At 57.8% G+C, this 56,394-nt stretch carries 48 protein-coding genes and 3 pseudogenes (1 of these 51 only partly in view); 23 read left to right on the top strand and 28 right to left on the bottom strand.

Going from position 1 to position 56,394, the window contains the following annotated elements; genetic code table 11:
* Both AC19YQ_RS18415 and gloB read right to left on the bottom strand, forming a co-directional pair.
* Window positions 1-782, bottom strand: partial view of a lytic transglycosylase domain-containing protein gene (locus AC19YQ_RS18415; RefSeq protein WP_338648590.1) — the 5' portion only. It extends 619 nt beyond the left edge of the window; 782 of the gene's 1,401 nt are visible here — the first part of the coding sequence; it begins with the start codon at window positions 780-782; the stop codon falls past the left edge of the window.
* Between the two features lie 99 nt (window positions 783-881).
* A complete protein-coding gene (gene gloB / locus AC19YQ_RS18410) occupies window positions 882-1,661 on the bottom strand; it encodes a hydroxyacylglutathione hydrolase (protein ID WP_338648588.1) in 780 nt (259 codons plus the stop codon).
* 73 nt (window positions 1,662-1,734) lie between these two features.
* On the opposite strand from gloB, the gene AC19YQ_RS18405 reads away from it, so the two are divergent.
* The 4 genes from AC19YQ_RS18405 to AC19YQ_RS18390 all read left to right on the top strand — a co-directional run bounded on the left by AC19YQ_RS18405 (window position 1,735) and on the right by AC19YQ_RS18390 (window position 4,456).
* A complete protein-coding gene (locus AC19YQ_RS18405) occupies window positions 1,735-2,493 on the top strand; it encodes a class I SAM-dependent methyltransferase (RefSeq protein WP_133077945.1) in 759 nt (252 codons plus the stop codon).
* Between the two features lie 85 nt (window positions 2,494-2,578).
* A complete protein-coding gene (gene rnhA / locus AC19YQ_RS18400; protein WP_133077944.1) occupies window positions 2,579-3,031 on the top strand; it encodes a ribonuclease HI in 453 nt (150 codons plus the stop codon).
* Complete coding sequence (gene dnaQ, locus AC19YQ_RS18395; RefSeq protein ID WP_133077943.1) at window positions 3,024-3,782, top strand: DNA polymerase III subunit epsilon; 759 nt, start codon at window positions 3,024-3,026, stop codon at window positions 3,780-3,782. The genes rnhA and dnaQ overlap by 8 nt, the downstream gene beginning before the upstream one ends.
* 92 nt (window positions 3,783-3,874) lie before the next feature.
* The gene (locus tag AC19YQ_RS18390; RefSeq protein ID WP_338648585.1) at window positions 3,875-4,456 is read left to right on the top strand and encodes a GNAT family N-acetyltransferase; all 582 of its coding nucleotides are present in this window, start codon (window positions 3,875-3,877) and stop codon (window positions 4,454-4,456) included.
* Window positions 4,457-4,474: 18 nt separating this feature from the next.
* Here AC19YQ_RS18390 and AC19YQ_RS18385 read toward each other — a convergent pair whose 3' ends face one another.
* Complete coding sequence (locus AC19YQ_RS18385) at window positions 4,475-5,386, bottom strand: LysR family transcriptional regulator (protein ID WP_219262085.1); 912 nt, start codon at window positions 5,384-5,386, stop codon at window positions 4,475-4,477.
* A gap of 95 nt (window positions 5,387-5,481) precedes the next feature.
* Window positions 5,482-5,703, bottom strand: coding sequence for a hypothetical protein (locus tag AC19YQ_RS18380; protein ID WP_133077940.1), 222 nt, complete (start codon window positions 5,701-5,703; stop codon window positions 5,482-5,484).
* A gap of 196 nt (window positions 5,704-5,899) precedes the next feature.
* On the opposite strand from AC19YQ_RS18380, the gene AC19YQ_RS18375 reads away from it, so the two are divergent.
* Window positions 5,900-6,460 (top strand): NADPH-dependent FMN reductase, encoded by a 561-nt coding sequence (locus tag AC19YQ_RS18375; protein ID WP_133077939.1) that lies wholly within the window; start codon window positions 5,900-5,902, stop codon window positions 6,458-6,460.
* A 60-nt stretch (window positions 6,461-6,520) separates the two neighbouring features.
* Here AC19YQ_RS18375 and phnX read toward each other — a convergent pair whose 3' ends face one another.
* Together phnX and AC19YQ_RS18365 are read right to left on the bottom strand one after the other, a co-directional pair.
* A complete protein-coding gene (gene phnX / locus AC19YQ_RS18370; RefSeq protein ID WP_338648580.1) occupies window positions 6,521-7,348 on the bottom strand; it encodes a phosphonoacetaldehyde hydrolase in 828 nt (275 codons plus the stop codon).
* Window positions 7,349-7,419: 71 nt separating this feature from the next.
* The gene (locus AC19YQ_RS18365; protein WP_500595643.1) at window positions 7,420-8,529 is read right to left on the bottom strand and encodes a 2-aminoethylphosphonate--pyruvate transaminase; all 1,110 of its coding nucleotides are present in this window, start codon (window positions 8,527-8,529) and stop codon (window positions 7,420-7,422) included.
* Window positions 8,530-8,642: 113 nt separating this feature from the next.
* Between AC19YQ_RS18365 and AC19YQ_RS18360 the strand changes: the two genes are divergently transcribed.
* Both AC19YQ_RS18360 and AC19YQ_RS18355 read left to right on the top strand, forming a co-directional pair.
* Window positions 8,643-9,503: a LysR substrate-binding domain-containing protein gene (locus AC19YQ_RS18360; protein WP_133077936.1), complete on the top strand. Its 861-nt coding sequence runs from the start codon at window positions 8,643-8,645 to the stop codon at window positions 9,501-9,503.
* Window positions 9,504-9,610: 107 nt separating this feature from the next.
* The gene (locus AC19YQ_RS18355; RefSeq protein ID WP_219262088.1) at window positions 9,611-10,315 is read left to right on the top strand and encodes a YebC/PmpR family DNA-binding transcriptional regulator; all 705 of its coding nucleotides are present in this window, start codon (window positions 9,611-9,613) and stop codon (window positions 10,313-10,315) included.
* A gap of 111 nt (window positions 10,316-10,426) precedes the next feature.
* On the opposite strand, the gene AC19YQ_RS18350 is transcribed toward AC19YQ_RS18355, so the two are convergent.
* A complete protein-coding gene (locus AC19YQ_RS18350) occupies window positions 10,427-11,737 on the bottom strand; it encodes a protein kinase (RefSeq protein WP_500595642.1) in 1,311 nt (436 codons plus the stop codon).
* 159 nt (window positions 11,738-11,896) lie between these two features.
* On the opposite strand from AC19YQ_RS18350, the pseudogene AC19YQ_RS18345 reads away from it, so the two are divergent.
* From AC19YQ_RS18345 to AC19YQ_RS18335, 3 pseudogenes are all read left to right on the top strand, one after another.
* Window positions 11,897-12,073, top strand: a pseudogene (locus tag AC19YQ_RS18345) (spore coat protein U domain-containing protein); the annotation flags it as partial.
* A pseudogene (locus tag AC19YQ_RS18340) lies at window positions 12,058-12,216 on the top strand (Csu type fimbrial protein); the annotation flags it as partial. The pseudogenes AC19YQ_RS18345 and AC19YQ_RS18340, both read left to right, overlap by 16 nt.
* Window positions 12,212-12,529: pseudogene (locus tag AC19YQ_RS18335) on the top strand (spore coat protein U domain-containing protein); the annotation flags it as partial. The pseudogenes AC19YQ_RS18340 and AC19YQ_RS18335, both read left to right, overlap by 5 nt.
* Here AC19YQ_RS18335 and AC19YQ_RS18330 read toward each other — a convergent pair.
* Complete coding sequence (locus AC19YQ_RS18330) at window positions 12,526-13,677, bottom strand: M14 family metallopeptidase (RefSeq protein ID WP_326397571.1); 1,152 nt, start codon at window positions 13,675-13,677, stop codon at window positions 12,526-12,528. The pseudogene AC19YQ_RS18335 and the gene AC19YQ_RS18330 sit on opposite strands and share 4 nt — an antisense overlap.
* Before the next feature lie 533 nt (window positions 13,678-14,210).
* Complete coding sequence (locus AC19YQ_RS18325) at window positions 14,211-14,684, bottom strand: Lrp/AsnC family transcriptional regulator (RefSeq protein WP_133077932.1); 474 nt, start codon at window positions 14,682-14,684, stop codon at window positions 14,211-14,213.
* Window positions 14,685-14,867: 183 nt separating this feature from the next.
* On the opposite strand from AC19YQ_RS18325, the gene AC19YQ_RS18320 reads away from it, so the two are divergent.
* Window positions 14,868-15,920, top strand: coding sequence for a Glu/Leu/Phe/Val dehydrogenase dimerization domain-containing protein (locus AC19YQ_RS18320; protein WP_500595641.1), 1,053 nt, complete (start codon window positions 14,868-14,870; stop codon window positions 15,918-15,920).
* Between the two features lie 48 nt (window positions 15,921-15,968).
* Here AC19YQ_RS18320 and AC19YQ_RS18315 read toward each other — a convergent pair whose 3' ends face one another.
* The gene (locus AC19YQ_RS18315; protein ID WP_133077930.1) at window positions 15,969-16,316 is read right to left on the bottom strand and encodes a DUF6124 family protein; all 348 of its coding nucleotides are present in this window, start codon (window positions 16,314-16,316) and stop codon (window positions 15,969-15,971) included.
* A gap of 129 nt (window positions 16,317-16,445) precedes the next feature.
* On the opposite strand from AC19YQ_RS18315, the gene AC19YQ_RS18310 reads away from it, so the two are divergent.
* Window positions 16,446-17,108, top strand: a complete 663-nt coding sequence (locus AC19YQ_RS18310) for a LexA family protein (RefSeq protein ID WP_133077929.1) — start codon at window positions 16,446-16,448, stop codon at window positions 17,106-17,108.
* A gap of 57 nt (window positions 17,109-17,165) precedes the next feature.
* Here AC19YQ_RS18310 and AC19YQ_RS18305 read toward each other — a convergent pair whose 3' ends face one another.
* Genes AC19YQ_RS18305 through AC19YQ_RS18290 form a run of 4 tightly spaced genes read right to left on the bottom strand, consistent with a single transcriptional unit; the run spans window position 17,166 to window position 22,729 of the window.
* The gene (locus tag AC19YQ_RS18305; protein ID WP_500595640.1) at window positions 17,166-19,103 is read right to left on the bottom strand and encodes an acetyl/propionyl/methylcrotonyl-CoA carboxylase subunit alpha; all 1,938 of its coding nucleotides are present in this window, start codon (window positions 19,101-19,103) and stop codon (window positions 17,166-17,168) included.
* Window positions 19,100-19,918 (bottom strand): gamma-carboxygeranoyl-CoA hydratase, encoded by an 819-nt coding sequence (locus AC19YQ_RS18300; protein WP_133077927.1) that lies wholly within the window; start codon window positions 19,916-19,918, stop codon window positions 19,100-19,102. The genes AC19YQ_RS18305 and AC19YQ_RS18300 overlap by 4 nt, the downstream gene beginning before the upstream one ends.
* A 28-nt stretch (window positions 19,919-19,946) precedes the next feature.
* Window positions 19,947-21,554 carry a carboxyl transferase domain-containing protein gene (locus tag AC19YQ_RS18295; protein WP_339478110.1) on the bottom strand — a complete coding sequence of 536 codons (1,608 nt, stop codon included), beginning with the start codon at window positions 21,552-21,554 and terminating at the stop codon, window positions 19,947-19,949.
* A gap of 11 nt (window positions 21,555-21,565) precedes the next feature.
* Complete coding sequence (locus AC19YQ_RS18290) at window positions 21,566-22,729, bottom strand: isovaleryl-CoA dehydrogenase (RefSeq protein ID WP_133077925.1); 1,164 nt, start codon at window positions 22,727-22,729, stop codon at window positions 21,566-21,568.
* 204 nt (window positions 22,730-22,933) lie between these two features.
* Here AC19YQ_RS18290 and AC19YQ_RS18285 point away from each other — a divergent pair, with 204 nt between their 5' ends.
* On the top strand, window positions 22,934-24,622 hold the full coding sequence (locus tag AC19YQ_RS18285) for an AMP-binding protein (protein ID WP_500595639.1): 1,689 nt from the start codon (window positions 22,934-22,936) through the stop codon (window positions 24,620-24,622).
* Between the two features lie 613 nt (window positions 24,623-25,235).
* Here AC19YQ_RS18285 and AC19YQ_RS18280 read toward each other — a convergent pair.
* From AC19YQ_RS18280 to AC19YQ_RS18270, 3 genes are all read right to left on the bottom strand, one after another.
* Window positions 25,236-26,132, bottom strand: a complete 897-nt coding sequence (locus AC19YQ_RS18280; RefSeq protein WP_219262092.1) for a hydroxymethylglutaryl-CoA lyase — start codon at window positions 26,130-26,132, stop codon at window positions 25,236-25,238.
* 115 nt (window positions 26,133-26,247) lie between these two features.
* Window positions 26,248-26,646: a MerR family transcriptional regulator gene (locus AC19YQ_RS18275; RefSeq protein WP_133077922.1), complete on the bottom strand. Its 399-nt coding sequence runs from the start codon at window positions 26,644-26,646 to the stop codon at window positions 26,248-26,250.
* 26 nt (window positions 26,647-26,672) lie between these two features.
* Window positions 26,673-27,638, bottom strand: a complete 966-nt coding sequence (locus AC19YQ_RS18270; RefSeq protein ID WP_133077921.1) for a LysR family transcriptional regulator — start codon at window positions 27,636-27,638, stop codon at window positions 26,673-26,675.
* Window positions 27,639-27,793: 155 nt separating this feature from the next.
* On the opposite strand from AC19YQ_RS18270, the gene AC19YQ_RS18265 reads away from it, so the two are divergent.
* A complete protein-coding gene (locus AC19YQ_RS18265) occupies window positions 27,794-28,993 on the top strand; it encodes an acyl-CoA dehydrogenase (RefSeq protein WP_133077920.1) in 1,200 nt (399 codons plus the stop codon).
* A gap of 26 nt (window positions 28,994-29,019) precedes the next feature.
* Here AC19YQ_RS18265 and AC19YQ_RS18260 read toward each other — a convergent pair whose 3' ends face one another.
* Together AC19YQ_RS18260 and xthA are read right to left on the bottom strand one after the other, a co-directional pair.
* Window positions 29,020-30,327, bottom strand: a complete 1,308-nt coding sequence (locus AC19YQ_RS18260; protein ID WP_405046711.1) for a substrate-binding domain-containing protein — start codon at window positions 30,325-30,327, stop codon at window positions 29,020-29,022.
* 89 nt (window positions 30,328-30,416) lie between these two features.
* Window positions 30,417-31,229 (bottom strand): exodeoxyribonuclease III, encoded by an 813-nt coding sequence (gene xthA / locus AC19YQ_RS18255; protein WP_500595638.1) that lies wholly within the window; start codon window positions 31,227-31,229, stop codon window positions 30,417-30,419.
* A gap of 167 nt (window positions 31,230-31,396) precedes the next feature.
* Here xthA and AC19YQ_RS18250 point away from each other — a divergent pair, with 167 nt between their 5' ends.
* The 3 genes from AC19YQ_RS18250 (at window position 31,397) to AC19YQ_RS18240 (ending at window position 37,510) form a co-directional block, all read left to right on the top strand.
* Window positions 31,397-32,047, top strand: a complete 651-nt coding sequence (locus AC19YQ_RS18250; protein ID WP_133077917.1) for a GNAT family N-acetyltransferase — start codon at window positions 31,397-31,399, stop codon at window positions 32,045-32,047.
* A gap of 64 nt (window positions 32,048-32,111) precedes the next feature.
* Window positions 32,112-33,839, top strand: coding sequence for an autotransporter assembly complex protein TamA (locus AC19YQ_RS18245; protein ID WP_500595637.1), 1,728 nt, complete (start codon window positions 32,112-32,114; stop codon window positions 33,837-33,839).
* The gene (locus AC19YQ_RS18240; RefSeq protein ID WP_500595636.1) at window positions 33,836-37,510 is read left to right on the top strand and encodes a translocation/assembly module TamB domain-containing protein; all 3,675 of its coding nucleotides are present in this window, start codon (window positions 33,836-33,838) and stop codon (window positions 37,508-37,510) included. Before AC19YQ_RS18245 ends, AC19YQ_RS18240 begins: the two co-directional genes overlap by 4 nt.
* Window positions 37,511-37,582: 72 nt before the next feature.
* Here AC19YQ_RS18240 and AC19YQ_RS18235 read toward each other — a convergent pair whose 3' ends face one another.
* Window positions 37,583-37,720, bottom strand: a complete 138-nt coding sequence (locus AC19YQ_RS18235; RefSeq protein ID WP_219262096.1) for a hypothetical protein — start codon at window positions 37,718-37,720, stop codon at window positions 37,583-37,585.
* Between the two features lie 148 nt (window positions 37,721-37,868).
* Here AC19YQ_RS18235 and AC19YQ_RS18230 point away from each other — a divergent pair, with 148 nt between their 5' ends.
* Entirely contained in the window at window positions 37,869-38,057 is a 189-nt protein-coding gene (locus tag AC19YQ_RS18230; RefSeq protein WP_019828355.1) for a hypothetical protein, read from the top strand.
* Here AC19YQ_RS18230 and AC19YQ_RS18225 read toward each other — a convergent pair.
* Together AC19YQ_RS18225 and AC19YQ_RS18220 are read right to left on the bottom strand one after the other, a co-directional pair.
* Entirely contained in the window at window positions 38,054-38,440 is a 387-nt protein-coding gene (locus AC19YQ_RS18225; protein ID WP_133077914.1) for a fe2+ zn2+ uptake regulation protein, read from the bottom strand. The two genes, AC19YQ_RS18230 and AC19YQ_RS18225, sit on opposite strands and share 4 nt — an antisense overlap.
* A 212-nt stretch (window positions 38,441-38,652) precedes the next feature.
* Window positions 38,653-39,648: a FecR family protein gene (locus AC19YQ_RS18220; protein WP_133077913.1), complete on the bottom strand. Its 996-nt coding sequence runs from the start codon at window positions 39,646-39,648 to the stop codon at window positions 38,653-38,655.
* Window positions 39,649-39,812: 164 nt separating this feature from the next.
* On the opposite strand from AC19YQ_RS18220, the gene AC19YQ_RS18215 reads away from it, so the two are divergent.
* Window positions 39,813-40,088 (top strand): PepSY domain-containing protein, encoded by a 276-nt coding sequence (locus AC19YQ_RS18215; protein WP_016782369.1) that lies wholly within the window; start codon window positions 39,813-39,815, stop codon window positions 40,086-40,088.
* A 90-nt stretch (window positions 40,089-40,178) separates the two neighbouring features.
* Here the strand turns inward: AC19YQ_RS18215 and AC19YQ_RS18210 are convergent, their stop codons facing one another.
* The 3 genes from AC19YQ_RS18210 to AC19YQ_RS18200 all read right to left on the bottom strand — a co-directional run bounded on the left by AC19YQ_RS18210 (window position 40,179) and on the right by AC19YQ_RS18200 (window position 41,649).
* The gene (locus tag AC19YQ_RS18210; protein WP_219262097.1) at window positions 40,179-40,736 is read right to left on the bottom strand and encodes a GNAT family N-acetyltransferase; all 558 of its coding nucleotides are present in this window, start codon (window positions 40,734-40,736) and stop codon (window positions 40,179-40,181) included.
* A gap of 111 nt (window positions 40,737-40,847) precedes the next feature.
* On the bottom strand, window positions 40,848-41,105 hold the full coding sequence (locus tag AC19YQ_RS18205) for a DUF2790 domain-containing protein (protein WP_500595635.1): 258 nt from the start codon (window positions 41,103-41,105) through the stop codon (window positions 40,848-40,850).
* A gap of 289 nt (window positions 41,106-41,394) precedes the next feature.
* Window positions 41,395-41,649 (bottom strand): DUF2790 domain-containing protein, encoded by a 255-nt coding sequence (locus AC19YQ_RS18200; RefSeq protein ID WP_133077910.1) that lies wholly within the window; start codon window positions 41,647-41,649, stop codon window positions 41,395-41,397.
* Window positions 41,650-41,952: 303 nt separating this feature from the next.
* On the opposite strand from AC19YQ_RS18200, the gene zapE reads away from it, so the two are divergent.
* Window positions 41,953-43,068 carry a cell division protein ZapE gene (zapE, locus tag AC19YQ_RS18195; RefSeq protein WP_500595634.1) on the top strand — a complete coding sequence of 372 codons (1,116 nt, stop codon included), beginning with the start codon at window positions 41,953-41,955 and terminating at the stop codon, window positions 43,066-43,068.
* Window positions 43,069-43,094: 26 nt separating this feature from the next.
* On the opposite strand, the gene AC19YQ_RS18190 is transcribed toward zapE, so the two are convergent.
* From AC19YQ_RS18190 to AC19YQ_RS18180, 3 genes are read right to left on the bottom strand one after another with little or no spacing between them, the layout of a single operon-like run.
* Window positions 43,095-44,510, bottom strand: a complete 1,416-nt coding sequence (locus AC19YQ_RS18190; RefSeq protein ID WP_326397582.1) for an efflux transporter outer membrane subunit — start codon at window positions 44,508-44,510, stop codon at window positions 43,095-43,097.
* 7 nt (window positions 44,511-44,517) lie between these two features.
* Entirely contained in the window at window positions 44,518-46,488 is a 1,971-nt protein-coding gene (locus AC19YQ_RS18185) for a MacB family efflux pump subunit (protein ID WP_500595633.1), read from the bottom strand.
* Window positions 46,489-47,655, bottom strand: coding sequence for an efflux RND transporter periplasmic adaptor subunit (locus tag AC19YQ_RS18180; protein ID WP_219262101.1), 1,167 nt, complete (start codon window positions 47,653-47,655; stop codon window positions 46,489-46,491).
* A gap of 303 nt (window positions 47,656-47,958) precedes the next feature.
* On the opposite strand from AC19YQ_RS18180, the gene AC19YQ_RS18175 reads away from it, so the two are divergent.
* The 3 genes from AC19YQ_RS18175 (at window position 47,959) to mgtA (ending at window position 55,959) form a co-directional block, all read left to right on the top strand.
* Complete coding sequence (locus AC19YQ_RS18175) at window positions 47,959-48,438, top strand: sigma-70 family RNA polymerase sigma factor (protein ID WP_219262102.1); 480 nt, start codon at window positions 47,959-47,961, stop codon at window positions 48,436-48,438.
* A 204-nt stretch (window positions 48,439-48,642) separates the two neighbouring features.
* Entirely contained in the window at window positions 48,643-53,031 is a 4,389-nt protein-coding gene (locus AC19YQ_RS18170; protein WP_500595632.1) for a dermonecrotic toxin domain-containing protein, read from the top strand.
* A 165-nt stretch (window positions 53,032-53,196) separates the two neighbouring features.
* Window positions 53,197-55,959 (top strand): magnesium-translocating P-type ATPase, encoded by a 2,763-nt coding sequence (gene mgtA, locus AC19YQ_RS18165; protein ID WP_500595631.1) that lies wholly within the window; start codon window positions 53,197-53,199, stop codon window positions 55,957-55,959.
* Window positions 55,960-56,394: the final 435 nt, after the last annotated feature.

The following is a 56,394-nucleotide window of genomic DNA, read 5'->3' as shown; positions in this document are numbered from 1 at the left end:
GCTTCAGGGGCCAGCACCACCTGGGACAGGGCCAGCAGTTTAGGGACGTAGTCTTTGGTTTCCTGCGGCAGTGGCAGGTTCCAGTAGTCGGTCGGCAAACCGAGCTTTTCATTGCGTTCAATGGCCCGGCTTACGGTGCCTTCGCCGGCGTTATAAGCCGCCAGCGCCAGCAGCCAGTCACCGTTGAACATGTCGTGCAGGCGGTTCAGGTAGTTCAGGGCTGCCAGGGTCGAAGCGGTGATGTCACGGCGGCCATCGTAGGCACGGGTTTGACGCAAATTGAAATAGCGGCCTGTCGAAGGAATAAATTGCCAGAGGCCGACCGCATTGGCGTGTGAATACGCCATTGGGTTGTAGGCGCTTTCGATGGCTGGCAACAGAGCCAGTTCCAGCGGCATGTTGCGCTCTTCAAGGCGTTCCACGATGTAGTGGATATAAAGGCTGCCGCGCTCACCCGCGTTTTCTAGGAATGACGGGTTGCTGGCGAACCACAAGCGCTGTTGTTCAATGCGGGGGTTAACGTTCTGGCCGTCCTGCAACTTGAAGCCCTGGCGCATCCGCTCCCAGACATCTTGCGGGGCAACGGGGCTAGGCTTTTCGCTGAGCCAGAGCGGCTCTTGAGGGATGCGTTTGGCGATTTTAAGGCTGGCCCGTTCGGTGGTTTGCGCCGAATGATCCATGGATTGGCAGCCCGCGAGAGTGGCGGACACAGCCACCGCGATGGCTTTAACCAAGCGCGTCAATGCGTCTGAATTGATGGAGTAACCTTTAAATGACGACATTGGCTGAGGGATAGTTTCAGGAAAAAATGTCGGGGGATTCTAGAAAGCAGGGGGGGTGCGGTCAACTGTTCAGAATTTTTGTGCCAACCGCAGCCCGTTTTAGAACGTGTCTTTCCAGCTGCGCAGACTGGCAAAGACAGCACTGGGCGAGTCGTTGTCGAGGGAGTTCCACTCGTCAGCTTTTTCTTTAACAGATGTTTCATTAACCCTTAAAAAGGGATTTGTGAGTAATTCGAGGCCTATGGATGATGGCAAGCTGATGCGACCTTCGGCACGCCATTGCGTGACTTGTTCGACTCGCGCGGCAATATCCGCATTGGCGGGTTCGACCGCTTGGGCGAAGCGTAAATTGCTCAGGGTGTATTCGTGGGTGCAATACACGGCGGTGTGAGCAGGCAGCGCAGCCAGGCGGCTCAAGGAGTGGTGCATTTGTTCGGGAGTGCCTTCAAACAGTCGGCCACATCCGGCGGCGAACAGGGTGTCGCCGCAAAACAGCACGGGTCCGGCCGGGTCGCCGTGATAGTAGGCGATGTGCCCGAGCGTGTGGCCGGGTACCAGCGATACCAGGAACTCAAGGCCCAGCACGTCGATACGGTCGCCGTCGTTGAGTGCCACTTGTCGGGCCGGGATGGTCTCAAGTGCCGGGCCCCAGACCTTGGCGCCAGTATGATCATGCAATTGCGCAACACCCCCCACATGATCGAAGTGGTGATGGGTGACCAGAATGTCGCTCAGTACCCAGTCCGGGTGCCGGACCAGCCAGTCCATAACAGGCGCGGCATCACCCGGATCGACCACGGCGCAGCGCTTTTGTATGGTGTCCTGTAACAGCCAGATGTAGTTGTCGTTGAAGGCGGGCAGGGCGTCGATCTGTAACATGGTGCAATTCCCAAGTGCGAAACAATGGCGCATCTTAGGACTTGTGATAGGTAGATGGCGAGTTGGAGGAGCGATGATCGATAAAGCATTGGCTCAGGCAGACCCTGAGTGGCTGGCGCTGATCAGTTCTGCGCGCGAATGGCTGTCCGGGCCCCTTGGGCAGTTGTTGCTCGAAGATGAGCAACGTGTGCTTGAGGACGAGCTGGGGCGCTTTTTCGGCGGCTATCTGGTGCATTACGGCCCTGGCGCCGAATCCCCGCCCCAGGCTGCGCAAGTGCGCCGCAGTGTGCGTCTTGGAGCGCCTCTGCCGGGGGTTGAAATCATTTGTGAAGAGCAGGCCTGGCCGTTGTGTGAGCATGCAGCGGATGTGGTGGTGTTGCAGCACGGCCTGGATTTTTGCCTCTCGCCCCATGGTTTGTTACGCGAAGCAGCCAGCAGCGTGCGACCCGGCGGACATTTGTTGATTGTCGGAATCAACCCCTGGAGCAGTTGGGGGTTACGCCATGTGTTCGCCAAGGATGCCCTGCGCAAGGCGCGTTGCATTTCACCTTCACGCGTCGCCGACTGGCTGAATCTACTGGGCTTTGCGCTGGAGAAACGCCGCTTCGGATGCTATCGTCCGCCGCTTGCATCCAAAGCGTGGCAGAGCCGTTTTTCAGGCTGGGAGCGCAAGGCTGGCAGCTGGCAATTGGCCGGTGGCGGCTTCTATGTACTGGTCGCACGCAAAATGGTGGTGGGCTTGCGCCCGGTCAATCCTTTGCGTCGGGAACCGATGGGCAAGCTGATTCCCCTGCAGATGGCCAAGGTTAATCGGCCCCACACCGAATCTTAATTTATGTTGGGCCGGGTTAGCCCGGCTCAGGTACTGACCATTGCTGATGGTCAGGCCATAAGCAGCCTTTTCTGGATAGTTTGTAATGATCGATAGCGTTGAAATGTTCACCGATGGTGCCTGCAAGGGTAATCCTGGCCCGGGTGGCTGGGGTGCCTTGCTGGTCTGCCAGGGCGTTGAAAAAGAGCTCTGGGGCGGCGAAGCCAATACCACCAATAACCGCATGGAACTGATGGCCGCCATTCGTGGGCTTGAAGAGCTCAAGCGTCCGTGTGAAGTGTTGCTGGTGACCGACTCCCAGTACGTGATGAAAGGCATCACCGAATGGATGGTCAACTGGAAAAAACGCGGATGGAAAACGGCTTCCAAGGAACCGGTGAAGAACGCCGATCTGTGGAAGTTGCTCGATGAGCAGGTCAACCGTCATACCGTGAAGTGGCAATGGGTACGCGGACACATTGGTCATCCTGGCAACGAGCGCGCTGACCAGTTGGCCAACCGTGGGGTAGATCAGGTGCGGGGAATCAAGCATGCGTAGTGTTGTACTGGATACCGAAACCACCGGTATGCCGGTCACCGACGGCCACCGCGTGATCGAGATCGGTTGCGTCGAGTTGATGGGACGTCGCTTGACCGGCAGGCATTTTCACGTGTACCTGCAGCCCGACCGCGAAAGTGACGAGGGCGCCATTGGCGTCCACGGCATTACCAATGAGTTTCTGGTGGGCAAGCCCCGTTTTGCTGAAGTGGCCGATGAGTTTTTTGAATTCATCAAGGGCGCTCAGTTGATCATTCATAACGCCGCGTTTGACGTGGGCTTTTTGAATAACGAGTTTGCCCTGATCGGGCAGACGGATCGGGCCGATCTCACTCGCCACTGCACAATCCTCGATACCCTGGCGATGGCGCGGGCCCGTCACCCGGGGCAGCGCAACAGCCTTGATGCCTTGTGCAAACGCTATGGCGTCGATAACTCGGGTCGTGAATTACACGGCGCGTTGCTCGACTCCGAGATCCTGGCAGACGTTTATCTGACCATGACCGGTGGTCAAACCAGCCTGTCACTGGCGGGCAATGCTTCTGACGGCAATGGTTCGGGCGAAGGCTCGGGCAATCAGGCCAGTGAAATTCGCCGCTTGTCGGCAGACCGTCATCCGGGTCGGATTATTCGTGCAAGTGAAAGCGACTTGGCCGAGCATGCGGCTCGTCTTGAAGCCATTGCCAAATCGGCTGGCGCCCCTTCGTTGTGGACCCAACTCCTCGACGCCAAGGGACAGACGCTGCAATAGCCTTCGCCGACCTTGTAGTCGCTGGCGCAGGCGGGCGATGGGGTGCGCAGCAGCCCATTGTCAGCATCGACGACAAGAAAGAAGGATTTTTCATGCACCTGGTTATGAACCCCAAAGACCCTCAAGTCTCAGTACGTTTGGCTGATGAAGGCTTTGCGCCGTATGTGTGGTGCAACGATTTCAGCTTTGAGGTTCGCGCCTACGCCCGTGCCGACCGCAATAAAAAAGTCGAGCACTGGCCACTGGACCTGATCACGCCTTATCGCAAGTGCTACGGCATCGACCCTGATGAATTTGCCAGCTATCGCGGGGGCAAGGACAGCGACATTTTCATGGCCTATCTGGACAATCAGCCGGTCGGGCATGTGGTGGTGAGCACCAACTGGAATGGCTTCGCCCACGTGGATGAGCTGGCCGTGATTGCCGGCGCCCGCCGCCATGGCGTGGCCAAATCATTGCTGGATGTGGTCAAGTTCTGGAGCCGCAAAAAAAATCTGCCGGGGATCATGCTGGAGACCCAAAACAACAACCTCGGCGCTTGCCGGTTGTATGAGCGTTGCGGGTATCAGGTGGGAGGCATCGATTATCTGCGTTATCGCGGTATTGATCCGCACACCAGCGAAGTGGCGATTTTCTGGTATCTGATTTTTGAGAGCCGCGACTCACTACCCTGAACGCCAAGCGGGCGGGTGTTAAAGCACCACCAACCCCTGATCAGCCAGTAATGCCTCGGCTTTATGGCGCACGATATCGAGCAATGCCTTGAGCGCAGGTCCGGGTTGCGCGTCTTTGCGTGTCAGCCCATAGAGTGTCACCGGGATAGCCGGTGACACGGGGCACACATCCAGACCGCTGGTCTTGGCGCCTACGGCCGTGAACGGGTCGACCAAAGCCAATCCTTCCCCGGCTTCCACCAGGCTGCGCATCATCTGGTAACTCTGAACCTGAATCTGCACCACAGGCATCGGGCGCAAGGCTTGCAGTTTGCCGTCGAGCAGGCGGCTCAAAGGGTCGTGCTGCTGCAGGCCAATCATTGCCTGGCCGGCCAATTCTTGCAGCGCGATGTATTTGTGCTTGGGGGACAACCAGCCGTGAGGGGCCAAAAACTGTACTTTGCCTTGAACCAGAGGCTGGCAGTCGATCCCGGGTTGTTCCGATGACTGCAGGCTCAGGCCAAGATCGCACTCGTCCATCAACAGGCGGCGCACAATTTCGGCGCAAGGCTGGCTGCTCAAGGTGGTTGGCGTATCGGGGAAGCGGCGCCTGAGGGCACCTATGCAGTAAGGCAGAAGGGGGTGTGCCAGGGTTTCGCTGCAGGCCACACGCAAGGCTGGCTCCTGATGCTGGCGCAAGTCGTTGCCAAGCTGGCGCAGCGGCTCAAGTGCCTGGTACAGCTGGTTGATGTGGGGCTGGAGCACAAGGGTGTCGCGGGTGGCTTGAAGCCGCCCGCGAACACTGGCAAACAGCATGAAGCCCAATTGCTGCTCGGCCTCTTGCAGCGTGGCGCTGAGGGTGGCCGCGGGCAATTGCAGCAACTCGGCAGCATGGCCGAGGTTGCCGGTTTGCAAGATCGCTTGTATCACTTCGATGTGGCGTAAACGCATGCGTGAAGTCCATGTCCGGCAGATGAGGTTTCAGCGTGACGAAGCCTGACCCAAGTCTCATCCTTTGACTTCAGCGATATGCCGTGGGCTGCAGGTCAGGCTGCGACAACCGGAGAAGGATCTCGAACCAGTACGACGCCCGACTGTACGAGCTCGAAGGTGTTGTCATCGTTCTTTTTGACGCGATCGCCAATGGCCAGCTTGTACGTTTTTACCGGTTGCTCGCCTGTCGCTTGTGTATCTTCAAATTCATGCACGGAATAGACGCGTCCTTCCGCATCCCTTGCATGAAATTGCCCAACGAGAACTGCCGCCATTTGTAGAGAACCTCTGGAGATAAACACCCAATTTGCGGTTCTGTAGACCGTTGATCAGTAGGGGAAGTTTAGCAATGTGAAAAAAATAGTCCTGCTACTTTACAGGCTTGCAGGCAGATAGGGTGAACTGGGGTGCAAGAAAGGCGTCCGATCATCTATAACTACTCTTCCTATAGCCACAGACTCGGGGTTTTCTATGAGCAAGGTCTACAACGTTGCGGTGTTGGTCGGCAGTCTGAGGAAAGACTCCCTCAATCGAAAAGTCGCCCTTGCTCTGGCAGAACTGTCTCCGGCAAATTTGAAACTGAATATTGTCGAAATCGGCGAACTGGCCCTCTATAACGAAGACATTGATGTCACGCCGCCTCCTGCGCCTTACAGCACGTTTCGCGATCAGATACGCCCTGCCGATGCCGTGCTGTTTGTGACCCCTGAATACAATCGCTCGGTGCCCGGCGTGTTGAAAAACGCGATAGATGTCGGTTCGCGTCCCTATGGCCAAAGTGTGTTCAGCGGCAAACCGGGTGCGGTGATCAGTGTTTCGCCGGGGGCCATTGGTGGCTTTGGGGCAAACCAGCATTTGCGCCAGTCGCTGGTTTTCCTCAATGTTCCGTGCATGCAACAGCCTGAGGCGTACCTGGGTGGTGCGGGGGATGCATTTGATGCGTCTGGCAAGCTGTCAGAAAAAACCCGACCGTTTTTGCAAAAATTCATCGACGACTTTGCCAAATGGGTCGAGCAGCAACACAAGCTCTGAGTCTTTCTCATCAAAAACGCGGCAGGCCTGACTCAGGGCTGCCGCGTTTTTTTATTTCACTCAGCTGCTTTGTGGCATTTCGCCATTGGCCAGACGCTGGTTGATGTCTGCAATGACGTGCGGCAGGTCACTGATGGTGTCGATCAGGTAGTGGGGGCGCGAGCCCGCGAACAGGGCGTGGATGCGGGAGCGCTCACTGTCCAGCGTGGCGGCATCCAGCGCCTTGTACTGCTCGTAGGTCAGGCCCAGGGCGTTTCCGGAACACACCAGTGCGACCGTCCACATGCCTGCACGGCGACCTTCAAGGATGCCCGGCACGGTGTCGTCGATTTTTACGCAGGCGCCCACATCATCAATGCCCAGCGCGATCACGTTGGCCAGTGCCTGAGCAGGCCAGGGGCGGCCATTTGGCACTTCGTCAGTGGCCACTACGTGATCGGCGACGTAGCCATTGGTGGCAGCCAGTTCAACGACTTTGGTCATTACTTGCGCCGGGTAGCCCGAGCATGAACCGATCTTGATCCCCTCATCACGCAGATTGGCGATGGTTTCCAGTGCGCCGGGAATCAGCGCCGAGTGTTCGGCAATTTTTGCGATCTGCAGTGGCATGAAGCGTTGGTAGATCGCGGTCACGTCTTCGTCAGTTGGCGCGCGGCCAAATACTTTTTTGTAGCGCTCGGTGATCTGTGGCTGGTCGCACAGGGTACGAATATGATCCCACTTGCCCATGCCCATCGGGCCGCGTGCTTCTTCGATAGAGACCTGTACGTCGAACTCGGCAAAGGCTTCGACGAAAATTTGCGTAGGGGCGAATGAGCCAAAATCGACCACCGTGCCTGCCCAGTCGAGAATGGCGGCTTGCAGCTTGCTTGGGTTGGTGTAGTTCATGTCAGTCTATCCTGTAAGAGCGGGCAGGGCCGCACGAAGTAATTTGGGTTGTTCTAGCCTGTCCCACACCATCAAATGTCGAAGACTTCCATCTCATGTAGCACTTGGCCTATGGCATTCACCGCAGCCTGGATCTCGGCCTGATTGACGTGGCCTATGCAGCCCACACGGAAGGTTTCGACCTGGGTCAATTTACCCGGGTACAAGATGAAACCCTTGGCTTTCACGCGTTCGTAGAACTCCTTGAACTGGTAGCGCGGATCTTTGGGCGCATGGAAGGTGACGATAACCGGAGCCTGAATGGCCTCGGGCAGGAAGCTGCGAATACCCAGGGCGGCCATGCCGTCGAGTAGCGTCTGGCAGTTGTCGGCATAACGCTGGTGGCGTGCTGGTAAACCGCCTTCTTCGTTGTACTGCAGCAGGGCTTCGTGCAAGGCCGCGACCACGTGTGTGGGTGGAGTGAAGCGCCATTGGCCTGTTTTGGTCATATAGGCGTGCTGATCAAACAGGTCCATCGCCAGTGAGTGACTGTTGCCCGATGCGTTCTGCAGCGCCTCTTTGCGGGCGAAGACAAACCCCATGCCCGGCACCCCCTCCAGGCATTTGCCGGACGCTGCGATCAGCGCGTCGAAAGGGACTTGCTGTGCATCGATGGGCAGGGCGCCGAAAGAACTCATGGCGTCGATGATCAGACGTTTACCTTGTTGAGCAATGACCGCTGCAATTTCGGGCAGTGGATTAAGAATCCCGGTACTGGTTTCGCAGTGAATCAGGGCCACATGGGTGATGCTCGGGTCGGCACGCAGAAGGCGGTCTACGTCGGCAGCGGTGGTGGGCTGGTCTTCAGCCGTTTCAAAGGTGCTGAAACGACGCCCCAGCACTTCGCAGATCCTGGCCAGTCGCTTGCCGTAGGCACCGTTGATCAGTACGAGCACATTGCCATCTCGTGGCACAAGGGTACCGATGGCGGCCTCGACGGCGAAGGTGCCGCTGCCTTGCAGAGGCACGCAGTGATGGCTGATCCCGCCGTTGATAATGGCCAGCAGTTGCTCGCAGAGGCTGGCAGTCAGCTGGTTGAAACTGTCATCCCAGGAACCCCAGTCGACCATCATCGCCCGGCGGGTTCGCGCCGACGTCGTCAGTGGGCCAGGGGTCAGCAGGATCGGCGCGGCAGTACTCATTCTGAAATTCTCGCAAGCATTGGATGGCTACTGGTTACAGGGCATAAATTGCAGTTTGAGTTGATATCAATCAAATTGTTTGTTGTTATGCCAGCCATCAGTGAGGGTTATGCATGAATTTATTTCAGCTTCGTGCCTTTGACGCGGTGGCCCGAGAAGGCAGTTTTACCCGGGCTGCGGCCCGACTTTTTATCAGCCAGCCAGCCGTTACGGGGCACATCAAGGCGCTTGAGGAGCACTACCAGATCACCTTGCTGCGACGTACGGCCAGGCGTGTGGAGCTGACTGAAGAAGGCACCAGGCTGGCGGCCATCACGCGAGCCATGTTTGGTTTGGTGGATGAGGCACAGGTCATGCTGGAGGCCAATCGCCAACTGCTCACCGGGCGGCTTGAGGTAGCGGCCGACGGCCCGCATCTGGTGATGCCGATGCTGGCTGGCCTGCGGGCGCGTTATCCGGGAATAACCGTGAACTTGCGTTTGGGCAATGCCCAGGAAACCTTGGCGGCGTTGTTGTCGGAACATGTCGATGTAGCCGTGCTGACGGAAGTAGAACCGCGCAAAGGCCTGACCTTGCGTCCGTTGGATGAGTCGCGGATATGCGCCTTGGTGCCGGCCAATCACCCATGGCAGGCTTTGCCGGATGGCATCGCTATTTCACAATTGGACCAGGTGATCATGGTGTTGCGTGAACCGACGTCGATTACCCGTCGCACCTTTGACAGCGCCTGTGCTCAGGCCGGGGTCACCCCGCGGGTGTTGCTGGAGCTGGACAGTCGTGAAGCCGTTACCGAGGCCGTGGCAGCACAGCTCGGTGTGGGCATTGTGTCGTCGGTAGAAGTCAGCCATGACCCTCGAGTGTGTGCGGTGCCGATCAACGGTGCGGGGCTCGTCAACCTGCATATGCTGGGTTGCATGGAACGGCGCGCCGAGTTGCGGCTGATCAAGGCGTTTATGGAGCTGGGCAAGGCTTAAGCAGGCAGCGATTGGATTTTTTGGTCGATTGCCGACTTGCGGGCGTATAAACTTGCGCCCATTCGACGGCCGATATGCCGCGACACACCCGATTGAGAGAGTGAGTAATGGGCGCACAGTGGAAGGTTAAACATAAAGCGGACGCCGCCAACAGCCGTGGCAAGATTTTTGGCAAGTTGGCCAAGGAACTGACGGTTGCTGCGCGCAACGGCGCCGATCCGGACATGAACTCGCACTTGCGTCTGGTTTATGAACAGGCCAAGAAAGCCTCGATGCCAGCTGACACCATCAAGCGCGCGATCAATAAAGGTGCCGGTATCGGTACTGAAGCCGTGCAATACCATCGTGTCACCTATGAAGGTTTTGCACCTCACCAGGTACCGCTGATCATTGAGTGCCTGACGGACAACATCAACCGTACCGTGGCTGAAATCCGTGTTGCCTTCCGCAAGGGGCAGCTGGGTGCTTCGGGTTCGGTGGCGTGGGACTTCAACCACGTTGGCATGATCGAAGCCAAGCCTGATACCCCGGACGCAGATCCTGAAATGGCCGCAATCGAAGCGGGCGCTCAGGACTTCGAAGAAGGTGAAGAAGAAGGCACTACCTTGTTCATCACTGAACCGACTGACCTAGACACCGTACAAAAAGCACTGCCTGAGCAGGGCTTCACCGTGTTGTCGGCCAAGTTGGGCTACCAGCCGAAAAACCCGGTCAGTGGTCTGACTGACGAGCAAATGGCAGAAGTCCAGGAGTTCCTGGCCAAGCTGGAAGAGCAGGACGACGTGCAGGACATGTTTGTGGCGTTGGCCTGAGTCTGAAGCAACGTTCTTCTGTAGTCGCTGAGGAGCGTAGCGAGGCTGCGATGGGTTGAACCTCTTTCAGCCCTTATCGCAGCCTCGTACCTCGTCATCGGCTACAGGTTTTCATGCCAGTTCCTGACTGATTTGAACAAACCCCGGCCGTGCCAACACGTCAGGCTGGATGCAACGCTGTTGCAGGCCTTGCAGGTCACTGCGCTGCTGATCGCTCAGGCCCGAGTCGATACGCTCCAGCAATTCCCCCAATAAAATCCCGAATGCTCGCACTTCAATGCGTTGCAGCGCACGGCTGTGCGAACTGTCGTCAATGGCGTGGAAGCACGCGGCGCCAAAATCCCCCAGCAGGCATTCGCCTTGGGCATTGAACAGAATATTGTGCCCGTACAAATCGCCATGACAGATGCCCTGCGCGTGCAAATGGTCTGCCGCCGAGGCTATGCCGCGAGCGATGCGCAAGGCACTTTCGCCGGTAAACCGGGTGCTGTTGGCATACACGTCGCGGCTACAGGTATCAAAACTGGGCAGGGCCGCAAGGTTGATGAATGACGGGTCGATCAGCTCCATGACCAGACCGGCCTGGTTGTCAGGATGCCCCGCCACACGGCCCAATACCTTGATCAGGTTGGGGTGTTGCCCCGCAGCGATGCAGGCATTCATTTCATTGAGGGGCGAGCCGTCGCTGGTGATGCTGCCCTTGTACAGCTTGACGGCAACTGACTGGTCCGCCTGACCGGGGGCAGTCCACCGGGCTTGATAAATGATTCCTGAAGCGCCTTCGCCCAACTTGTGCTCAAGCTCAAGGTGCGACCAATCAATATCCGGCGTGTCGTCAGGCGGGCGATGAGCGCTGGCATCTTCACGCAACGGATTGCCAGCGTAGGCCAGCCAGCTCAGGCTCGGCAGTGCCAGCAGCCTGTCGGGCAGCTCGCTGAATTGGTTGGCAGCCAAGCGGATCAATTCCAGGCGCTCACAACTGGCCAGGCTGCTGGGCAGCTGCTGCAGGCGATTACCGGCCAGCATCAGCTTTTGCAGCAGGGGTCGCTGGCCCAGTTCTTCGGGTAATTGTTCGATGCAGTTGTCGGTCAGGATCAGCCAGCGCAGCAAAGGCGGCAGCGCGGTGCCGGGTACGCTTTCGATGCGGTTGGCCTTGAAGCCAATCATGCTCAACTGTGCGCACTGCCCCAGGCATGCTGGCAGCTCGGTGAACTGATTGTCCGAGCAAAACAGGATGCGCAAATGGCTCAGGCGATGCAGGTCGTCGGGCAAGCTGCTCAGGGCGTTACCGCTGAGGTTGAGAATTTCCAGGGAGTCGGCAAGCTGGAAAATTTCGTCCGGGAACTCGGTAAGTCCGCACGACAGATCAAGACGTTTGAGGCCCGCCAATTGGCCGGCGCGCAGTTTAGCGAGGGTATCCATAAGCAGGGTCGGTTACTCGTGGGTGGCGCAAAAAGTGTCGCGCATAATAACGACTATTCGACCTGTGGCCGAGTATTTGCACCCGTTGGCGTAGGCTAAAAGTTGTACTTAGCATAACTTTGCTTAATTTCTTACGTAGCTGGACGGGCCGTCGTCTCCCTTGAGTGCAACCCTGACACCACCTATCAAATTCAGATCGATGGCGGCCAGCATGGTGACACCGCTGATGTTCGCTATTTGGCCCTGGGGCCGGGTAGCCCTCCCATCCCTTTTCGACTCTTTCGTGACCCGGCCCGTCAAATACCGTTGCCGGCCAATGCGCCTGTCAGCAAACGTTGCCAGTCAGCACGAGCATCGTGGCGGGCTGCCTGGTAAACAGGGCCGGAGGGCTTTATGGCAGCCTGAATTTCGGGACGAATTCGGCGTTGTCCACCGCAGCAGTGACTGTGGCGCTGGCGGGTGGGGTGACGCTGCAATGCATGCATCAGCGCACCTTCGATCAGTTTTGGCAGCGCACCCGCACCGGTGGTCAGCGCGTTTTCAACGGCCAGCCAGACCATCAGTGTCAACTGCACCAAGGGCAGTGCCTACCCGGTAAGGTTGGGCGATGGCGCACGCCCCGTCAGTGTGGGCGCCGCTCGACGGGCGAGTTCGTCGGCCGAGTTTTTTCCCGGTAACGGGTTGGGCAATGGCAGTCAGATTTTCAACTACAACGCCAAAATCTACACCGACCAGACCACGCCGCCAGCGGGTACCTATACCGACAACGTGGTGCTGGATGTGGGCTTTTAACGCAGTTCCCTGACCATGGCCGACAGGGTGGTCAGCACGTCCTTGGCCAACTGCTTCGAGCGTTTTCCATCCCAGCCGGTTTGCGGGTTCGGCGCATCGTTGTTGTCCTTGAACGGCATTTCCAGCGTCAGCGACAGGCAGTCGAAGCGCTGGCCGACGCTGTTGCAGGCCAGGGTCATGTTGGCTTGGCCCGGCTCGTCGCGGGTGTAGCCATGGGCAGTCTGAAAGTCTTTGGTCAGGCCGCTGAGGTGGCTGCGAAAACGTTCCTCCAGGGTCGCCAGGCGAGGGGTGTAGCCAGGATTGCCTTCACAGCCCGCCGTGAACACATAGGGGATTTCTTCGTCGCCGTGGATATCCAGGAACAGATCGACACCGTAGTGGGTCATTTGCTCCAGGGCGAAGAACACTTCAGGGCTGACCTGGGGGCTGGTGTTTTGCCAGGCGCGGTTCAAGTCCTGGCCATTGGCATTGGTGCGCAAGTGCCCGTGAAACGCGCCGTCCGGGTTCATGTTCGGGATCAGGTACAGGTCGGCAAAGTCCAGCAGCTTGCGCATTTGGGGATCGCTGCCCTGTTCCAGGCGTTCGAAAATGCCTTCCATAAACCATTCGGCCATGTGTTCGCCCGGGTGCTGCTGGGCGATGATCCAGATCTTGCGTTTGTGGCTGGCGCCGTTGCCTTTGCGCAACAACTGGATATCCCGCCCCTCGGCACTTTTACCGGTGGCCAGCAACTGGCAGCCTGACCACTGCAGGGCGTTCTTGATCAACTGATCGTGGCGTTCGCGGCTGTAAGGTTCGAAGTAGGCGAACCAGGCCTGAGGCTGCTCGGCGGCAAGGTGAACGTTCAACGAGGTACCGTCGAAATCGCTCGGTACGCGGAACCAGTTTTCATGGTCGTACGAAGCCACCGCCTGATAACCATCCCACGCTTTGTTATAGGAAGACTGGCCGGCGTTGCTTAATTGGAAATGGTGCGTGTGTCCCGGTGTCAGGCCATCGGCCTTGAAGTGGAACCACTGAAAATGCGGGCTTTTGGTATCTGGTTTGATGGCCAGTTTTACCTGCAGCGGATTACTGGCATCCAGCACCTGGACATTGCCGCTGTCGAAGTCACTGCTGATATGAAGTGAAGAGGGCGCCACAGTCATCGTCAAAATCCCGAAATCTGATAGTTGTGGGCGTTACTGTACAGTGCAATGGCATTAGGCCAATACGGAATTTTGGACAATAAGATGGAGGGAAAAACGAAGGGGGGGCGTCGTCCTTGACGCTGCGCAAGTGTAGGGTTTTTGCGAGTGATTCTCAAGTGCTAGATTGCCATTACGGCCATAGTCCAGGACTTCAGGCTTCCGTTTCCCGATGTTCTTTTGCTATCATCGTCGGCATCGTAGCGGTCACCGAAAAAAACCGGCCGCACACAAGACTTCATTAGCCTGAAGCACGCAGAGCCAGATAACTGGCCGCAAAAAAAAAGACCCGGCTAGAAGCCGGGTCAAATAACCGTGATTAGCCTGATGAGGAGGTAATTCAAAAGACCGACCTAAGGTCCCTTGAATTATCGACTGATCTCGCGACCAGCTGCATGCAATAGTAATCATTATCATTTGCAAAGCAAGTTTTTTCCCACGCTTTTTGGAAATTAAATTTCCATTCCTCACCCCAAGGCTCTATTACGCGGCCTTTATCCCGATGCCAGCAGCAACTCAGTGGTGCGTTTGACTTCGCTCATGGCGATATTCGAGTGGGCTTCCTGAACGTGCGGCTTCTGCAACAAGTGATCGCGTAGAAAGCGCTCATAACTGTCGATGTCATGGGTCACCACCTTCAGCAGGTAGTCCATATCGCCCGCCATCGTGTAGCACTCGATCACTTCGGGGTAATCGGTGATCGCTTCTTCAAACTCGGTCAGATGGCGTCGCCCGTGGCCTGATAACCGCACATTGACGAACACCACCACATTGAGCCCGAGCTTTTTCGGATTGAGCAGGGCGACCTTGCGCTCGATGACGCCTTCTTCTTGCAATCGATGGATGCGGCGCCAACAGGGCGATTGCGACAACTCCACGTGCTCTGCCACTTCGGCGGCAGACAGGTCGGCATTGTGTTGCAGCAGGCGAAGAATCTTGCGGTCAATAGCGCTTAATTTAATCTGCATGAACTGATCTGTTTTCTTATTTTTTTTGAATGATGCATGCAGATTAGCAGAACAATTCCTACAAAATAGAAAGAAAATTCCTAGGTAAAACCTTCACTCTTTTGCTTCGCACCCTGCTTCGGGTCAGATACTGACTTATCGGTCTGACTCGCTTCCCGGGCTAAAAACAAGAGAGAGAACGCAATGCCGATTTTTACTCATCCCGAATTCGATCACCACGAACACGTCCAGTTTTGCCATGACAAAGCCACGGGTCTCAAAGCCATTATTGCGGTGCACAACACGCGTCTTGGCCCGGCTCTCGGGGGCTGCCGCATGTGGCCCTATGCCGATGAAGAGCAAGCCTTGAACGATGTGCTGCGCCTGTCCCGTGGCATGACTTACAAGTCGGCGCTGGCCGGTTTGCCGTTGGGCGGTGGCAAGGCGGTGATTATTGGCGATCCGCGCAAGGACAAGAGCGAAGCGCTGTTCCAGGCGATGGGTGGCTTTGTCGAGAGCCTGGGTGGGCGTTACATCACGGCTGCGGATTCCGGCACCGGCGTCACTGAAATGGCTCTCATGGGCCAGCGCACCCGTCATGTGGTGGGGGCTGGTACGCGTGAGCAACTGGGCGGCGGCACCCGCAGTGGTGATCCGTCTCCGGCAACGGCGCTTGGGGTGTTTATCGGTCTGCGCGAAGCGGTCTTGCAGCGCCTGGGTCGTAGTGACCTGGCGGGGCTGCGGGTGGCCATTCAGGGCCTTGGTCAGGTGGGTTTCAACCTCGCCAGACAATTGAAAGAGGCGGGCGCTGAGCTGTGGGTCCACGATATCCAGGAGGCCAACGTGCGTCGCGCAATCGACGAACTGGGGGCTCATCCAGTGAGTGCCCAAGACATCTACGGGCTTGACGTCGATGTATTTTCGCCTTGCGCGATGGGGGCAATCATCAACGATGACACCTTGCAGTTACTGCGTGCGCCAGTGATTGCAGGTGCTGCCAACAATCAGTTGGCCAAAGCCTCCCATGCTGATGAACTGTGGCGACGGGGTTGCCTGCATGCACCGGATTACGCGATCAACGCGGGCGGCATTATTGACGTGTCCTACGAGTACAACGGTGGCACGCCCGAACAAGTTCGTCAGCACGTTGAAGGTATTGGAGAGACTTTGCGTCAGATCTTTCTAAGGGCCAAAGCTCAGGATAAAAACACCACGCGCATCGCCGATAGCCTTGCTCAAGAACGTCTTAACGCTTGATGAGAGGGGCGCGGGTGTCCTGATCGGCCACCGGCGCCTTTTCTGGCATCAATGGGCAGACAGCGGCTGTACATCAATGGCTCTGTCCACCAGTTGCTTGGATGACTCCATGAAGAACGCGAGGCTCAGCAGCAAGTCCCGTTGAGGGCCATGCAGATGCTCGGCCGCACCATGAGCGCTGGCAATTCCACATCGCAGATAATCTGATGCATGGAGCAAGGCTTCTTCCTGACTGACGTCACTGCTCACCTGGAACACTTTTTTTTCCATCGTGTGCTGGGAAACAGATGGTTTCAAATAATAGTCGAGCGCACGTTGTGTCGCGACGGTGTCCTTAAGGGAATCAAGCTCAGAATCGGACTCGTTTTTCTGCGGGCTTTTTGTAAGTGAAGTCATGATTTACCTGCGTTTCAGGAGTTAATCGAATCAGTCAGGCAAGATTCGTACAGTGAGTATTAATTGATTAAAAATAAATAATACAATGTGTGTATTGTTGCGTCGAAATCAATCCGTATTGTTCGGCAGATGGATAAATGGATCGCTTTAGTCAGAACCAAATTGCGCGAGCTCAAACTCACGCAAGAGAAACTAGCCGAACGCGTCGGGGCTTCCCAGGGCGGAGTCGGCCATTGGCTCAATAAACGCCGTCAACCCGACTTGCCGACGATGAACAACGTGCTGCATGCCCTCGGGCTTGAGCACCTTGAAGTCGCTCTGGTGATTCGCGAGCGTAGCCACGCAGGCGACACGCCTGGCGCTGACGAATACACCTATGAGATCACCTCGGCATTCCGTTATCCGGTGAGAGACTGGATTACGGCAGGTCAGGTTAGCGAAAAGGTGCTGCCGGGCTATCCTGTCCCGCCCGGTACGATATTCGAGGTCAGTGATCATTACGCCAAAGGGGCTGCGTTTTGGTTACAGGTGACGGGGGATGCCATGACCGCACCGGTGGGGGTCAGCATCGCGCAAGGGATGATGATTCTGGTCGATCCGGATATTGAGGCCACGCCAGGCAAAATGGTGATTGCCCTTACCCCTGAGTCAGAGGCGACGACATTTCGGCAGTTGATCGAAGAGAGCGGTCAACGTTACCTGAAGCCACTTAACCCGACTTATCCTAAAACCCTGTTTGATCAAAACTGCCGGATTATCGGGGTAGTGGTTCAGGCGACAGTCAAGTTCTAGAGGCGCATTTCAAATGCCCCGGCAAAGGCGGATACCGATTGCGGTATCCGCCTTTTTTCATTCCAGTTCGACCAGTGCAGAGCCTTCACTGACCATCTCGCCTTCCTGGAAGAACAAGGCTTTCACTACGCCCCCATGGGGCGCCCGCAGGCTGTGTTCCATCTTCATGGCTTCAAGAACCACCAATTGAGCGCCCGCCTCAACAGTTTGTCCGACTTCAACCAGCACCCGCACAACGCTGCCATTCATGGGCGCTGTCAGGCCGCCCTGGGCGTTATGACTGGCATCCACGGAACTGATCGGATCGTGCAGGCGCACGCAGTGCAGCTCACCGTCCCAGCGCAAGTACAGCGCATCCGCCCGGCGAATGGCCAAGTGCTGGCGCCGTACCCCGTCCTGTTCGATGACGAGCTGTTCATTGCGCCAAATGGCTGAACTGCCACTCAGGTGGATGACCTGTTGCTCGCCATTGCAGGCCAATGCCAGCAAGGTTCGGGCAGGCAGGCCGCTACGAAAACCGTTGTTTGCCGACCAGGGTGACGCCGGATCATCGTCGCGCACGCGTGGGGCCTGACTTTGATCGAATGCTTCGGCGGCCGCAGACCAGAATGTTGCAGGCAGGGGCTCCACGGCAGGCAGCAATTGTGCCTCGTAGCGCGGGATAAACCCGGTATCGAGTTCGGCTGCTGCGAAGGCGGGATGACCAATGATCCGGCGCAAAAAGCTCAGGTTGGTTTTCAGGCCGCCGATGGCAAATTCATCGAGCATCGCCAGCAAACGCAAGCGAGCCTGCTCCCGGTCTTCTCCCCAGGCAATCAGCTTGCCCAGCATCGGATCGTAAAACGGTGAGATCTCGTCACCCTCACTGACGCCACTGTCCACGCGCCTGCCCGGACCTGCAGCGGACTCGCGATACACCTCAAGGCGTCCGGTTTGCGGGAGAAAATCATTGCCCGGGTCTTCAGCGTACAGGCGCACTTCGATGGCGTGGCCGTGTAATGGCACTTGTGCCTGGGTCATGGGCAAGGCTTCACCCCGTGCCACGCGGATTTGCCAGGCTACAAGATCCAGCCCGGTGATGGCTTCTGTGACCGGATGCTCAACCTGCAAGCGCGTGTTCATCTCCATAAAGAAGAACTCGCCTCGCGCATCCAGTAAAAACTCTACGGTCCCTGCACCTACATAACCGATGGCCTGAGCCGCCCGCACGGCAGACTCGCCCATGGCCTGACGTTGTTCAACGCTCAGGCCGGGTGCTGGCGCTTCCTCCACGACCTTCTGGTGGCGACGCTGGATCGAGCAGTCACGTTCATTGAGGTACAGGCAGTTACCGTGTTGGTCGGCAAAAATCTGGATTTCCACATGACGTGGTTTGAGCACGTACTTTTCAACCAGCATCCGCCCATCGCCAAACGATGACAGGGCTTCACGCTGGGCCGAAGCCAGTGCCTCAGCCAGCTGACTGACCTCTTCGACGACTTTCATGCCTTTGCCACCACCGCCCGCCGTGGCTTTGAGCAGCACCGGATAACCGATGCGCTCGGCGGCCAGGCGAAAGGTCTCCAGGTCCTGGTCTTCGCCGTGATAGCCCGGCACCAAAGGTACACCCGCCACTTCCATCAAGGCCTTGGCCGCGGACTTGCTGCCCATTGCATCAATGGCGCTGGCGGGCGGTCCGAGAAAAATCAGCCCTGCGGCTTCGATGGCGCGGGCAAAGCCTGCGTTCTCCGACAGAAAACCGTAGCCGGGATGAATGGCTTGAGCACCGCTGGCCTTCGCTGCTGCGATGATCTTGTCGATTTTCAGGTAGCTGTCGGCGGCCTTGCTGCCTCCCAGGTCCACACAGATATCAGCTTCACGGCAATGCCGTGCATCGCGGTCGGTCGCGCTGTGAACGGCGACGGTTGTGAGCCCCAGGGCTTTGGCGGTACGCATGACCCGGCAGGCGATTTCGCCACGGTTGGCGACCAGCACAGAGGTTAGAGCGGCAGTCATGGGCGCGACTCCTGGGTCGATGGATCGGCTTGCCAGCTGGGAGCGCGTTTTTGCAGAAAGGCACGCAAGCCTTCCTGACCCTCAGGGCTGACACGAATCCTTGCAATGGCGTTTTCGCAATAGCGGCGAATGGCCAGAGTCGGTGCACCATGACTGACTTCACGCAGCAGGTCTTTGCACGAACGCATCGCGTGCGGACTGTTGAGCAGCAGGTTTTCGGTCCAGTGGTCGATTTGCTGCTCAAGCTCGGCGATGGGGTAGCATTCTGACAGCAAGCCCAGCTCGCGGGCACGTTGGCCGCTGAAGCGCTCAGCGGTCAGGGCGTAGCGCCGCGCCGCACGCTCACCGATGGCTTGCACCACGAAGGGACTGATCACGGCAGGTGCCAAGCCGATGCGTACCTCAGACAGGCAGAACTGAGCGTCATCCGCACCGATGGCCATGTCGCAGGCACTGATCAGGCCCAGCGCTCCGCCGTAGGCTGCACCTTGCACAACTGCCAGGGTTGGCATTTTCAGCTTGGCCAGGTTGTACATCAATTCAGCCAGATGGCGGGCGTCGTCGAGATTGGTGTGGTAGTCGAGTTCGGCCGATTGCTGCATCCAGGCCAGATCGGCACCGGCGCTGAAATGTTTCCCGCGCCCGCGCAGCACCAAAAAGCGCAGGGCAGGATCAGACTGCACAGCGTCCAGAGCAAGAATCAGCTCGCGGATCATTTCGGCGTTGAAAGCGTTGTTCTTCTGCTCGCGGCTCAACCACAGGGTGGCGAAACCCCGGGGATCGGTGTGCAGTTCGAGGGTGTTGAAATCAATCATGTCCGTCAGTCCTTAATGGCTGTGGGAGTTACATCCGGAACACGCCAAAGCGCGTGGCGTCGATCGGGGCATTGAGTGCCGCCGACAGGCCCAGGGCCAATACGTCGCGGGTTTGCGCCGGGTCGATCACGCCGTCATCCCACAAGCGCGCGCTGGAGTAGTAGGGGTGGCCCTGGTGTTCGTACTGATCGAGAATCGGCTGCTTGATCTCGGCTTCTTCCCGTGCCGAGAACGCCACGCCATTGCGTTCAGCCTGTTCACGCTTGACCTGCACCAGCACCCCGGCCGCCTGTTCGGCACCCATCACGCCAATTCGGGCGTTTGGCCACATCCACAGAAAGCGGGGATCGTAGGCGCGGCCGCACATCCCGTAGTTACCGGCACCAAAGCTGCCGCCGATGATGACGGTGAACTTCGGTACTTTGGCGCACGCCACGGCCGTCACCAATTTGGCCCCGTGCTTGGCAATGCCACCGGCTTCGTACTTTTGACCGACCATAAACCCCGTGATGTTTTGCAGAAAGACCAGGGGAATACCGCGCTGGCACGCCAACTCGATAAAGTGCGCGCCTTTTTGTGCGGCCTCTGCAAACAGAATCCCGTTATTGGCCAGAATCGCTACCGGGTAGCCGTGTAAATGGGCAAAGCCGCACACCAGCGTGGTGCCGAACAAGGCCTTGAACTCATCGAACACTGAGCCGTCCACCAGCCGGGCAATGACTTCACGCACATCAAAAGGCTGCTTGGCATCAGCCGGGACGATGCCGTACAGCTCTTCGCGGCCATACAACGGTGCCAGCGGCGTACGCAGTTGCAACTGGCCCAGCTTGCGCCAGTTAAGATTGGCAACGCTGCGCCGGGCCAGTGCCAGCGCGTGTTCGTCACTGTCGGCGTAGTGGTCGGCCACCCCTGAAATCTTGCAGTGCACATCGGCGCCGCCCAAGTCCTCGGCGCTGACGACTTCACCCGTGGCAGCCTTGACCAGTGGCGGGCCAGCCAGAAAAATCGTGGCCTGCTGGCGAACCATGATGGCTTCGTCGGCCATGGCAGGCACATAGGCGCCGCCAGCGGTGCATGACCCCATGACCACGGCAATTTGCGGAATGCCCGCGGCACTCATGTTCGCCTGATTGAAGAAGATGCGTCCAAAGTGCTCGCGATCAGGGAACACTTCATCCTGGCGTGGCAGGTTGGCGCCACCGGAATCCACCAGGTAGATGCACGGCAGGCGGTTCTGTTCGGCGATGGTTTGCGCCCGCAGGTGTTTTTTTACCGTCAGCGGGTAGTACGAGCCGCCTTTGACGGTGGCATCGTTGGCCACAATCATGCATTCCACGCCTTCGACCCGGCCAATGCCGGCGATTATTCCGGCAGCTGGAACGTCTTCGCCGTACACGTTGTATGCCGCCAACTGACTCAGCTCAAGGAAGGGCGAACCGCTGTCCAGCAGGCGATCAATACGCTCGCGAGGCAGCAACTTGCCCCGTGAAGTGTGACGCTCCTGGGCCTTGGCCCCGCCACCCTGTTGCACCTGCTCAAGCAGGGCATGCAGGGCATCAACCTGTTTGAGCATGGCATCACGGTTGAGGCTGAACTCGGCCGAGCGCGGGTTGATCGTCGTATGCAAGATGGACATGCCTACGCTCCTTAGCGAGTTTCGTTGAAGAGTTCACGCCCGATCAGCATGCGGCGGATTTCGCTGGTGCCGGCGCCGATCTCATACAGCTTGGCGTCACGCAGCAGGCGGCCGGCCGGGAATTCGTTGATGTAACCGTTACCGCCCAGAATCTGGATCGCATCGAGGGCCATTTGTGTGGCGCGTTCGGCGCTGTACAGAATCACCCCGGCGGCGTCCTTGCGTGTGGTTTCACCCCGTTCGCATGCGGCTGCGACGGCATACAGGTAGGCGCGGCTGGCATTGAGCTGGGTGTACATGTCGGCAACCTTGCCCTGGATCAGTTGAAACTCGCCGATGCTCTGGCCGAACTGTTTACGGTCGTGGATGTACGGAACGATCAGATCCATGCACGCCTGCATGATCCCGGTGGGGCCGCCCGAGAGCACCACGCGCTCGTAGTCCAGACCGCTCATCAATACCTTGACCCCGGCATTGAGCGTACCCAGCAGGTTTTCTTCCGGCACTTCAACGTCGTCGAAAAAAAGTTCGCTGGTGTTGGAACCGCGCATGCCGAGCTTGTCGAAATGGCTGCTTCGGCTGAAGCCTTTCCAGTCACGCTCGACGATAAATGCACTGATGCCGTGTGCGCCTTTTTCCAGATCGGTCTTGGCATAGATCACGTAGGTACTGGCATCCGGACCATTGGTGATCCAGGTTTTGCTACCGTTCAGCACAAAGTGGTCGCCGCGCTTGTCGGCGCGCAGTTTCATCGATACCACGTCGGAACCGGCGTTCGGTTCGCTCATGGCCAGTGCACCGACGTGCTCGCCGCTGATCAGTTTGGGCAGGTACTTGAGTTTTTGTTCGTGGGTGCCGTTGCGGTTGATTTGATTGACGCACAGATTGGAGTGGGCGCCATAGGAGAGGGCGACCGAGGCCGAACCGCGGCTGATTTCTTCCATCGCCACCACGTGGGCCAGATAGCTCAGGCCGGTGCCGCCGTACTCTTCAGGGACTGTGATGCCGAGCAAGCCCATGTCACCGAACTTGCGCCACATGTCTACCGGGAACAGGTTGTCCTTGTCGATTTGCGCCGCCCGTGGCGCCAGTTCGGCGGCGACGAAGTTCTGCACCTGATCGCGCAGCATGTCGATGGTTTCGCCCAGGGCGAAGTTCAAAGTCGGGTAGCTCATGTGGCACCTTGATCGTTGTTCTTATGGAGGCGTTTATTGCGTCGCCATTGATAGCCTTGACGTTAACGTAAACTTGGGGCTTAACGCTGTCAATGACCTTTACGTCAACGTCAACTTAGGCCAGAGTAATTGCAATTCTTCAAATGAGCGGGCGCGCACGTGCGCCTTGCTCATGCTCCCAGAACAATCACAAGAGGAGTTGTCATGAAGCAGCAATCCGTCCCCAGTTACAGCCAGGGTGTGCTGGACAAGTCGCTGCTGGCAATGACCATAGGTCAGGCCTTCGATCAGACAGCTGCGCTTTATCCCGAGGGAGAAGCGCTGGTGGTGCTGCGCCATCAACAGCAGCGCTACAACTGGGCGCAATTGGCCCGGGCAGTTGATCTGCATGCCAGGGCGTTACTGGCTTTGGGTTTGAAGGTGGGGGACCGGCTGGGCGTGTGGGCTCCCAATGGCGCCGAATGGTTTATCAGCCAGTTTGCCAGCGCCAAGATCGGCGTGATTCTGGTCAATATCAACCCTGCGTATCGGCTCTCGGAGCTGGAGTACGTACTCAAGCAATCGGCGTGTCAGTGGCTGGTGTGCGCGGGTGCGTTCAAGACATCCAATTATCACGCAATGCTCCAGGAACTGATCCCGGAGCTGGCCGGGCAATCGGTCGGCTCACTGGAATGTGCGCGCTTTGCCGATCTGCGCGGGGTCATCAGCCTCGCGCCTGAGCCGCCTGCAGGGTTTTTGCCGTGGTCGCGACTTGCCGAATTGGGGGGTGAGGTTACGGCTGATCAACTCCATGCCCGCCAAGACAGCCTGCACTTCGATCAGCCGGTCAACATCCAGTACACCTCAGGTACGACAGGGTTTCCCAAGGGCGCGACCCTTAGTCATCACAATATTCTCAACAACGGCTATATGGTTGGCGAAAGCCTGGGTTTGACGGCCAATGACCGGCTGGTAATCCCGGTACCGCTGTACCACTGCTTTGGCATGGTCATGGGCAACCTGGGGTGTGTGACTCACGGGACGACAATGATCTATCCCGGTGAAGCCTTTGACCCGGGCCTGACTCTGCAAGCGGTGACAGATGAGCGGGCCACTGCGCTGTACGGCGTACCGACCATGTTTATCGCGATGTTGGATCATCCGCAACGTGCCGGGTTCGATCTGTCGAGCCTGCGCACGGGGATCATGGCGGGCGCCACGTGCCCGATCGAGGTGATGCGTCGCGTCATCAGTGAAATGCATATGGGAGAAGTACAAATTGCCTATGGCATGACTGAAACCAGCCCGGTCTCGATTCAGACAGGTCCGGCAGACGAGCTTGAATTACGTGTTACCACTGTGGGGCGTACCCAGCCGCAACTGGAGAGCAAGCTGATCGACGCCGAGGGAAACACCGTTGAACGCGGTGAGATTGGCGAATTGTGTACTCGTGGTTACAGCGTGATGCTGGGTTACTGGAACAACCCGCAGGCGACCCGTGATGCCATCGACAGCGAGGGCTGGATGCACACCGGTGATCTGGCGCAGATGGATGAGCAGGGGTACGTGCGCATTGTGGGGCGCAACAAGGACATGATCATTCGTGGTGGCGAGAACATTTACCCGCGGGAGCTGGAGGAGTTCTTTTTTACCCATCCGGCAGTGGCGGATGTGCAGGTGGTGGGTATTCCGGACGCCAGGTATGGCGAGGAAATCGTGGCCTGGATCAAGTTTCACCCTGGCCACACGGCCAATGAGCTTGAGCTGCAAACCTGGTGCAAGTCCCGTATTGCCCACTTTAAAACGCCGCGTTACTTCAAATTTGTTGATGCATTCCCGATGACCGTGACCGGCAAGATCCAGAAGTTCAAAATGCGCGAGATCAGCATTCTGGAATGCGTGTCCCAAAACTGAAACCCAGTGGGAGCGGGCGTGCATCGCGAGCAAGCCCGCGCCACAGAAACAGGCAAAATCTCGAATCCCGGACAACACAAAGGGGAGCCTGGGCTCCCCTTTAATATGTCGTGCATGCTCTTTTTTTATTATTGAAGGGCGGTTTATTGTTGTTTTTGGAACTCACCCTTTACTGCGTTTTTTTGCGATCCCCATCCGGGATCAAGAGCAAACGTATTTTTTTGAGCGCTGATCCACTTTCATCACGGGCTATCAAACCTGTGATCCAACCTGTGCGGGTGCTACCTGAAGGTAGTTTTATTATTCTCTGCCCGGTTGCGAGGTGGTTTTTAGGCGCCTCGGAAAAGTAAACCTTCTCCAAAAAAATCTGTTAGCTGCGTCTCTGCCGTGTTGTTTTTGTTATGTCAGAGTCGTTTCGTATTGTTTTTATTATGTTGCTGCGGTTTTTATTCTTGTTATGCCATAGAGATAGCAGGAGCCGTGCCAACTTTTAAAAATCCTTATAAATCAAAGGCTTGTATTTCTTGGCAATAAAAAATCGGCCAGTGGGATGGCCGGTTTGTTTCCGTGTTACTCGTTTGTGGGGAGGTGAGGTAACACCATGGAACACTTTTTAGCCCTGGCGGGCCTTTGCTACCCGTGACCCGGTAACACGTCCCAGCACGTTGCAGATGTGCTCGCCTGCCAGGAGCAGCTTGTCCATGTCGACTCCGGTTTCGATGCCCATGCCATTGAGCATGTACAGCACATCTTCCGTGGCCACGTTACCGCTGGCGCCCTTGGCGTAAGGACAACCGCCGAGCCCGGCGATGGAACTGTCGAACACGGCAATGCCTTCTTGCAGGCTGGCGTAGATATTCACCAGCGCCTGACCGTAGGTGTCGTGAAAATGCCCGGCGAGTTTTTCCCGTGGTACGTAAGCCGTTACAGCTTCAAACAGGGTGCGCGTGGCCGTTGGTGTTCCGGTGCCGATGGTGTCGCCCAGCGACACCTCATAGCAGCCCATGGCGTACAACTCGTTGGCCACCTGTGCCACCTGTTGCGCGCTGACCTGACCTTCATAGGGGCACCCGAGCACGCAGGATACATAGCCGCGAACGCTGATGCCGTGCTGTCGGGCGGCCTCGATAATGGGGATAAAGCGCGCCAGGCTTTCGCTGATCGAGCAATTGATGTTGCGCTGCGAGAACGCCTCGGAAGCGGCTGCAAATACCGCCACTTCTTTTACGCCTGCCGCCACGGCATCTTCAAACCCGCGCATGTTGGGCGCCAGTGCTCCGTAGACCACGCCCGCCTTGCGGCGGATTTGCGCAAAGACTTCGGCCGATCCGGCCATTTGCGGCACCCACTTGGGCGACACAAAACTGCCGACTTCGATATAGCCCAACCCGGCATCAGTCAGGGCGTCAACCAGTTGCACCTTGTCAGCGACGCTGATGGGCAGGGCTTCATTTTGCAAACCGTCGCGCGGGCCAACTTCGATCAGGCGCACATGGGTTGGAAGTGTCATGGGGGTCACCTTCTGCGAGTAGTTACCCTTCAGTGGGAGCGGGCCTGTTCGCGATGGCATCGCTGCAGTCCGCATGATGTACCGCGTCGCCCGCTTCCACTGAAGGTATCAGCGTCTAATGGGGTATCTGGCTTTGCAGCGTCTGTTCCAGCGCCTGGAGACACCGCTCTTCAGCGGTATCGAGTTCCAGTTGCATCTGCTGGATATCCAGTAACTGTTGTTCAAGCTGCTCGCGGCGTTCGGCAATCTTGGCCAGCATGCTGTTGAGTTGCTTTTGGTTGCCGCTGGTGGGGTCGTAAAGCTCAATCAGCTCGCGGCATTCGGCCAGGGAAAAACCAATGCGCTTGCCGCGCAGGATCAATTTCAGGCTGACTTTGTCCCGAGCGCTGTACACCCGCTCCTGGCCGCGTCGCTCAGGGGCGAGCAGCCCTTGTTCTTCATAAAAACGAATGGCACGGGTGGTGATGTCGAGCTCGCGGGCAAGGTCGGAAATACTGTACGTCTGGCTGCTCATGGGCGGGCTCTGGAAAATTCGTATTCTTAAACTAATGGCTGGTTGACGTTTACGTCAAGCAAGCTGGCAGCGCAGGATTTCTTTTCCAGGGTTGCCTGCTGCTGGCACAGTTCGATCAGTTGCTCGCGCATCCAGCGATTTGCCGGGTCTTGTTCGGTGCTTTCGTGCCAGTACAAATGGGTTTCCACGTTGGGGAGTTCATTGAGTGGCAAGGGCACAAAGTGCAAGGCATGGCGGCGGGCAAAGCGTTCGGGCACGGTCATCACCATGTCGGTCTGTTGCAGCACATTGGAAGCCATCAGGTAATGCTGGGAGCGCAAGGTGACTTTGCGTTGCAGGCCCATTTTGCCCAGCGCCAGGTCCACCTCACCCAGGCCATTGCGACGGGTCGAGATATGAATATGGGACATGGCCAGATAGTCATCCAGGGACAGGGTGGTCTGACTGGCTAACGGATGGCCTTGACGCATGGCGCACACGTACCGGTCTTCCATCAACTTGACGTGGCGCACCTGGGGATCGGTATTGAGCGGTGCATCCACCGCAAAATCCAGACGTCCGGCAGCAAGATCGCTAGTGGTCTCTCGTCGATGGGACAGAAAACTCTCGATCACCACCGAGGGTGCCTGACGCCGCAGACGCTGAAACAGTGGCGGCAAAATGACCGCCTCGGTCAGGTCCGTCATGCTGATGCGGTAGGTCTTGTTGGCTTGCAGGGGGTTGAAGGTGCGGCTTTCTTGCACTGACACGCGCAAAAGCGCCAAGGCACTGCGCACCGGGCTGATGATGTTCTGCGCCATCGGCGTTGGCACCATGCCTTGGGCCGTGCGTACGAACAGCGGGTCGTTGAAACTCTCGCGCAATCGCGCCAGCGCGTTGGACACGGCAGGCTGAGTGATACCGATGATTTGCCCGGCGCGGGTCAGGTTGGCTTCGGTGTAGATGGCGTCGAAGACGACAAACAGATTGAGATCAACCTTGTTCAGATTCACGGCGCTTGGCTCTTATTGTCAGGGGCGGTGACACGGGCGAATCATATATTGCTTATGAATGGTAATACACGCTGCTAATAGGTGGCGCAAATAAAGGGTGGCTGCTCTAGCATCGGGCATCACTTTTCGACATTCCCGGTAGAAGGTAGCCACCTATGGATTTCGCTTATTCCCCGAAAGTTCAGGCACTGCGCGAGCGTGTGACAGCGTTTATGGACGCCCATGTCTACCCGGCGGAGGCGATTTTCGAGCAGCAGGTGGCTGCAGGCGACCGCTGGCAGCCGACCGCGATTATGGAAGAGTTGAAACTCAAGGCCCGTGCCGAAGGCCTGTGGAATCTGTTTCTGCCCGAGTCCGAGCGGGGCGCCGGTTTGACCAACCTGGAATACGCCCCCTTGGCTGAAATCATGGGCCGCTCGATGCTGGGTTCCGAACCGTTCAATTGCTCGGCGCCTGATACCGGCAACATGGAAGTGCTGGTGCGCTATGCCAGTGATGCACAAAAAAAACAGTGGCTGGACCCGTTGCTACGTGGCGAAATTCGCTCGGCGTTCGCCATGACCGAGCCGGACGTGGCGTCATCGGATGCAACCAACATGGCAGCCCGCGCTGTGCGCGAGGGTGACGAGTGGGTGATCAATGGCCGCAAATGGTGGACTTCGGGCGCCTGTGACCCGCGCTGCAAAATCATGATCTTCATGGGCTTGAGCAATCCTGAGAACCCGCGTCATCAGCAGCACTCGATGATCCTGGTGCCCGTTGACACACCCGGAGTGAACATCGTGCGGCCACTGCCGGTGTTCGGTTACGACGATGCACCCCACGGGCACGCTGAAGTGTTGTTTGAAAACGTGCGAGTGCCCTGCGAAAACGTCTTGCTGGGTGAGGGCCGGGGTTTTGAAATTGCTCAGGGTCGTCTCGGCCCCGGACGTATTCATCACTGCATGCGCTCCATCGGCATGGCCGAGCGGGCATTGGAGCTGATGTGCAAGCGCGCCCTGAAGCGCACGGCGTTTGGCAAACCGCTGGCACGTCTGGGGGCCAATATCGACAAAATCGCCGACTCTCGCATGGAAATCGATATGGCGCGGCTGTTGACGCTCAAGGCCGCGTACATGATGGACACCGTGGGCAACAAGGTGGCGAAAAGCGAAATCGCCCAGATCAAGGTTATCGCCCCGAATGTTGCCTTGAACGTCATCGACCGGGCGATTCAGATTCATGGCGGGGCCGGGGTGTCGGGAGATTTCCCCCTGGCCTACATGTACGCCATGCAGCGCACGTTACGCCTGGCCGATGGCCCGGATGAGGTACACCGTGCGGCGGTGGGCAAATTTGAGCTGGACAAGTGGTAATCAGGTTTCTGCCGGAGGGAGTCTGGTCAATATACCCACACCTCAACCCGACGATTCTTGATGCGGCCTTCATCTTCGGTGTTGGCCGCCACGGGCATTTGCTGACCGTAACCACGAATTTCGCGCAGTATCACGCCGCTTTTAACCAGCTCGCGGCGCACGGCCATTGCCCGCAACTTTGACAGCAGTTGTGCCCGCTCGGGATCGTCCTTGGCATCGCCAAAACCCACCAGCGTCACCTGATTGATCATCTTCTCGTGGGTCTTCAAGTAGTCGATGACTCGCAGCAAGTCCTGGTGCGCCTTGTTGTCCAGTGATGCACTGCCTTCTTCAAAGCGAAAGTTGACCGTCAGGCGCTGGGCCTGCCTGGTCAGCGTCTGGTACTGCGCGGGCATATGGGCACCGGGCAGAACACGTGCGGCCTGCACGCTTTGGGCGACGAAGCCGTTCTGCGCGACGATGGCCTGACCCTGCGGGCTTTGGGTGAACGTCACCAGCGCCCTGGCCCAAGGGTTGCTGGAGGAGGGCGGCAAGTAAAAGAACAGTCGTCGCGACAAGGGGTAGTCCTCGCTGGCGATCAGGCTGGAGAGCGGCAACATGGGCTGGGATGCACCGTCGACGATGGCGACGGCTTTGGCTTGGCGGATATAAGGCAGGCCGATGAAACCGATGGCCTGGGGGTCGTGGCTCACGGCATCCGATAGCTGCTCGCTGGATTCGAAGCGCTGCGCGGTGCGGCTCAGGGCGAGCCTGTTGCGGTTCAGTACCAACTCTTTAAACGTGTCCCAGGTGCCGGACTGTTCATCCCGGGCATACAGGTGGATCGTGCCGCCGACACCGCCCACTTGTTCCCAGCGGTTGATCTGGCCGCTGAAAACCTGTGCCAGTTGTTCGGTATTGAGCTGATTCAGCGGGTTGCGCGGGTGAAGAATAATCGCCAGGCCGTCGATGGCGATGACTTGCTCGGCGTCCGGGCTTTTCAAGTCCCCGAGGCGTTCGAGGTCGACCAGTTCACGGTCCTTGATGGGCCGAGATGAGGCCACCAGATCCGCTTGGCCGGCTGCAAGGGCAGTGAAGCCGGTGCCAGAACCGTGAGCTGCGACATCCACACGAATCTGCTGACCCTGGGCGTTGGTGCCGACAATGCTGTGCTCGTTGGGAGGCATGACCGGGACGCTGTGGATGTCGTGCAGACCTTGCTCGGCCAGCATGGCTGCCACCAGTGATGGCCCGAGGTTGGCACCGATAGTGTTGGAGCCCTGGATCCGCAAGTCTGCAGCGATGGCCAGGGTGGCCATCGTGCATAACAGGGTCAACGACATAAAGCGCAGCATTGAGGGGCACCTTCCTGGAGCCATAGAAATGTCTGCAATTTAAGTCAGGAACGTTTCAAGCCGATGACACAAAGTTCCGGGATTGTGGGTCAGCTCAATTCCAGCCAGATCGGCGCATGGTCTGACGGTTTTTCCATGCCGCGCAGGTCGTAGTCGACGCCTGCTGCCTTGATTCGTGGCACCAGCCCCTGGGAGGCAAGGATCACGTCAATGCGCAGGCCACGCTTGGGCTCGTCTTCAAAGCCGCGGCTGCGGTAGTCAAACCAGCTGAAACGGTCGGCCACATCCGGATGCAGGTAGCGGAAGCTGTCTACCAATCCCCAACCCTTGAGGCGCTCCAGCCATTCGCGCTCTTCCGGCAAAAAGCTGCACTTGCCGGTTTTCAGCCAGCGCCTGGCGTTGTCCGGGCCAATGCCGATATCACAGTCTTGTGGCGAAATATTGATGTCGCCCATCACCACCAACGGTTGTTCGTTGCTGAACCGGCTTTCGAGCAACTGCTGCAGGTCGCTGTAGAAACGCTGTTTGGCCGGGAACTTGGTAGGGTGATCGCGGCTTTCGCCCTGTGGGAAGTAACCATTCATGATGGTGACGGGTTGGCCGTTTTCGTCAGCGAAAGTGCCCCAGATAAAACGCCGCTGTGCGTCTTCTTCATCGCTGGCAAAGCCTTTGTGCAGTTCCAGGGGCGCCTGACGCGAGAGCAGGGCCACGCCGTAATGGCCTTTTTGGCCATGGTAGTGAACGTGGTAGCCCAGCGCTTCGATGTCGGCGAGGGGGAACTGGTCGTCATGGACTTTGGTTTCTTGCAGGCCGATCACGTCAGGCTGATGTTTCTCGATCAGCGCTGCCAGCTGATGCGGCCGAGCGCGCAGGCCATTGATGTTGAATGAAACGATTTTCATGGGCGGGCAGTCCTGAGCAAAACTGCGATGCTAGCTGCCAGCGTGCAGTAGGGCAAATGCACTGCTAACGTAGGATGCACTTGGCCATGATTGAACTGTTGTGGCCCTCGGGGGTTCGTACCCATTGGAAGCGCCGCTATTGAGGCCGCGCCGGGGAGGTTGATCGCATGACGCAAACGTCGAACGCCACCAGTCAGATTCAGTTGCTCGACAGTGGTTATTCAAGAGAAGCGCGTTCCTTGCTGTATCAGGCTTATCGCCATGAGCCGACGTTTCGCTTTCTGTTCAACGCCGAGCGCAGTGGTTACGAGCAGCGGGTTCGGGCTACGGTACGGGAGTTGGTCAAACAGCATTTTCTGCAGGATTTGCCAGCGCTGGGGTTGCTGGTGGACGACCGTCTGTTGGGCATTGCCCTGATTGCCCCACCGCAACGGCGCCTGGGTATCACTGAAAGCTGGGCGTGGCAGTTGCGTATGGTGCTCAGTACCGGCTTGAACTGTACGAGGCGCTATCTGGCCTATCACGAGGCGGTGCAGGCCTGCGTTCCGGGGGATGCGGTGCATATGCTGCCGTTGGTGGGGATTCACCCCGAGTTCCAGGGTAAGCACTACGGTGAACAGTTGCTTGAAGCGGTGCATAACTGGTGCGCCGAGGATGAGCATTCCGAAGGCGTGGTACTCGACACCGGCAACCCGCATTACCTGGAGTTCTACAAACGCCAGGGCTATGTGGAAATCGGTGAAGTTGCCATTGGGCCCGTTGTAGAACATGTGTTCTTCCATGCCAATCCGCAGGTGTCGCATACAGCAACGGCCTGAAGACGAAATTTTTGCCCGTTGGCGCGCTCTATGAGCCCCCCAGCCCGTGATAGCATCCGCGCCTATGAAGTTCTCAGGAAGATTTACCAGTGGTGTTGTCCTGCTGCTCAGCAGCTTTGCGGTGTCTGCCCAAAGCGAGTTGGTGGTCAGAGTCAAACCGGCAAACGATGCCCTCAAGGCCAACGTGGAAGGCTACATAGGCAGTCTCGGTGATCGTGACGAGAAAGCGTTATTGCGCTTTCAACGTGGCGCTCAGGAGCAGGCCCTCAAAGCTTCCCAGGCCTTGGGCTACTACCATCCCTCTATAGAAGCCGAGGTCAAACCCGGCGATCCGCCGCGTCTGGTGTTGAGCATTGATCCCGGCGAGCCGGTGCATCTGCGCAACGTCAACGTGCGCGTCGAAGGCCCGGCAGCCGCTCTTAAAGCCTTTCAAATTCCGGCCAGTGATGATCTGAAACCGGGTGCGGTGCTCAATCAGGGCAATTACGAAGACGCCAAGCGAATGATTCAAAACCGTGCCCTGCGTTACGGTTTTTTCAACGGCAAATTTACTCAGCACGAACTTCTGGTCGATCCCAAGGGCGGGTTTGCGGATATCAATCTGGTCTACGAAAGCGGGCCGCGTTTTTTGCTTGGCAAAGTCACTTTTGCGGGCGATGCACCTTTTGACCAAACCCTGCTGGACCGCATGGTGCCTTTCAAGCCGGACACCCCTTACGACTCTGAACTGGTCGCCGAACTCAATCAGAATCTGCAAAACAGTGGGTATTTTGAAGTCGTGCGCGTCGATGCCGCGCCCAGTACCGCAGTGGGGCAAGTGATTCCGATTGATGTTGATCTGGAAACCCGCAAGCCGCGCACCATGACCCTGGGCCTTGGCTATTCGACCGACACCGGAGCCCGTGGCAAAGCCAGCTGGATGCGCCATTGGGGCAATCCCCGGGGCGACAGTTATGGCTTTGAATCCGAAATTTCCCAGCCCAAGCAAAACGTCGGCGCCTGGTATGACATTCCGCTGGATCCGCCTTTGACCGACAAGCTGCGTCTTGCCGCGGGCTATCAAAACGAAGAAATCGCCAACACCGATACCCTGAGCAAACTGCTCACGGTCGGCCCCGAGTGGCACAGCAAACTGGACAACGGCTGGACGCGAATCGTGTCGCTCAAATGGCAGCACGAAGAATACCGTCTGGGCGACGACTCGGGTCTTAGCACCCTGTTGATGCCGGGTGTCAGCTATTCGGTATTGCGCAGTGACAACCGTATCGATCCCAGCCACGGCTACAGCGTGGTCACGGAGATGCAAGTGGCCAAGGAGGGGCTGTTGTCCGACACCAACCTGTTTCACGGCGATGTGAAATTCAAGGCATTGACCACGTTGTGGGACAAACACCGCTTTTTGGGGCGAATTCAGTTTGGCGGCAGCGCCACCAACGGCTACAAGTCGATTCCGCCGTCCCTGCGCTTTTTCGCAGGTGGTGATCAAAGCGTGCGTGGCTATGACTACCAGAGCCTGTCACCGAGAAACGCAGAAGGTGATCGTATCGGCGGGCGCTACATGCTGGCCGGCAGTCTCGAATATCAGTATCAGTTCGCCGAAAAATGGCGTTGGGCGACCTTTGTCGATCAGGGCAATGCGTTCAATACGCTGGACTTCCCGAGTCTGAAAACCGGGGTCGGCGTGGGTATTCGCTGGATCTCGCCGGTAGGCCCGATTCGTCTGGATCTGGCCCATGCGCTGGATGACGATGGCGGTGTTCGTTTGCACTTCTCGATGGGGCCAGAACTGTGATTCGTGGTTTGAAAATAGCGGGTCTGGTGCTGTTGGCGTTGGTTCTGCTGGTGGTGGTGAGCGTGGGCGTGATTCTCGGTACGCAGGCGGGCAGCCGCTGGGTGCTGGGTCAGGTGCCAGGCTTGCAGGTTGAAAATTTTGCCGGGCGCCTGGGCGGTCAGTGGGATGCCGATCACCTGCTGTGGGAGCAAGGCACCAGTCGGGTAGAGGTCAGCAGGCCCATATTTGCCTGGTCGCCGGGTTGCCTGGCCCGTATGACCCTGTGTATCGATCAGTTGCAGGCCGAGACTATCAGCCTGCAATTCCCGCCCAGTGAAGACAGCAGCAGCGGTCCGGTCAGTCTGCCGGAACTGAAACTGCCCCTGGCGATTGAGGTGGGGGTGGTCAAAGTCGGCAATGTGCTGTTCAACGGCATCGAACAGCTCAAAGGCATGCAGATGTCGGCGCAATGGACAGCCAAGGGCCTGGAAATCGAGTCGGTACAGGTCGAGCGTGAAGACCTGAACGTTGAATTGTCCGGGTTGCTACAACCCTATGGCGATTGGCCGTTGACCCTGCAAGGCACTATCAGCCTGCCTGCACCGGACGACAAGACGCTGGAGGTGGTGCTCAAGGTTGAAGGCAATCTGCGCACCACCCTCAACCTTGCGGCCGACACCAGCGGGTATCTCACTGCACACCTGACGGGGGAGATCCAGCCGTTGGCGGACAATCTGCCGGCGCAGTTGAAAATCACCGCCGAGCCGTTCAAGGCCAGTCCCGATCTGCCGGATACCCTGGTGCTCAACCAGCTGTTGCTGACGGCCAAGGGCGATCTTAAAGACGGTTATGAACTCAATGGCAGCGCCACATTGCCCGCTGAAAAAGAGCCGGTGAATCTGTTGCTCAAAGGTCGGGTAGATGCCAAGGGCGCGCAAATCGCAGCGCTGGACTTGACCGCCAGTCCGCTGCAGCGCTTGAAGCTGTCAGGGCAAGTGGACTGGCAGGAGGGCTTGAGTGCCGAGGCGAAAATCGACTGGCTGGAATTCCCGTGGCACAACCTGTACCCGGTGATCGACAAGCCCGATGTGGATTTGCGCAAGTTTGTCGGCGAAGTGTCCTATCGCGATGGCAATTATCTGGGCAACTTCCAGGCCGATCTCGATGGCCCAGCAGGCAAGTTCAGCCTCGGCAGCCCGTTCAGCGGCGATCTGGGCAAGATATTTTTGCCACAGCTGAAACTGGTCGCCGGGCAGGGCAAGGCCGAGGGGCACGTCAATGTGCAGTTCGCCGAGGGTGTGGCCTGGGACACGGCACTGGACTTGAGTGCCATCAACCCTGCGTATTGGGTGGCCGAATTGCCGGGTACGCTGGCAGGCCCGCTGCGCAGCAAAGGCTCGTTCAAAAATGAGCGTCTTGAGCTGGATGCCAACCTTGATCTCAAAGGCCGTTTACGCGGCTTGCCAGCAGTGTTGCAGGCCAAGGCCAACGGTGCGGGAGAAGCCTGGACGCTCAGTGCGCTGGATATTCGCCTGGGTGACAACCGGATCAATGGCACCGCCACGTTGCAGCAGCAACTCAAGGCCCAACTGGATCTCAACCTGCCGCGCCTGGGGCAGCTCTGGCCGCAACTGCGTGGCCAGCTCAAGGGTCGTGTCGATGCTGGGGGCACCCTGAAAGCGCCCCAAGGCACGGTGAAGCTTAATGGCCAGCAGTTGGCTTTCGCCGATAATCAGCTGCAAAACCTGACCCTGGATGCCAACCTCGATCGAAATCAGCGTGGCCGCCTTGACCTCAAGGGCAGCGGGATTCAGGTCGGGGACACTCAGCTCGGTGTGCTGACCGCCAACGCCAGTGGCGATATCAAGCGCCAGCAGCTCAAGCTGGGTGTGCAAGGGCCGATGCTGCAACTGGCCTTGGCACTGGATGGCGGCCGGGACAAGGACAATTGGCGCGGTCGATTGGCCAGCGGTGACGTCAAGGCCGGTGGGCAGGCCTGGGTGCTGCAAAATCCGGCAAGGCTGGAGCGTCTGGCCGATGGCCGAGTCAATCTGGGCTCGCAGTGCTGGATTTCAGGCCCGGCCAGTTTGTGCAGCGAAGAACAGCGTTTGATGCCTGATCCAAAACTGCGCCTGCACCTCAAGCAGTTCCCCCTCGACAGCCTGGCCGAGTGGCTGCCCAAGGACTTTCGATGGCAGGGCGACCTCAATGCCGATTTGATCCTGGACCTGCCTGCCAGCGGGCCCAAAGGTCAGATCGTGGTCGATGCCAGCGGTGGCACGCTGCTCTTCAAGGACAAGGGGCAGTGGGTCGACTTCCCGTACCAGGCGTTCAAGCTGACCAGCAACCTGACCCCCAACCGTGTCGATTCCCGCCTGGATTTCGACGGTGGCAAGCTGGGGCAACTGATGCTGTCGGCGCGAATCAATCCGCTGCCTAAAAGCAAACCGATCAGCGGGGAGTTCCGCCTGACCGGGCTGGACATCTCGATGATCCGTCCGTTTGCGCCGATGGTAGAAAAGCTCACCGGTCAGTTGAACGGTACGGGCACCATTTCGGGGGCTTTGCTGGCGCCCCATGTCATCGGTAATGTGGCCCTCAGTGAGGGTGAAATCTCTGGACCGCAGTTGCCGACCAACTTCGAAAATGTGCAGCTTTCGGTGGCTATCAACGGCGAAACAGCCCTGCTCAATGGCGGCTGGACCAGCGGCGAGAACGGACAGGGCAGTGTCAGCGGTAATGTGGCGTGGGGCCAGACCATGGCGGTCAACGTCCTGGTCAAGGGCAACAGCCTGCCGGTAACGGTCGAGCCCTACGCCAAGCTGGAAGTCGCTCCGGATCTGAAAATCACCCTCAGTCCCGACAACACGTTGTTGATCGCGGGTCGGGTCAATGTTCCCAAAGGTGAAATCGTAGTTCGCGAATTGCCGCCTTCGACGGTGAAGGTTTCGGATGACACTGTCATCGTGGGCCAGCAGGCCGCTGATGAGGCGTCGCCGATGCAGGTCGACATGGATATCACCGTGGTAGTGGGCCAGGAACTGCTGACGTTCTCGGGCTTTGGTCTGAGCGCCGATCTGGCGGGGCAGGTCCATATCGGCAACAACCTGGATACCCGCGGCGAGTTGCGCCTGAACAATGGTCGCTACCGCGCCTATGGCCAGAAGCTGACCATTCGCCGGGCGCGTCTGTTGTTTGCAGGGCCGATCGACCAGCCGTATCTGGATATCGAAGCGATTCGCCAGACTGACGACGTGATCGCGGGTATCCGTCTGACGGGCAGCGCCGAACAGCCAACCACGCAAATATTCTCGGAACCGGCCATGAGCCAGGAGCAGGCGTTGTCGTACCTGATTCTGGGGCGTCCGCTGACAGGCACCGGTGAAGATGAAAACCTGCTGGCTCAAGCGGCCCTGGGCCTGGGGTTGTTGGGCAGCTCGGGGATCACCACCAGTTTGGCGAATCATTTGGGGATCAAGGAGTTTGAACTCGACACCGAAGGCAGTGGCAACAACACGTCAGTGGTGGCCAGTGGCAAGATCAACGAGCGCCTGAGCGTGCGTTACGGAGTGGGTGTGTTTGAACCTGCCAGCACCATTGCCCTGCGTTACAAGTTGAGCAAGCGGGTGTATGTCGAAGTGGCGAGCGGCTTTGCGAGCTCGCTGGATATCTTCTACAAGCGGGACTTCTGACCGCTGTGAAATGTGACTCCCCACCCTGTGTGAAAGCGGGCAAGCCCGCTCCCACAAGGGCAGGGGGGCGCTTCAGTAACGGTTGTAATAGCCTGGACCGCCATCATGATGACGGTGACCGTCATGCCATCCATGGCCTGGAAAAATCACGCATCCGCTCATGGCCAGGATGAGCAACAACGGAACCAGCCTGGTGACTCGACGTAACATGTGTGGATCCTCATGGTTAGAGCCATAGCAGCTAAAAAACTGTTCTGGCTGTAAGATGAGACCTCGAATGTTTCAATTTATTATCGAAAACCGAACATATTTGTCAGGTCCCGGTTTTCGCTTTCAGACTTACTTTCAGGAACAGGTTATGACCCCTTCGCAGCGCTTGAAATACTCGATTTTGATTTCACTGGTGGTTCTGGGAATCATGTTTGGTCTTTCGTACATGCAAAACGCCGGCATGATCACTGAAAAAATGTTCCAGTACGTCGCTATCGGCGTGGCCGTGATCGTGGTCGTGATCAATGGCGTGATGCGCCGCAAGACCAAGATTTAAGCTTCGATCTTCCCTGTCAAAAAGGCTTCAGCCTGCGGATGCAGGCTGTAGCTCTTGTCGCTGTTGAGCACCACCACCCCTTCGCTGCACAAGCGCTTGAGTACCTCGCGCACACTCAGAAATGACAGTGGAATATCCAGTGCCTGCAAATGGCTGTGCATGCCCCGCACCCCCAGCCTGCGATCATTGCCGGCAGCCGTGAGCAGTGCGTCAATGACCTTGAGGCGCACCAGGCTGGTACGCAGCCCGAAGCACTTGAGTAAGTGGCGAATCCGTTCGTTGCCCTGCAAGGGAGTCAGCGTTTGCAACAACCCCGAGTCGGGCTGGAAAGCTGCGTCGCGATGCTGGTGGCTACCATCCGTTGGTATGTGCTGGTTGTGCATGCAAAAAACTCCTTTTCAGAGCCTGATCAGGAAAAAATAAAAAAGCGCTCTTGGTTAACTAGACGAATGAGCGGCTGAAATCATGAACATTGGAATGTAGAAATTTTGTCGTGAATTCATCTCAAACGCGTACGCGTCCAGTGTGGACGGGGGTTTGGACTGATTATTAAATTTTTTTAATCTGTGCGGTCTTTCACAGGCACGCTGAGTTTTCAGGGCCGGGCGTTCAGCACCGGCGAGCCTTGCGCATTGATACTCAGGTACACCGGCAAGACCTTGGGCAGGGACGTGACCAGGTGATCGATTTCGCGAGTATTGAACACCCCGCCGATACGCAGCTTGCCCGTGGCGCTGTCGGCCACGGAAAGAGGGCGATCCAGGTAGCGGTTGATCAGGGGCAAGGCATCGGCCAGTGACAGGTTGTCGAGTACCAGCTTGCCGTTACGCCACGCCAGATCCGGCGTGCCGGCTGGGGTCTGGCTGATTTGCGCTGCGTAGTCTCCCGCCTTGTAGCGCGCCTGCATCCCCGGCTCCAGGCGCAAGCCGTCGCCACTCAGACTCTTGTTGCTGGTCACCAGCACGGAGCCCTCCAGCAGCGTGACCCGTACCTGATCCTCGTACATCCACACATTGAACTGGGTGCCTGTGACCCGAACCTGTCCCTCTGCGGCCCGGACCAGGAACGGGTGCGAGGCATCATGGCTGACCTTGAAAAACGCTTCGCCCTTGCTCAGGGTCACCCGGCGTTCATCCTTGAAGTTGCTGAACGTCAGGTGTGTACCCAGATTGAGCTCGACTTGACTGCCATCGGGCAGTGTCACCGTCTTCGCGCTGGTATCGGCCGCAAAGCGTTCATGGGCATTGGGAATCCAGCCCAGCTGCCAGCCGCTATAAGCCGCTACCGGGGCGGCGAGCAGAGTGATGGCCGCGGCCACGGCAACACGCTGCCAGGCGCTTCGACGTGGCGCGCTGGGCAATGCAACCACCCGGGCCTCGGCAGGCGCGGAGCGCGTCAGGTGCTCACTGACATCCCAGATGTCCAGCATCGCTTCATATTCAACGGCGTGCCGGGGATCGGCATTTAGCCACGCAGCAAAAGCTTCACGTTCCTGGTTTGTGCAATCGGGCTCGTGCAAACGCATGCACCACTGAGCCGCAGCTTCAGTGATGGCATCGTTTTCGGCTTCTGTGGGGCGTGCTTCACTCATTGAATTTTCCAGGTTTTGCGCATTCTAACCCCGCACTGGAGGTAACGAGAACATGAGCCAGGTCAAAAGCATGTCAATTAGCCCTATGGCCGGGATTTTCTCTGCTACGGTTGTTCCAGTCACATTGAGTACCAGACGCAACATCAATTAATGGAGTTAAGACAATGTTGAAGAAAACCTTTGCTGCTGTGATCACTACTGCTGCCTTGTTGAGTGCCGGTGCAGCGATGGCTCAGCCTGTTGACCCCAACTGGGCATTCTCCAAAGAACTGGTAGAAGTGCTCAAGAACAAGAACGGCTACACCGTCATCAAGAAAATCGAAGCTCAGGATCCTGCCGCCGGTATCTGGAAAGCAGAAGGGATCAAGAAGGTCGATGGCCTGGAATATGAAATTATCTTCGATTCGACCGGCAAGGTGATTTCCGAGAAGAAAGACTGATTCTCTTCACCTGAGACGAATCGCCCGCTGAGCGTTTTAACCCGGCCCTGATCGTAACCTTTGACAGGGCCGGGTGTTTTTACCCCCGCTTTAATTGTTGCGCTTGTGCCGCGACAACCAGTGTTCCCGGGTCATTTCCCATAGGTCGCAGGTAAACCTGCCGCTGACAAAATCCTTTTCTTCGCTGCTGACCCAATGCATTCCGCCCCGTTCGGAAATTCGTCGCGACGCCACATTGGGGGCGGCTTTTGGCACCCGCATACGTTCGCGCCCCAAGGTCTCGAACCAAAAGCGGTCGACTGTCCCGCACGCTTCGCTCATCAGGCCCTGGCCTTGCCACTGCGGTGCCAGCCAGAATCCACGATTGTTGTCGACGGCATCCATCAAACTGATACAGCCAATCAATTCGTCAGGCTGCGACAACAGGCGAATCGTCCAGTGCCACTCTTCGCCGCGTGCAATGGCCGGTAGCGCGACATCGCGCAAATAGTCCATTGCTCCATGGGCTGGATAGGGCCAGGGCACGAGTGCATTCAAGTAGCGCACGACCTCCCACTGGGCAAAGTGTTTCTGGACCGCGGGAGCGTCACTCAGTTGCAGTGGCTGCAGTATGAGTCGCTGGGTCTGCAGTGTGGGTGAGGTTTGCATGGGGGGATGGCTCCTTGCCAATGGTTTGAGTCGAGAGTACCGCCCAATGGCACCCATAAAAAAGCCCCCGTTAAACGGAGGCCTGGTAGATCGTTACCTCGGGAGCGGGTATTAGCCGTTGCTGCAACCATTACCCATCACACGGTACTCGAGAATATGACGCTGACCCTGATGGTCTTCGTAAGTCATTTCCGCCGGTACAACTTCGCAGACATCCGCGATGGGGGTCACGCTGATGACAGTGGCAATATCAAGGTCGGTGGCGTAAGTGTAATGTTCAACAGCAGGTTGTTGTGGCGCAACTTTAATGTCGTCAGCCGCCGCCAGTGTTGAAAAAGCAAGGAGAGCAAGAACAATCAAACGTTTCATTATCGAGGCCTTAAAACAATCACGAATCACTGACTTCAATTGCCGGTTTGGCGGGAGAAGTTATTACGTCATCGGGGGAGCGTGACGCAATACGAAGTACCGTGCCCTGTTTCAATGTTGCGTTGAGGGATGAACATAGAATACGCCCCTTGCACCGTTATTAAAGTCACAAGATCGCCAAGCAGTCTTTCCAGATCAGTAACAATCTTCATTGTTTTTTCGACGCCCAATAAAAAGCCCCCTCTGAAGAGGGGGCTGGGGTCGCATCCGTGGGTGCAGCCACTGAAGATCAGTGCGAACTGCAACCGTCGCCCATAGCCTTGTATTCAAGGGTATGACGCTGGCCCTGGGAGTCTTCATAGATCATGGTTGCCGGTACGACTTCACACACATCGGGAATGGTCGACAGGCTGATGACCCGTGCAATATCCAGTTTTGTGCCATAGCTGTACGATTCGACTGTTGAAGGCTGGACGGTGGAAGTTTCACCTGCAACGGCCAGCGTTGCAAAGCCAGCAAGAAAAAGTGCAATTAAAGTTTTCATAGTAAGGCCTCTAAAGTAATCAAGCGTTAAAACTGACTGACTTCATTTGCCGGTGAGGCGGGAAGAAGTTACGGCACGTGTCAAAGTTGTCATGTGCGTACGAAGATACCGTGTATCTGTGTCAATCAATGTTTGAAGCATGTAAGCAATGTTACGCTGATCCACCCAAGGAAAAAGAGTGGATGGCAAAACGCTCTGTTACCGCTCGGGTAACAATGTGGTGGTGGTGTGGCTTTTTTCAAGTGCTCCGTGCGTCTCCTTGCTGGCATACTGGCACCTCTGATTCAGGAGTCAGTCATCCGTATGAATATCGAGTCGCCCCTCAGTGCGTATCAACAGGCCATCGAGCGGCAGGGGTTTGTCCATGACCCTGCCCAGTGGGTTGCAGTCCAAGCGCTGCAACGCTGCCATGAGACCCTGCACTCAGGGGCGCAGCCGGTTAATGGCGTGTATCTGTGGGGGCCGGTGGGGCGGGGTAAAACCTGGTTGATGGATCGCTTCTACCAAAGCCTGCAGGTGCCGGCCCGGCGCCAGCATTTCCATCATTTCATGCAATGGGTGCATCAGCGCCTGTTCCAGCTGACCGGGACCGCAGATCCGCTCAAAGCCTTGGCCAAAGGCCTGGGTGCGGAAGTGAAAGTGCTGTGTTTTGACGAACTGTTCGTCAATGACATTGCCGATGCGATCATCCTTGGGCGCTTGTTTCAGGTCATGTTCGACGAAGGCGTGGTGCTGGTCTGCACCTCTAACCAGCCACCTGAAGACCTCTACGGTCATGGTTTCAACCGGGATCGCTTTGCACCCGGGATCACTGCCATTCTCAAGCATATGGACGTCGTTACGGTGAACGGGATTGAGGACCATCGCCTGCACCCCGGCATTGCTCATCAACGTTATTGGGTGACTGATACGGGGCAGCCGAGTGCGATTGAACCGGTGTTCAAGGAGTTGACCCAAGGGCAGGCGGTGTCAGACCAGCCCATTGCCGTGGGCCATCGTTCGTTGAATGTGGTGCAGGCCAGCGATGCAGTGTTGTGGTGCAACTTTCACGAACTGTGCGAACAGCCGCTGGCCGCTACGGAGTTCATGGAAATCTGTGACCGTTACAAGGTGATGTTGCTCAGCGGCGTGCCCTGCCTGAGTGCCGAACAGCGCGAGGGCAAAATTGCCCGAGGTACGGAAGACGGCGCGGTGAAAGTCGAGGCCGGTGATCGTGAACTGCCGCAGTTGTCCAAATACGATGACAGCGTGCGACGTTTCATTGCGCTGATCGACGAGTGCTACGACCGAAAAGTACCTGTGTGCATCGAAGCCCAAGTGCCGATGGATCAGCTCTACACCCAGGGTTATCTGGAGTTCGCCTTTCGCCGGACCTTGAGCCGGCTGCAGGAAATGCAATTGCAGCGGTTTGGTCTCTAAACACCCTCTGCTACGGGTGCAGTTGTTTATGGGTGCCCGTGGTCCAGTGCAGTAGCGCCCCAGCCGCCCCCCATTGCCTTGTACAACGCAATACTGGCTTGCAGCCTCGCCAGGCGCAGCAGTACGTGCTGGTCCTGGGCCTGATACAGCGTGCGCTGGGTTTCCAGCACCGTTAGCAGCATCTCGGCACCGGCCCTGTAGCGGTTTTGCGCGATATCGAAGGCCAGTTGCGCCTGCTTGAGCTCTTCATCCTGCCATTGACGTTGCTGGTCCAGGCCGCTGGCGCTGTTGAGGGCTTTTTCGACGTCGGCAAAAGCGCTGATGATGCTTGCCCGATAGGTTTGCAGCAGTTCTTGCTGGCGGGCGGTGGCTTTGTCGCGTTCGGCGCCGAGACGGCCATTGTTGAAAATCGGCGCCGCCAGCCCGGCGGTGAGGGTGTAGAACGGGCTGCGCAGGATATCGCTGAATCGATCTGCCCCCGAGCCCAGGCTGGCGCTCAGGGTCAGACTGGGCAACATGGCGGCGCGGGCGACAGTGATATCGGCCCGGGCGGCGACAAGTCTGGCTTCGGCGCTTGCGATATCAGGGCGTCGATTCAGTAACTCACTGGGCAGCCCGGCGCCAATGGCAGGCCAATGCAGACTTGCGAAAGGCGTATCGCCCACTCTCAGGTTCTGTACGGGCTGGCCGAGCAGGACGGCGAGGGTGATCCGGGCCTCTCGGGCCTGTTGCTCCACCCGCGGGACCTGGCGTTGCTGACTGGCAACCAGGCTTTGTTGCTGGGCCAGTTCCAGGGCTGTTGCTGAACCTGCGTCATGACGGGTCTGTACGACCTGCAGCACGCTTTGCGCATTGGCCAGATTGAGTCGGGCAATGCGCAGTTGTTCATCCAGTGCCAGGGTCTGGACGTAACTGTTGGCGACGCCGCTGAGCAGCGTCAGCTCAACGGTGTCCCGATCAAATTCACTGGCCTTGAGTGCCTGCAGCGCGCTGTCGTGGGCCGCTGCCTTGCCACCCCAGAAATCGACCTCATAACTGGCGCTCAGGCGGGCATCGAAATAGTCCACCGCCTTGTTGTCGTCACCGGTATCCAGCTGGCTGTAGCCGCTGCCGCGCAGCAGTTTTTCACGATTGGCGGTGCTGCCCACTTTTACCTCGGGCAGCAACGGTGCACCGGCAATCACGGCAGAGGCCCGGGCTTGCTGTACCCGCGCCATTGCCGCGGCCAAGTCGTAGCTGGCAAGCCGCGCTTGGTTGATCAGATGATCCAGGTCGGAGCTGCCAAACTGTTGCCACCATTGCTGATTGACCTGATGGCGAGTCTGGACCTGTGCCGATTGCCAGGTTGCTGGCGCAATGACGTCGTTGTGGTCGTCAGGCGTGGAATGGCTGCATGCGCTCAGTAGCAGGCACAGGGTCAACAGGCTCAAGGACGGCTTCATCGATAGATCATTCACTGGTTAGGGCCGTGACCGGGTCGAACCGGGCAGCTTTGCGGGCCGGCATGAAGCCGAAAATGACGCCGGTTACCAGCGCGCAACCAAAGGCGCCGAGGACTGCGGCCAGGGAGAACGCAACGGCAACATCGCACAGCAACAGCACCCCGCCGACCATAAAGGCCAGGGTGATGCCGGCGACGCCGCCAACCACCGACAGCATCAGGGCCTCGGTCAAAAACTGGCGCAGAATGTCCCGCTGACGGGCGCCGGTGGCCATGCGGATGCCGATTTCGCGGGTGCGCTCGCGCACGGTCATCAGCATGATGTTCATCACCCCGATGCCACCTACCAGCAGCGAGATGGCGGCAATCGAACCGAGCATCAGCGACAGGGTGTTACGGGTTTTGGCTTCGGCCTGGATCATCGCCGCGTTGTTGGTGATTTCGAAGTCCCGTGTACCGTGGTGCAGCTTGAGCATCAGTTGCTCAATGGCCTTTTCGGTTTGCTGGACCCTGCTGGCATCCGCAGCCGCGATGACCACGTATTCCGGATTGTGGCTGCCGAACAGGCGCACGCTGGCAGCGGAGTAGGGCACCACGATGCGCGTGTCGCTGTCCGAGTCACCGGAGCTGGCGCCTTTTTCGGCCAGGACGCCGACCACGCGAAACGGCACGTTTTCCAGCAGGATGTACTGGCCGATCGGGTTGGGCACATCCTTGAGGACTTTATCGCGCACCTTCTTGCCAATCACCGCCACGGCGGCCGCGGCGTTTTCGTCGGCCTGGGTGAAGAAGCTGCCTTGCACCACCGGCCAATTGAAGATGGCCGAGAAGTCGATGCCGTTGCCGCCGGTGTACATCGTGTGGTCGACATTGCCGAAACGCACGCCGATTTCGGCGCCATTGACCGGCATGATCATCTTGACCTGGGGCAAGGTCGACAGGGCCGCCACGTCATTGAGGGTGATGATGCCCAACGGCGCCCTTGGTCTGGGTGGCATGCCGCTGAGGTAAATAATGTTTGAGCCAAAGGCGCCCATTTCGGCCATCACCTGGCGCTTGCTGCCTTCACCCACTGCCAGCATGACCACGACAGAAGCCACCCCGATGACGATGCCGAGCAGCGTCAGTGCGGTGCGGAAACGGTTGATCCACATCACCCGCCAGGCGGCATGAACCGCATCGACCAGCTCGCCTTTCCAGGCGCCCCGCGCTTCGCTGCCTTCGCTCAGGCGCTTGCGCAGGTCGATGGCCTGCAAGGCGTCGGGGTTGTCGGTCGTGGGGGGTTGCTTGCCGTTGGCACTGTCGCTGATCACTTCACCATCGCGCACCTCGATGATCCGGTTGGCCCGTGCTGCGACTTCACGATCATGGGTGATCAAGATGACGACGTGCCCCTGGCTCGCCAGTTCGTCGAGCAAGGTCATGACCTCGGCACCGCTGTGGCTGTCGAGGGCGCCGGTGGGTTCGTCGGCGAGAATGATATGCCCGCCGTTCATCAAGGCACGCGCGATGGACACCCGCTGTTGCTGGCCTCCGGACAATTGGTGCGGGCGATTGGCAGTGCGCTCGGCCAGCCCCAGGCGGTCGAGCAGGGCGGCGGCGCGTGCATGGCGTTCAGCGGCCGGGGTGCCAGCATAGATGGCCGGCATTTCGACGTTCTCCTGGGCCGAGGCCGAGGGAATCAAGTGGTAGCCTTGGAACACGAAACCAAAGGCTTCGCGGCGCAGCCAGGCCAGTTCGTCACTGTCGAGGTGGGCGACGTCTTCGCCAGCAAACAGATAGCGGCCTGACGTTGGGCGGTCGAGGCAGCCAAGGATGTTCATCAGGCTTGACTTGCCCGAGCCCGAAGCGCCGACGATGGCGACAAATTCCCCGGCATGAATCGACAGGCTGATGCCCTTGAGCACGTGAACTTCGGGAGTATCGATGCCGCCGTAGACCTTGCGAATAGCCTGCAGGTCGATCAAGGGAGTGGGCATTTAACCTCCGCTGCCGGTAGCGGGGCCGATCAGCAGGTGATCGCCTTCATTCAAGCCGTCGATGATCTCGAGGCGTAGACGGTCGCTGATGCCGGTGCGGATCTCGCGGGGCTCGACCTTGCCGTTTTCAGTCACGACGTAGGCGGTCTGGCGGTTGTCCTGCGTGGTGCCCTGCAGCGCGATGATCGGGGCCAGCAGTACGTCCCGGGCCTGGTCGGCGACGAAGAATACCTGGGTGGTCATCTCGGGCATCAGTGCCTGATCGGTGTTGTCGACATCCAGCAGCACGGTGTACAGCACAACCCGGGCGCTGCCGCTTTTGCTGGCGGGGCTGCCGCCGCCCTGACTGGTCTCGTTGAGGGGTTTGGGCGGTACGGGCAGGACTTGGCGCACCGTGCTGTTCCAGCGCCTGTTGCCGCCACTCAAAGTCGTGAACCAGGCGTGCATGCCGGGTTTGACATGGCCGATATCAGCTTCCGACACTTCGGCCCACACCGTCATGGGCGAGAGTTTGGCAATGCGCAGAATCAGCGGCGTTTGCTGTTGGGCATTGAGGGTCTGACCCTCGCGGGCATCCAGTGCTACCACGGTGCCGGACATGGGCGCATAGATGCGGGTGTAACCCAGCTCGGCCTCATCACTGCGCAAACTGGCCCTGGCCTGATTGATCTGGGCCTCGAACATGTTGATCCGGGCCTGGGTGGTTCGTACTTCAGCCCGTGCGGCCTGAACGTCCTCTTCCCGGGTGGCGCCGCCTTTGGCCAGATGTTGCTGGCGCTGGAACTTCTGTTTTGCCAGGTCATGCAGGGCACGTTGCTCCTGCAACTGGGCCTTGAGGTTTTCAATGGCAAAGCGGCTGGCATCGAGCTTGGCGGTCTGGGTGGAGGGGTCGATTTCGACCAGCAGCTGGCCTTCTTTGACTTCAGTGCCGACGTCCACGTGAATGTTTTGAATTTGCCCTGATGCCTGCGCGCCCACATCGACGTATTGCCGGGGCTGCAGAGTGCCCAGTGCGGTCACGCTGCTTTCGATATCGCCCCGGGTGACGGGCACGGTGTCATACGCGTCCCGTCCCGGGCTCAGTAATAGCCAGACTAAAACGGCTGCGACCAGTAATAAACACAGGGTGACAAGCAGCGCACGGCGGGTCTGTCGAGGGCGTTTCATGGGGGGATCCAGCCAGTGAAAATCGGCCCGTCGTCATGCCTGAAGGGGCTAGGCAAACGCTGTCGCCCTGGCAACAGATACGGGGAGCTGTTGAGTAAACGAATGATTTGGCGGGGGATTTAGGTATTGGATGATGCGTCTGTTACTGGATGTTTCGACAATGTTTAAGCGTGCGGGGTTTAAATCTATATGAGAATTACTATAAATTACATCCGCAAAAATGCCATCATCACGCCGCTATCCCATTAGATCTGTTTCTGCGCTCATGGAGTGTTGCCGCTGCCGTCGCGGCCTGGAGTCCTGTTGGAAAACTACTATCGAGAACTGGTGGGTTTTTTGAGTGCCAGGCTGGGTAATGCCCAGGCGGCCGAAGATGTGGTGCATGACGCTTATGTGCGGGTGCTGGAACGTACACGGGGCGAGCCGATAGAGCAGCCCCGTGCCTTTCTGTACCGCACGGCACTCAACCTGGTGATTGATGGCCATCGACGCAGCACCTTGCGCCAGTCCGAGCCGCTGGAAGTGCTCGATGGTGAGGAACGTTTTTTCAGCCCCTCACCCCAGGTACTGCTGGATCAGGGCCAGCGGCTGGACATGATCCAGAAGGCGCTCGCCGAGCTGCCTGCAGCGTGTCGCGAGTGTTTTTTGCTGCGCAAGATCGAAGGCTTGTCACACCCCGAAATTGCCGAGCGCCTCGGCGTATCGCGCAGCGTGGTGGAGAAGCACATCGTCAACGCCATGAAGCATTGCCGGGTTCGAATCCGGCAGTGGGACAACGCCTGAATCGTCCGTTTTTGGGCTTAGATAAGTAACACTCCTGCGCCAATCCCCGCTGTTTTACTGGGTGCTCTTTTCATTAGAAAGTGAGCGCCATGACTGACTCCCAAACGCCTTCTGCCGCACCTCCCCGCCCAGACTTGCCCAGTACCTTGACTCGCCGCGAGCGGTTCGTGATCGAATTGAGCCGCGCGATTGAGGAGGCTGCGTATGGTCAGCCCGGCGCTGGTAACCGGCGAAGCGACCCTGGAACCGATTGATGCCAGTGGTGTGGCCTTGAGTTATGCGCAAACCACCGAGCAATGGCGCCTGGAGGTGGCAGGCAAAGGTTTGTCGTCAGAGTTGAGTGCCGTGGTGACGGAGTTTATCCGCCGTGAAGCACGCTGGCATGAGCAGGATATTTCTTTTGGCAGCCTGGCACCTGAGCTGGCATTGCGTATTCGCAAGGAAAAAATCGAACTGCACGAACACAGCATTTTGCAGATGTTGAAACAGGGGCTGGTGGGTCAAGACACTCCGCAGTTCAATGATTTTTTGACCCACCAACAAGCCTTGAACAACGAGCGCGAATGGTCGTTGGCCTGTTTGAAGGAATTGGCCAGCGAGGCAAATCTTGAAAATGCCGACGTGTTGACGCTTGATGGCGGGCAGGGTTCGCCCCAGAGCCGGTTGATCACCAGTCGCAATCTGGCACTGCTGCTTGAAGGCCAGTTGCAAGTGTTGCAAAAGCAACTGACCGCTGCGGATTTTGCCTTGCTGACCCAGGCGCTGAAACTCAATCTCGCAGGCCATGACACCGCCACCGAGTTGCGTCTGGTGGCCATTGCACTGGGTACTGAACAACTGTCCTACCCCTTGGTCGGCTGCTTTGTGATCACTTCGCGCCAAGGGTTGCTCACGCCATCGCTTCAAGCGTCGACCTTGCTGTTTGTACCCGGTCAGGACGGTGGTTTGCTCAGATTCGATTCATTGGCGCAGTTGCGCGAGCACGTGGGTAAAACCCTGTCCCGCCGTGCTGACTGTTCGCTGTGGCTGACAGTGGCGCTGGAGGAGCAGGCGCCAGCGCGGGCCTGGGTCGGCGCGGTGCCTTTGCGCTCGCAGGTTGAACTGCAATTGAGCGAAATTACCCTCGGAATTGTCGAGTACAGCGTCAAAGCGCAAATCAAGGCCCACAAGAAAACCCTGCAGGCCATCAACAAGTTCTTGCTGGTGATTATCGGCGCAGATCGGCAGACCGCGCTGCGCCTGCTGGCTCAGACCAGTGCGATGCAATTGCAAGTGCCCGGGCATGCGGCCCGTGAGGTGGCACTTGCTCATGTGGTGATGCAGCGCCAGGCCATGGCACTCCAGCAGCGGCTTGGGCCCTGGTTACTGGCAGCGCCCAATGAGGTCCAGGCTGACTATGCGCGGCGGTCCAGGCAGATCAACGAAAATCAGCTGGCGGTTGAAGAGTATTTGTTCAGGCGCTTGCCTTCTGTCACGGAGTTCGCCACGCAAAAATTGCGTGAACAGTTCAAGCACGATGGTTTTGAGGAGGATCTGGACCCGCTTGAGGATATGTTCAGCATCCCGGATCAGGTGGAGGTCATCAAGACCCTGGGCACTCCCAATTTGCCTACCCCCACCAACGTCGTGCCGAGCGTCGAGCTGGCGCAACGGCCTTTGGGGATGCGCACCTACAACATGGTGCAGTTGGCCCTTGAGAACTTCGACCCGGACGACCCGCAGATAGCACTGCGCCTCAAGTATTTGCAGGTGTTGAAACCCGAGTGGAGCTCGCGCCTGACCGTTGAGTACCTGAGCCGGATCATGCCTGCTCTGGATATAGGAGGTGCCTACGAGCAGCAGATCAATCTGGCGTTTTATGGCCGGGCGGTGAGCGAGCAAAACCATTTCTTGCAAGCGCCGGGCAGCGACGTGCAGATTCAGCTCATGGCCCGGCCGTACCGACAGACACTGGAGATGGTGCTATGGCAGGCCCGGCTTCAGGGCTTGGATGCAACCGCCCTGGCGCTGTTCGCTCACACCATCAGGGCGCGAACGCCGGCAGATCTTAAAGTCGCCGGGATGGACATCAGCGTTGGCCATGTCACTTACAGCAGCGATGTCGAACGCTATGCCATGAGCTCGGTGGAGGGGGTGCGCGTCATTCGCGACACCCTGTCGGATATGACACTGATCTATATGCCCGGCACCGCTCACGGCAATAGCCTGGTCATGTATCCCAGCCTGGAGTTGGCCAACGCGGCATTGGCGAGCATGGGCAAAAGCCCGGAGTTGTTGGCTTACCTTGCGCAACGCACGGAACCCGGTGAGGACACGGCGCAAATTCAAGGCCGCCTGGCCGAAGCCGCGAACCAGGCACCGCAGGATTGGATCGCTGCCGAGTTCAAGGGCGAGGTTGATATGGGCTGGGGCCTGAGCACTGATCGTCCTGAACGCATGATCAAGGTGCTGCGATTGACGTCCCGGTCCACTGCCAAGCGCGATCTCTTGCGCGAGGAGCGCAATCGTCAGCAACGGTTCGCGAACTTTTTTGCGTTGATCGGGTTTATTCCGGGATTGAACCTGTTGTCCGATATTTATTTCATCGACCAGGGGTTCAAGGCATTGCGCAATGCCAATTCCGCTTATGAAGCAGCACAGCAGGTGCTGCAAATAGGAATGTGCCTGGTTGATATGATCCTCACTTTCGCGATGCTGGGCCTGGAAAGCCCGCAACCGAGCAAGTGGCAAAGCGTTGTCACCCATGATCCTGTACCGCCCCGATTGTTAATGCAGCCTTTCAAGGCGCGACAAACCCTGGCGCGTGAGGGCTGGGCGGCACGGGCCATTGCGCCAGAGCCCAAACCCTTTGTGATGCCTGACTTCAGCGGTTATGAGATCCCTCTGGCCCCGCAGGACGCCTGCGCTCTGACCGGGCGATACGATCTGGGCAGCTATCGCAAGGATGGCGTGCAATTTATTGTTCAAAAGGGCAAAAGCTATCGCGTGACACGCCCAAAAAATGCCCAAACCCTGCATTTGCAAAATCCGCAGACTCAGCGCCTGGGGCCGCCTGTCCGGCTGGCCGAATCGGGTGAATGGCACTTTGCTTCAGGCTATGGGTTGCCGGGTGGGGTGAAAGAGGCAGAAACCATCTTGATGAATTGCGGCATGTCGCTGGAGGTGGCCCAGGGATTATTGGCCGATTACGACTTTCCGGCCAACTCGGGGCTGGAGCATTTGTTTGCCATGAGCGTGCAGCGAGACGGTATCAGGCCCGAGTGGGCCAACAAATTCCGTGCCGTCAGTGCAGAGCCCATGGCCGGCCCCTCCCATCGTCCAGCGACAAGCCGACCGGTCACCCCGGGGCTGGAAGACTATGTTGTGACGCCCCGTGTCACCCAGGCCACCAGCAGCGAGCTGTCGATGGATCGGGTTGTAATAGGTGACCATGATCTGTTTGTTGCCCAAGGCACAGATGCGGATGGTTTTTACCCGTTGTATCAACCCAATCCCCTTGATGCCGGGCAACTGCAGGTCTGCGGACGTCTCTCTCCAGAAGGTGTCTACCACCTCGAAGTACCTGTTGAAATGGATTACATCTCGATTGATGGGCATTTTTACGAGGCGCACTTCAATGAGAATCTCAATCGAATCACCATCAACAAGCCCGGTGGAAGGGTGGGGCATATGTTGGTGGTGGAGCCCCAAGGGATCTTTCGGCGGATGGGCGAATGGCAATTGCTGCAGTCCCCGGTGGCGCAGCTGGATCTCTCCGCCCGGCTTGACGCACTGGCACGCCAGTTAATGCCGTTACCGGCGACTGATCAGCAAGTCGCCCGATATGTTTCGCGCTATGGGCATCAACTGATCAAATCCACGGTGCCTGAGCTGCTCCTGGCCCGCAGTGTGCCGGAGCTGGAGCGATTGGCCAGGCAGCATACCTATCGCCACGGCTTGCCGATTGAAACGCTGATCCGGATCTTCGAGGCGCAAATCAATGGTTTGCCCGTGCCAGAGGGTTTACCGGTTTACGATGAGCTACAGGGCCTGGCGCCCTTGTCCTTGTCTACGCGCAATACCCTCTATATCCATGAGGCTATGGTTTTGGGTGATTTCCTGAGCATCTTGCCCCTGTCCACCGAAGAGTCTGCGCTATTGGCCGACCTGAGCACCTTACTGAACAGTCGAACAAACATAATGTTGTCGACGCAAATGCCAATGAATCAATTTTTGCGCAGTGTGCTGAGGCGTAAAGGCTATGTGTCATTAGGCCGCGGGAACGAAGCACTGTTTAGACGAGGTTTGTTCAGCCAGATATTCAAAAGCCCTAATGGAGACTTGTATGTGATGACGACAAAGTTCCTGCCACCTCGCAGGACGGGCGTCGGGTTGAAGCCAGTGGTGCTGAATGAGTCGCGACGTGGTTTGCACTTTTCTGATGCCTGGATCGATTCTGTGATTGCCAATCAGATATGGGAGTTACCTGACAACTCTGTGGTCAAAGCCTTGCGCGAAGCCCATGAGCGCCACCGGTTGTTCAAACTGTTGGCCGGGGTGACGCGGGATGGCCAGGTGATGATTTTCAGGCTACTGGCCCCAGGGGACATTTAGTCCGGGCCCATCCCGGGCTGAACCGATCCTGAAGAATATTCTGATAGATAAAACGTCATCCTTCTTACGGCTTACTCTTTAAAACGCCGGGCATCAGCTACCGGCGTTTTGATCATGAGCGAAGTCCCTCAGTGGCATGTGCGCTCGCGTCGCAGGAGTAGCACCATGAAACTCGCCCTGAAAGAATTCTTCGCAGGCTTTTTGCGTACTCGCCATTTCGGCCGGCACTTTCGGCGCCTGGCCTTGCTCGACAGCCTGACCAACACCACGGTCAGTCGGGAAGTACCACCGACTCTGGCGCAAACCCTGGTGGTCGCTGCCAACAGCGACAGCGCGTTATTGATCGACAACCTGGGCACCCACACCGACGGGTTGAGTGATGCCGAGGTCGATGCGTTGCGTCAGCAACACGGGCTCAATGAGGTTGAGCACGAACAGCCGCTCAGTCGCTGGGTGCATTTGTGGCACTGCTACAAAAACCCGTTCAACCTGCTGCTGACCTTGCTCGCAGGTGTGTCGCTGGCCACCGATGACGTACAGGCGGCCGTGGTGATCAGCACCATGGTGGTGCTGTCGACCGTGCTGCGTTTTTGGCAGGAGGCAAAGTCCAACAAGGCGGCTGACGCGCTCAAGGAAATGGTGAGCAACACCGCCACGGTGATGCGCCGAGACTTTGGTGCTGACACTTCGCCGATGTTTGGCCGGTTTTCGGGAGCCGCTCGGCAAATCAGGGGCGCGCAGCGTATCGAATTGCCGATCAAGCAACTGGTGCCGGGTGATCTGATTGTGTTGTCGGCAGGCGACATGATTCCGGCCGATTGCCGGGTGCTAAGTGCCAAGGACTTGTTTGTCAGCCAGGCGGCGATGACCGGTGAGTCCATGCCGGTGGAGAAGTTTTCGCGTCAGTTTGACAACCAGACCAGCAACCCGCTGGAGCTGGAAAATATCTTGTTCATGGGCACCAACGTGGTCTCCGGTGCGGCGACGGCGGTGGTACTGACCACGGGTAATAACACCTATTTTGGCGCGCTGGCCCAACGGGTGGGTGCGACCGATCGTGGCCCGACTTCGTTTCAGACTGGGGTCAACAACATCAGTTGGCTACTCATCCGCTTCATGTTTGTGATGGCGCCGCTGGTGCTCTTTATCAATGGTTTTACCAAGGGGGACTGGACCGAAGCCTTGCTGTTCGCGTTGTCGGTGGCCGTGGGGCTGACCCCGGAAATGTTGCCGATGATTGTGACCTCGACCCTGGCCAAGGGTGCGGTGTTTTTGTCCCGTAAAAAAGTCATCGTCAAACGCCTGGATGCGATTCAGAACTTTGGCGCGATGGATGTGCTGTGCACCGACAAGACCGGCACCCTGACCCAGGACAAGATTTTTCTGGCCCGACACGTTGATGTGTGGGGGCAAGAGTCTGACGATGTGCTGGAAATGGCCTATCTCAATAGCTACTACCAGACCGGCTTGAAGAACCTGCTGGACGTGGCGGTGCTGGAGCATGTTGAGGTTCACCGTGAGCTGAACGTGGGCACGGCTTTCAGCAAGGTGGATGAAATCCCGTTCGACTTTACCCGCCGACGCATGTCGGTGGTGGTGGCCGAGCAGGATCAGCCTCATCTGCTGATCTGCAAGGGGGCTGTCGAAGAAGTGCTGTCCGTGTGTAACACCGTGCGCCATGGCGATCAGGAAGAAGCCCTGAGTGACCCGTTGCTGGCGCGTATTCGCCAGGTGACCGCCGAATTCAACGAGGAAGGCTTGCGGGTTGTGGCCGTGGCTGCGCGGCCAATGACCGGGGGGCGGGACACTTACAGCCTGGCGGATGAACAGGAACTGACGCTGATTGGCTATGTGGCGTTCCTGGACCCTCCCAAGGAGAGCACCGCCCCGGCGCTCAAGGCGTTGGCCGAGCATGGCGTTGCCGTAAAAGTGCTGACCGGCGATAACGAATTGGTTACGGCCAAAATCTGTCGGGAGGTCGGCCTGGAGCAACAGGGCCTGCTGATGGGCAACGACATTGAGCGCATGAGTGATGCCCAGTTGGCGGAGGCAGTGGAAACCACCAACGTATTTGCCCGGCTTACCCCCACGCACAAGGAACGTATCGTGCGTTTGCTCAAGGCCAATGGTCATGTGGTCGGCTTTATGGGCGACGGGATCAACGATGCCCCGGCGTTGCGCACGGCAGATATCGGGATTTCGGTGGACAGTGCGGTAGACATCGCCAAGGAGGCAGCTGACATCATTCTGTTGGAAAAAAGCCTCATGGTGCTGGAGGAGGGTGTGCTGGAAGGGCGCCGCACCTTTGCCAACATGCTCAAGTACATCAAAATGACTGCCAGCTCGAACTTCGGCAATGTGTTCTCGGTGTTGGTCGCCAGTGCGTTTATTCCGTTTCTGCCAATGTTGCCAATGCACTTGCTGGTGCAGAACCTGCTTTACGACGTGTCACAAATTGCCATCCCGTTCGATAACGTCGATGAGGAAATGCTGAAAAAACCGCAGCGCTGGCAGCCTGCTGATGTCGGGCGTTTCATGTTGTTCTTTGGGCCGATCAGCTCGGTCTTCGACATCCTGACTTTTGGGCTGATGTGGTACGTCTTCAAAGCCAACACACCCGAACACCAGACCCTGTTTCAGTCAGGCTGGTTTGTGGTCGGTTTGCTGACCCAAACCCTGATCGTCCACATGATACGTACACCGAAAATCCCGTTCCTTCAAAGCCGCGCGGCAATGCCGTTGATGGTCATGACGGGGATAATCATGGCCGTTGGCATTTTCCTGCCAATGGGGCCTTTGGCAGGCTACTTCAAGTTGCAGGCGTTGCCGGGGTTGTACTTTGTGTTCTTACCAATGATTTTGCTGGCCTACATGGCGCTGACCCAGGCGGTAAAAGGGTTCTACATTCGCAAGTTTGGATGGCAATAAGAATTAACTTTGACATCTAAAGGGAGCCGAATCGTTATTCGGCTTTTGGATCCATATCTTGGGAAAAAACCTACAAATCAGATGGTGTTTTCCCTTCTCGTAGATCGTCTCCGATTAGCGATCATCCCCGGCTCGATTTCGAACGGGGTACGGTATGTTGCGCATAGATATTGTGGACTTTGGAGATTATGTTCGTAAGAACTGTCCTATACTTTCAGTGTCATTCATCAGGTCGTTTTTTCCAGGCTTTGGCTTGCCGTACCTATTCAAAACGATATGTTTGTGCCTGATATACGCTGATGCTCGGCTAGCTAGTGTCTCGAGCGGTTAGTTCATTAGCTTATTCTTCATCACACTCAGCTTTGCCATATGTACCGAGCTGATGATGGCCGCTGCGGTCTTTGTCCACTTGAACGGCTTGGCTGAATGCTCGTT

The sequence above is a fragment of the Pseudomonas sp. MF06569 genome (genome assembly GCF_059862735.1).
This window is presented reverse-complemented; position numbering and strand designations above follow the sequence as displayed.

What these genes read in the sequence shown, in the direction of transcription:
- gloB (WP_338648588.1), bottom strand. Translation starts at nt 1,661, where the DNA reads ATGTTACAGATCGACGCCCTGCCCGCCTTCAACGACAACTACATCTGG.
- AC19YQ_RS18405 (WP_133077945.1), top strand. Translation starts at nt 1,735, where the DNA reads ATGATCGATAAAGCATTGGCTCAGGCAGACCCTGAGTGGCTGGCGCTG.
- rnhA (WP_133077944.1), top strand. Translation starts at nt 2,579, where the DNA reads ATGATCGATAGCGTTGAAATGTTCACCGATGGTGCCTGCAAGGGTAAT.
- dnaQ (WP_133077943.1), top strand. Translation starts at nt 3,024, where the DNA reads ATGCGTAGTGTTGTACTGGATACCGAAACCACCGGTATGCCGGTCACC.
- AC19YQ_RS18390 (WP_338648585.1), top strand. Translation starts at nt 3,875, where the DNA reads ATGCACCTGGTTATGAACCCCAAAGACCCTCAAGTCTCAGTACGTTTG.
- AC19YQ_RS18385 (WP_219262085.1), bottom strand. Translation starts at nt 5,386, where the DNA reads ATGCGTTTACGCCACATCGAAGTGATACAAGCGATCTTGCAAACCGGC.
- AC19YQ_RS18380 (WP_133077940.1), bottom strand. Translation starts at nt 5,703, where the DNA reads ATGGCGGCAGTTCTCGTTGGGCAATTTCATGCAAGGGATGCGGAAGGA.
- AC19YQ_RS18375 (WP_133077939.1), top strand. Translation starts at nt 5,900, where the DNA reads ATGAGCAAGGTCTACAACGTTGCGGTGTTGGTCGGCAGTCTGAGGAAA.
- phnX (WP_338648580.1), bottom strand. Translation starts at nt 7,348, where the DNA reads ATGAACTACACCAACCCAAGCAAGCTGCAAGCCGCCATTCTCGACTGG.
- AC19YQ_RS18365 (WP_500595643.1), bottom strand. Translation starts at nt 8,529, where the DNA reads ATGAGTACTGCCGCGCCGATCCTGCTGACCCCTGGCCCACTGACGACG.
- AC19YQ_RS18360 (WP_133077936.1), top strand. Translation starts at nt 8,643, where the DNA reads ATGAATTTATTTCAGCTTCGTGCCTTTGACGCGGTGGCCCGAGAAGGC.
- AC19YQ_RS18355 (WP_219262088.1), top strand. Translation starts at nt 9,611, where the DNA reads ATGGGCGCACAGTGGAAGGTTAAACATAAAGCGGACGCCGCCAACAGC.
- AC19YQ_RS18350 (WP_500595642.1), bottom strand. Translation starts at nt 11,737, where the DNA reads ATGGATACCCTCGCTAAACTGCGCGCCGGCCAATTGGCGGGCCTCAAA.
- AC19YQ_RS18330 (WP_326397571.1), bottom strand. Translation starts at nt 13,677, where the DNA reads ATGACTGTGGCGCCCTCTTCACTTCATATCAGCAGTGACTTCGACAGC.
- AC19YQ_RS18325 (WP_133077932.1), bottom strand. Translation starts at nt 14,684, where the DNA reads ATGCAGATTAAATTAAGCGCTATTGACCGCAAGATTCTTCGCCTGCTG.
- AC19YQ_RS18320 (WP_500595641.1), top strand. Translation starts at nt 14,868, where the DNA reads ATGCCGATTTTTACTCATCCCGAATTCGATCACCACGAACACGTCCAG.
- AC19YQ_RS18315 (WP_133077930.1), bottom strand. Translation starts at nt 16,316, where the DNA reads ATGACTTCACTTACAAAAAGCCCGCAGAAAAACGAGTCCGATTCTGAG.
- AC19YQ_RS18310 (WP_133077929.1), top strand. Translation starts at nt 16,446, where the DNA reads ATGGATAAATGGATCGCTTTAGTCAGAACCAAATTGCGCGAGCTCAAA.
- AC19YQ_RS18305 (WP_500595640.1), bottom strand. Translation starts at nt 19,103, where the DNA reads ATGACTGCCGCTCTAACCTCTGTGCTGGTCGCCAACCGTGGCGAAATC.
- AC19YQ_RS18300 (WP_133077927.1), bottom strand. Translation starts at nt 19,918, where the DNA reads ATGATTGATTTCAACACCCTCGAACTGCACACCGATCCCCGGGGTTTC.
- AC19YQ_RS18295 (WP_339478110.1), bottom strand. Translation starts at nt 21,554, where the DNA reads ATGTCCATCTTGCATACGACGATCAACCCGCGCTCGGCCGAGTTCAGC.
- AC19YQ_RS18290 (WP_133077925.1), bottom strand. Translation starts at nt 22,729, where the DNA reads ATGAGCTACCCGACTTTGAACTTCGCCCTGGGCGAAACCATCGACATG.
- AC19YQ_RS18285 (WP_500595639.1), top strand. Translation starts at nt 22,934, where the DNA reads ATGAAGCAGCAATCCGTCCCCAGTTACAGCCAGGGTGTGCTGGACAAG.
- AC19YQ_RS18280 (WP_219262092.1), bottom strand. Translation starts at nt 26,132, where the DNA reads ATGACACTTCCAACCCATGTGCGCCTGATCGAAGTTGGCCCGCGCGAC.
- AC19YQ_RS18275 (WP_133077922.1), bottom strand. Translation starts at nt 26,646, where the DNA reads ATGAGCAGCCAGACGTACAGTATTTCCGACCTTGCCCGCGAGCTCGAC.
- AC19YQ_RS18265 (WP_133077920.1), top strand. Translation starts at nt 27,794, where the DNA reads ATGGATTTCGCTTATTCCCCGAAAGTTCAGGCACTGCGCGAGCGTGTG.
- AC19YQ_RS18260 (WP_405046711.1), bottom strand. Translation starts at nt 30,327, where the DNA reads ATGCTGCGCTTTATGTCGTTGACCCTGTTATGCACGATGGCCACCCTG.
- xthA (WP_500595638.1), bottom strand. Translation starts at nt 31,229, where the DNA reads ATGAAAATCGTTTCATTCAACATCAATGGCCTGCGCGCTCGGCCGCAT.
- AC19YQ_RS18250 (WP_133077917.1), top strand. Translation starts at nt 31,397, where the DNA reads ATGACGCAAACGTCGAACGCCACCAGTCAGATTCAGTTGCTCGACAGT.
- AC19YQ_RS18245 (WP_500595637.1), top strand. Translation starts at nt 32,112, where the DNA reads ATGAAGTTCTCAGGAAGATTTACCAGTGGTGTTGTCCTGCTGCTCAGC.
- AC19YQ_RS18235 (WP_219262096.1), bottom strand. Translation starts at nt 37,720, where the DNA reads ATGTTACGTCGAGTCACCAGGCTGGTTCCGTTGTTGCTCATCCTGGCC.
- AC19YQ_RS18230 (WP_019828355.1), top strand. Translation starts at nt 37,869, where the DNA reads ATGACCCCTTCGCAGCGCTTGAAATACTCGATTTTGATTTCACTGGTG.
- AC19YQ_RS18225 (WP_133077914.1), bottom strand. Translation starts at nt 38,440, where the DNA reads ATGCACAACCAGCACATACCAACGGATGGTAGCCACCAGCATCGCGAC.
- AC19YQ_RS18220 (WP_133077913.1), bottom strand. Translation starts at nt 39,648, where the DNA reads ATGAGTGAAGCACGCCCCACAGAAGCCGAAAACGATGCCATCACTGAA.
- AC19YQ_RS18215 (WP_016782369.1), top strand. Translation starts at nt 39,813, where the DNA reads ATGTTGAAGAAAACCTTTGCTGCTGTGATCACTACTGCTGCCTTGTTG.
- AC19YQ_RS18210 (WP_219262097.1), bottom strand. Translation starts at nt 40,736, where the DNA reads ATGCAAACCTCACCCACACTGCAGACCCAGCGACTCATACTGCAGCCA.
- AC19YQ_RS18205 (WP_500595635.1), bottom strand. Translation starts at nt 41,105, where the DNA reads ATGAAACGTTTGATTGTTCTTGCTCTCCTTGCTTTTTCAACACTGGCG.
- AC19YQ_RS18200 (WP_133077910.1), bottom strand. Translation starts at nt 41,649, where the DNA reads ATGAAAACTTTAATTGCACTTTTTCTTGCTGGCTTTGCAACGCTGGCC.
- zapE (WP_500595634.1), top strand. Translation starts at nt 41,953, where the DNA reads ATGAATATCGAGTCGCCCCTCAGTGCGTATCAACAGGCCATCGAGCGG.
- AC19YQ_RS18190 (WP_326397582.1), bottom strand. Translation starts at nt 44,510, where the DNA reads ATGAAGCCGTCCTTGAGCCTGTTGACCCTGTGCCTGCTACTGAGCGCA.
- AC19YQ_RS18185 (WP_500595633.1), bottom strand. Translation starts at nt 46,488, where the DNA reads ATGCCCACTCCCTTGATCGACCTGCAGGCTATTCGCAAGGTCTACGGC.
- AC19YQ_RS18180 (WP_219262101.1), bottom strand. Translation starts at nt 47,655, where the DNA reads ATGAAACGCCCTCGACAGACCCGCCGTGCGCTGCTTGTCACCCTGTGT.
- AC19YQ_RS18170 (WP_500595632.1), top strand. Translation starts at nt 48,643, where the DNA reads ATGGTCAGCCCGGCGCTGGTAACCGGCGAAGCGACCCTGGAACCGATT.
- mgtA (WP_500595631.1), top strand. Translation starts at nt 53,197, where the DNA reads ATGAAACTCGCCCTGAAAGAATTCTTCGCAGGCTTTTTGCGTACTCGC.